Below are 56678 nucleotides of genomic sequence, written 5' to 3'. Positions count from 1 at the left end.
TTTGCATGCCGTAGTCCATCATATTGATGGGTTCGACGCGGATACCGTATTTATCCGCCTGTTTTTGCAGATCCTGCTGCATGTATTTCACCTGCGGCCCCAGCAGCACCACCTGATAATGGCCAACCTGTTCGGCGAATTCCGCTACGCCATAGGCATTGATCTCTACCGGCAGGCCCCGCTGTTCGGCTTCGGCAATCATTTTTTTCATCAGCAGGCTGGTGGACATGCCTGCCGAACAACACAACATAATTTTTTTCATAAGTACCGCTCCTGATGAGATTGGATGTGCGGACTATAGTCAAAATGGATGCATTACGGAAAGCGCTTTCCATTTGTGGATTTATTAATTGTGACCATGATCACCTATGGCAGGCTTTCACTTTCCGGTGTTGTGGGCGATCATCCCGGCGAGACAACCATTCGCAAAGGTAGGAGTATGAACATTCAGTTAATGAATGTGGCCGTGGATATCATCGAGCAGCGGCTGGCGCCGCTGGCGAATGTTCTGACGCGCAACAACCACATTACGGCGATGCGCGATAGCTTTGCGCTGGCAATGCCCTTTGTGATTGTTGGCAGCCTGTTGGTGCCCATTTTGTTTCCGCCCGTTTCCATCGACGGCGCCTCGCGTTTCGGCCAGGTCTATTTGCTGCTGCGGCCTATCCTGCTGCCGACCTTTCAGCTAACCATTGGCCTGGTGGCGCTGATTGTCGCCTTCGGCGCCAGCGCCAGTCTCGCCAAGCAGTACCGTCTGCCGGAACGGCTCTGCGGTTTAACCGGGTGTCTGGCTTTTCTGCTGTTTATCGGCTTTCGCGAGACTGCGGTGAGCAACGTTTATCTCGGCGGTATGGGGATATTTACCGCCCTGATATCCAGTACCTATTCCATTGAGATAATTCGTTTTTTCTACAAAAAAGGCTGGTGTATCCGCCTGCCTGATGAAGTGCCGCTGATGACTCGCAATGGCTTTCAACTGCTGATCCCGCTGCTGGTGGTGATGCTGTCGATAAGCGTGATGAATGCCATACTGCTGCAGACCACCGGACGCATCGTACCGGAGTTAATCAGCGAAGCGGTGCGGCCGCTGGTGCTGGCGTCCGACACGCTGATGGCGGTACTGATCTCTTTATTTATCTGTAACTTACTCTGGTTTATCGGTATCCACGGCGCGCTGATCATCACCGGGATTATGAACCCCTTCTGGATGACCTATCTGTTTGAAAATCAGCAGGCGCTGGCGGCGGGTTCGCCAACGCTGCCGCATATTTATCTGCAGGGGTTCTGGGATTTTTACCTGCTGATCGGCGGTATCGGCTCCACTTTGCCGCTGGTGCTGATGGCGATGCGCAGCCGCTCGCGGCAGCTGAAAAGCGTGGCAAAAATTGGCCTGCTGCCGTCGCTGTTTAATATCAACGAGCCAATACTGTTTGGTTTTCCGGTAATCATGAACCCGGTTTTTTTACTGCCGTTTCTCTTTGTTCCGCTGATAAATGCCTGTATCGCATGGTATTTAACTCAGCTGGGTATCCTCGACCGCGCGGTGGCGATGCTGCCATGGTCGATGCCTTCCCCGCTGGGGGCGGCATGGTCGGCGAACGGCAGCTGGAAAAATTTGTGCATGAGCCTGTTCGCGATGTTTAACGCCTGGATGCTCTATCGCCCCTTCTTTAAAGTGTACGAACGCCAGCTCGCGGAAACCGAGCGCTGACCCCCTCACCGTCGGGGGCTTATCCTCCGACGGCACCTGTTCACTTTCTCTTTCTTCCGCTCTGCTGCCGGCTTCCGGCGGCATTCTTGTTATTTTATGTGATCAGTCTCACGAATATATTCGTCGCAGAGCGAATTTTGTGAACCAGATAGGCAATTATGGAAAGCGCTTTCCAATATCGGATGTACATTTCCATTTTTGATCCGTAAATTTCCCCTCCGTTATCGGTTCGTGTTAACAAACATAACGTGGGAAAAAATAATGATAAAGCTGAAACATTCAATACCTCTGGCTCTCCTCGCGCTGGCAGGGGCCAGCAGCCTGGCCTGCGCCGATCCGAAGTATGATTTTGCGCTGCATGGCTATATCCGCTCCGGGATCCTGGCGAACTCCGATGGCAACCGCGCGGACTCCGTCGGCCTGATGCCGGACGGTAAGTGGCGACTGGGCAACGAAGAAGACACCAAGATCGAACTGATCCCCACCGTGACGCTGACGGCGGACAGCGGCGTGGTGGCGAAAGTGCAGGCCAACCTCACTCACCAGTCGAAATGCACCTCCGACTGGAACTGTCAGGATGACGATGGCCATGACGTACAGTTTCGTGAAGGGTTCGCCGAGCTGAGCAATCTGGATTTTGCGCCGGAGATGACCTTCTGGGCTGGTAAGCGCTACAGCAGCTCCAACACCTCCAGCCATCAGTTCGACTGGGAGTACATTCAGTACAACGGCACCGGCGGCGGCTTCGACAACATGGATCTCGGCTTCGCCCGCTTCGACGCCGGGGTGTACGCCTTTTCACCCACCGATGAAACCAAAGCCTACCCGGTGGATAAGGGAGATCAGGGCTACCCGGATGACTATTCCCTCAACCTGTGGCTGAAAAAGATCGCCGGGACAGGCTTCGATCTGGAGCTGATCGGCCACCATATGAACCGTAACGAAAACCACCCGACTTCCGCCGAGAAGGGCTATGGCGTGACCGGTATTTATAACTTTGACGGTTTCTATGGCCTGACCGGAGGCTACTCCCGCCTCGCATTGCAGTACGGGAAAGGGCTGGCGGCGGGTGACTCGCTGGGTAAAAACGGCTGGGGCTGGGCCAATCTGGAAAACACTCAGTCCTGGCGAGTGGTGCTGGATAGCGTGGCCTCGATGGGCGATCTGGAGATCTCCACCTTCGCTTTCTGGCAGAAAGATAAAAACTACCGCTGGTGGACGGAAGATGACCATGGCTGGGGACGCTCGATGTGGGTCGCCGGTATCCGCCCTTATCATCAGATCACCCGCAACTTTGCCATGCAGTACGAACTGGGCTACGAATATCTGGATGATAAAAACTACAAAGGGGTCAACGGCAAAGGCAAAGGCGGCCTGACCAAAGTCACCGTTGCGCCAACCCTGACCTTTGACTCCGGTTTCTGGGCACGCCCGCAGCTGCGCTTCTTCGTCACCTACGCGAAGTGGGATAAAGGCGTCTCCGATGCGCTGGACGGCAACTACAACTGGGATACCAATACCATCACCGCCGGCGGGTATTCCCGCAGTGGCTCTACCGACACCGTTAACTTCGGCGTACAGGCCGAGGTCTGGTTCTAAGGAGAGACAACGATGAAGCCGATGAAAAACCTGCTGCTGATGGGGCTGCTGTCCGCGCTGGGGGCCGGCGGGGCGCTGGCCGCCGAGCGCGCGCACTTTACGCACTTTATCACTCGCGACGGCGCCACCCTCAAGGACGGCGACAAGGTGTTTCGTTTCGCCGGGATCCACGCGCCGGAGCTGCACCGCATTGAAGACGACGCCCGCGGCCCCTGCAGAGCAGACCCGCGCGGCTGGGGACAATACTTTAAATGGCCAACGGCGCAGGAGCAGCAAAACTGGATCCAGGCGATGGTGCAAACCGGGGCGAAAGCCCAGCGCGTCTACGTGCTGTCGGTGCAGCAGGAATTTGATAAAGCCTGCGGGCGCGAGACCCATATTCTGGCGCCGGAAACGGCGGACGGCATGCCGCGGCTGAATGAGAAAGCCATGCGGGTGTATGACAACATGATTGCCGAAGCGGATAAACAGGGATTGCGACTGATCCTGCCGTTTATTGACCACTGGTGGTGGTGGGGCGGGCGTGAGCAGCTGGCGGCGTTCTACCACGAAAAAGCGGAAGACTTTTATCGGACCGATAGCAAGACCTTCAAAGCCTATCTGGATGTGATCCGCCAGGTTATCACCCGGACAAATACTGTCACCGGCCGCGCTTATTATGATGAAAAGGCGATCATGGCCTGGGAAACCGGTAACGAGCTGGAGGATACCAACGCCGATTTCCTGCATCAGACCGCGGCGTGGATTAAAAAATGGGCCCCTCATCAGCTGGTGGTGGATGGCACCTATAAGAAAATCAATTCCTTTGCGCTGACCGACCCCAATGTAGATATCGTCAGCAATCACTATTACACCAATGCCGATAATAACCATCCCGGGCAGGTGACGCAGGATCTGCGCGCCGTCGGCGGGCAAAAAGTCTATCTCGTCGGCGAGTTTGGCCTGCTGCCGGCGGATCAACTGAACGCCATTATGCAGTCGATCGTTCACAGCGACGTCAACGGGGCGCAAGCCGCCGGCGGGCTTATCTGGGGCTTCCGCGGCCATCGTCACGACGGCGGCTTCTACTGGCATAAGGAGTCGACCGGGCACTACAGCTACCACCTGCCGGGGTTTGCCAAAGAAGGCGAAACGAACCAGGAGCAGGCGGTGGTCGATCTGGTGCGCACGGCCGCGGCGCAGATGGCCGGACAGCAGACGATGGCGCCGCTGCCGAAGCCGGACGCGCCTTTGCTGCGCGAGACCACCTCGCCCTTCGCGATCAACTGGATGGGAGCCGCGGTGGGACGCAGCTACGATGTCGAACGCGCCGCCTCGCCGACCGGGCCGTGGACGGTGGTGGGCCGGGATATCTCCGATGGCGTTAACGAATGGAATCCGGAAACCATGGTTCTGTTCCGCGACGATTATCGTCAGCTTCAGCTCGGGCATACGTATTACTACCGGGTGACGGCGAAAAACGAGAGCGGTCATTCGGCTCCTTCCAATGTGATTAGCGTGCAGCATAGCGAGGAGAATCAGCCGCCGGTTGTCACGCTGGAACCGGCCCTAACCACCACGCAGGACCAGGGCGTCGAGCTTACGGCCAGCTGGCAGGACGATGGCCTGCCGTCGCGAGAGGTTAAGGTGGGCTGGCAGCACGCCGGTGAGGGACAGGTGCATTTTTGCCATGCCGATCGGGCTCAAACCCGGGCCTGGTTTACGGCGCCAGGTACCTATGCGCTGACGTTCACGGCGGACGATGGGCTGCTGAAAAGCAGCAAAACCGTGACCGTGACGGTGGGCGAAGCGACGGGGAAAGCGCCGGCGGATTTCTGTCGTTATCACGGCGAAGTTTATGGCGTGGCTGAGGGGCACCTGACGGTAATGAAGAGTGATAAAGACGCGCTGACAGTTGGCGAGGACGGCTTCCTCGGCCCATTTGCCAACGAGGGGGATAAGATCAGCTGGCAGGTGCAGGCGCCGTGGAGCGGTCAGTTCCTGCTCAATGTAACCTTCAATGGCAAATGGGGCGGTAAGCAGAACTCCTTTGTCGTCAACGGGGGCGCTCCGCAGGCCGTGGCCTTCCCGCAGACGGATGAGCAGGGCCAGCAGCTGCGGATACCGGTGACGCTTAACGCGGGGACTAATCAGATTGACTTCGGCCGCTTCGCCGGCGACTGGGGCTATATGTTCATTAAATCGATCGAAGTGGTCGCTGAGTAGTACGTTCAGGCTGCGCCAGACGGGCGCAGCCTTTTTTCGAAGGAGAGGTTATGCAGCAATATCAGTTTCCGCAAGGGTTTCTGTGGGGGGCGGCGGCGTCTGGCCCGCAAACGGAAGGGGTCACCAATAAGCGCCATCGTTCCATCTGGGACAGTTGGTTTGCCGAACAGCCGGAGCGATTTTATCAGCAGGTAGGGCCGCAAACCGTGTGTGATACTTATCATCAGTATCCGCAGGACGTGGCGCTGATGAAAAAGACCGGCTTCAACTCGTTTCGCACCTCAATTCAGTGGTCACGACTGATCGCGGATTTGGAAACCGGCGCACCGGACCCGGACGCGGTGCGTTTTTATCATGGCTATCTTGATGAGATGATCGCCAACGGCATTGAGCCGATGATCAATCTCTACCATTTTGATATGCCGGAGGTGCTGCAGAAACAGTACGGTGGCTTTGAATCGGCGCACGTAGCAGAGCTGTTTGCCCGCTTTGCCCGCACCGCCTTTAGCCTGTTTGGCCATAAGGTTAAATACTGGATAACCTTCAACGAGCCGATTGTACCGGTTGAGGGAGGCTACCTGTACGATTTCCACTATCCGTGTAAGAAAGATGGTCGGCTGGCGGCGCAGGTGGCGTTTAACATTATGCTGGCGCATGCCAAAGCGGTCACGGCTTATCGTGAACTGGCGCTGGCGGGCGAGATCGGCGTGGTGCTCAACCTGACCCCGAGCTATACGCTCACCGATAGCGACGCGGATAAAAAGGCCGCCGGGTATGCCGACCTGTTTTTTAACCGCAGCTTCCTTGACCCGCTGGTAAAACATGAATTCCCCAAAGCGCTGTGCGAGATCCTCGCCGCCCACGACTGCCTGCCGACGACCAGCAAAGACGACGTGGCGTTGATCCTCAGCGCGGAGATCGATTTTCTTGGGGTGAATTATTACGTGCCGCGGCGGGTAAAAGCGCGTGAGAGCGAATATGACCTCGATTATTTCACCCCGGAATACTATTTCGAAAACGCGGTGAACCCGCAGGGCCGCTTTAACCCCTATCGTGATAACAACGAGATCCTGCCGCAGGCTATTTATGACATTGCCGCCAATATTCGCGAAAACTACGGCAATATTAAGTGGTATCTCGCGGAAATCGGCATCGCGATGGATCGAGAATCAGAGGGAGAGCCAGGGGCGGACGGGGTGATAGACGATAATTTTCGCATACAGCTGATGGAGGAGCATCTGGTGCAACTGCACCGCGCCATTGCCGACGGCGCGAACTGCTTTGGCGTACACCAGTGGACGTTTATCGACAACTGGTCGTGGATCAATGCCTTCAAACGGCGCTACGGCTTCTGGCGACTGGATCTGGAGACCGGCGAGCGACATATAAAACGCAATGCGCTGTGGTTTGCCGAACTGGCGACCAGCAACGGTTTTACCAGCGAAAAATAGCGCTCTGCGCCAGCGCTCCCTCTTACCGGCGCGCAAAGAGGGAGCGCGCGAGGCTACACCAGCTCGTCTTTATTAATGCCCAGCCGCTTCATGCGCGACAGGAGCGTGGTGCGCTTCAGCCCCAGCCGCTGGGCGGCGCCCTTCGGCCCGGCCACCACGCCGTTGCTCTCCTTTAGCACCCGGACGATCAGCTGATATTCATCTTCGCCTTCCTCAGGCAGGACCTCTGGCGACCGCGGAGGCTCGACGATATCCCGCTCCGGCAGGGAGAGCTGCAGCACGTTGCCGCGGGTCAGCAGCACCGCCCGTTCGATGACGTTTTCCAGCTCGCGCACGTTGCCCGGCCACTCCATGCGCGTCAGGGTACGCAGGGTCTCCGCCGGAATGCTGTCGATATTGCGTCCCATGCGGCGGGCGATTTTGAAGGTAAAGGCCTTCACCAGCAGCGGGATATCGTCGGGACGCTCGCGCAGCGGCGGCAGGTGGATCGGGAACACGTTGAGCCGGTAGTAGAGGTCGCTGCGAAATTCCCTGTCGATAACCATCTGCTTGAGATCGCGGTTGGTGGCGGCGATCAGTCGGACGTCGGTCTGGATCAGCTTGTTGCTCCCCAGGCGCTCGAACTCCTGCTCCTGGAGAACGCGCAGCAGCTTGGGCTGCAGCTCCAGCGGCATATCGCCCACTTCATCAAGGAACAGGGAGCTTTTGTCCGCCAGTTCGAAGCGGCCGATACGCTGGGCGCTGGCCCCGGTGAACGCTCCGCGTTCGTGGCCGAACAGATCGCTCTCCAGCAGACCGGCGGGCATCGCGGCGCAGTTCATCTTCACCATCCGCCGACTGTTTCGTCCGCTGAGGTTATGAATGGCGCGGGCGATAAGCTCTTTGCCGGTGCCGGTTTCGCCGAGGATCAGCACGGTGCTGTCGCTGTGGGCCACCATCTCGACCTGCTTGAGCACATTGTTCATCGCCTCGCTACGGCCGATGATCTCCCCGAATTCGCTCTCGACATTGTTGAGCTGCTCGGTGAGGGCGAGGTTCTCATCCACCAGTCGCTCTTTCAGGCGCTGAATTTCGCGGTAGGCGAGGGCGTTATCGATAGCGATCGACACCCGCTCGGCGATCTGCCGCAGCAGCTTGAGATTTGTGGTGGTAAATACCTGTTCGTCGCATTGCGCCAGCTTCAGCACCCCGAGGAGGGTGTTGCCGGACATCAGCGGCAGCAGGCACAGGGTCTGGATCTTGTTGCCCCACATTTCGAAGAGCATCTTCTCGTACGGCGCGAGGGTGTCATGCTCGTGCAGATTAAGCAGCAGCATCTCTTTGCTTTTGAACACGCGCTCGGTGAGGGTGCCCGCTTCATCTACCTCGCTCTGGTCGTGAACCGGATGGCTGGCATCGAGATAGTGCGTGGAATAGATGTTGAGCTTCCCTTTGCGGTTGCTGCGCAGCACCACGCTGATGGCGTCGATCCGGAAGTAGCGATGGATCTCTTTCGCCACCTCGCTGACCAGCTCGTCGATATCCAGACGTGAGAGGACCGCGTTGGTGATCGCCACCAGGATGCGGAAGTTGTCGCGCTCGTGGCACAACAGATCGTAATCGACGTTATTGCTGACCCGGTTCTGAATCTGCTCGCTGACGACGGCGACGATCTGCGCGAAGGTATGCAGCCGCTGGAACTCTTTCTCGCTCCATGGCCGGTTGTCACGGCGCAGAAATTCGCAACCGCCGAAGATCCGCCCGTCGGCCGCCAGCGGCAGCAGCGAGTAGTACCCGAACGGGCGATAGATCCCGCTGCGGATAAGCTGCGGCCAGGTGTCGGCAAAGGTCTCATGATCGCAATGCAGGGCATCCGGCCGGGAGAGCAAGCGGCGCACCGGTCCGTGGGCGAGCACGGTTTCATCTTCATAGCTCACCGGCTGGCCTGCCTCATCGCAGGCGTATCTGGCCGCGCGGTGGTTGCCTGCGTTCCACAGGATAATGGCCGCTTCGTCGGCCAGTGCGGACTGTTGCACCAGGCGGGTCAGGGTTTCGCTCAGCGCAGCCAGATCGGGCTGCTGTAATAAAAGCCGGGTGATATCAAACAGACCCTGCTGGCCGAGATCGCTCATCGGTGTATACGACATGGCTTACATCCAAAACGCGCCGGCAACGCGGCGCATAAGAAAATGATGGTACAAATAATAGTATGTTAATAAAGCGGTTATTGCCGCTTTAACCCATCCGTGGGCGCCCGCTGGTTTGGGCGGGACAATCATGCTGGCTTTTCCCGGCTCGCGCTGCGCTTAGCCGGGCTACATGTGCGCGCCGTGTTGTAGCCTGGATAAGGCGCCAGCCGCTATCCGGGACCCGACGCCGTTGTTAACAAATTCTCGGCAGCGGCTCGGCGTGGGGAAGATCGAGCGTCCGCTTCACGCCGTACAGCCCGACGGAACGCACGCCCGGGCGGGCGACCACCTCGCCGATTATCGCCGCCTCGCGTCCCAGGGCGTGAGACCGTATATGCGCCAGCACGTTTTCCGCTTCTTCGCGGGCGACGGCGATCACCAGCTTGCCTTCATTGGCGAAGTTCAGGGCGTCTAGCCCGAGCAGCTCGCAGACTCCGCGCACGGTGTCGTTGACCGGCAGCTTCGCCTCGTGCAGTTCAATGCCGCAGCCGCTGGCGGCGGCGAACTCATGGGCGACGGCGTTGACGCCGCCGCGGGTGGCGTCGCGCAGGGCTTTGACGCCGCGCAGCGGCAGCAGGGTTTGGATCAGCGGCGTCAGCACCGCGCAGTCGCTGGACAGCGCGCCGTCGAGCCCCATCTGCTCGCGCAGATTAAGGATGGTGGCGCCATGATCCCCCAGCGTGCCGCTGACCAGCAGCACATCGCCGGCGCTGATCTGCTGCGTCCCCCAGCGAACGTCTGCCGGGATGGCGCCGATGCCGGCGGTGTTAATAAACAGCTTATCCGCCGCGCCGCGCGGCACCACTTTGGTGTCGCCGGTAACGATGGCGATCCCTGCCGCCCGGGCGGTATCGGCCATGCTGGCGACCACCGTTTCCAGGGTAGCCATCTCCAGCCCCTCTTCGAGAATAAACCCGCAGGAAAGATAGCGGGGGATGGCGCCGCTGACCGCCACATCGTTGGCGGTACCGCAGACGGCCAGCTTGCCGATATTGCCGCCGGGAAAGAACAGCGGGTCAATCACATAGCTGTCGGTGGAGAAGGCGAGACGATCCCCCTGGGCGGCAAGCGCCGCCAGATCGAGACGCGCCTGATCTTCCTGCTCCGCCAGCCAGGGGTTGGCGAAAGCCTGCATAAACAGGTCGCCGATCAGCTGCTGCATTGCCTGACCGCCGCTACCGTGGGCTAACTGGACGCTTTTCATGCTTCATATTCCTGACTGCGATATTGATACCAGGCGGCGCAGGCCCCTTCCGAGGAGACCATCAGCGCGCCAAAGGCGCTTTGCGGATTGCAGGTGCTGGCGAAGAGCGGGCACTGGTGCGGTTTACAGCGGCCGGTCAACACCTCGCCGCAGCGGGCGCGCGGGTCGTCGCACACGCGCTGCGGCGCCGGGCGGAAATGGGCCTCGGCATCGAAGCGCTGATAGGCCGGCGTGAGGTGCACGCCGGAGTCGCTGATGACCCCCAGACCGCGCCATTCGCTGTCGCCATCAAGGCGAAACACGTCGGCCATCGCCGCCTGCGCCAGCGGGTTGCCGGCATCCGGCACTACGCGGCGGTACTGATTTTCCACCTCGCTACGCTGCGCTATTGTCTGCTCAACCAGCATCACCGCGCCTTGCAGTAGATCAAGAGGTTCGAAACCGGCGACCACTAACGGGCGATGATAGTCGCTGGCGATAAAGCCGTAGGCTTCGGTGCCGATCACCATACTGACGTGGCCGGGGGCGAGAAAGGCGTCGATACCGTTGTCAGGCTGGTCCAGCAGACTGCGCAGGGTCGGCAGCAGGGTGATGTGCTGGCAGAAAAAGAAGAAGTTATCGACGTTGCGCTCCCGCGCCTGACGCAGGGTGAGGGCGGTGGCGGGCATGGTGGTTTCGAAACCGAGACCGAAAAAGACCACTTCACGCTGCGGGTTTTGCTGCGCCAGCCGCAGGGCGTCCATCGGCGAATAAACGATGCGGACATCGGCGCCGCGGGCTTTCGCCTGCAGCAGTGAGCCGTTTTTGCCCGGAACGCGCATGGCGTCGCCGAAGGTACAGAAGATAACCCCCGGACGACTGGCAATCTCAATGCAGGCGTCGATGCGCCCCATCGGCAGGACGCACACCGGGCAGCCGGGCCCATGAATAAATTCGATATTCTCCGGCAACAGCTGGTCGAGACCGAACTTAAAAATGGCATGGGTATGACCGCCGCAGACCTCCATGATGCGCAGCGGTCGCGCGGCGGTGTGCGGCAGCAGATGGGCACGCTGCTGAAGATGGGCCACCAACTGCATGACCTGCTCAGGGGCGCGGTATTCGTCAACGTAACGCATTATCGCTCCTCGCCGTACAGCAGGGCGCCGACGTCCGGCTCTACGTCAAACATATTTTGCAGCGCTTCGAGAGTGTCGCGGGCTTCGGCTTCATTAATCACGCTCATGGCGAAGCCGACGTGCACCAGCACCCACTGGCCGAGACGCGGCTGGCCCTGCTCGTCAACGGCGCCCACCAGCGTCAGGTCGACGTCGCGCTGAATGCCGCAGACTTCCACCTTCGCCAGCACGCCGTCGATGGCGCAAATTTGTCCCGGAATGCCTATGCACATCGCTGCGTCTCCAGCCAGGTGAGCCACTGATCCATGCCTTCGCCGCTGGTGGCGGAGAGGAGGATAATGTCAATATGCGGATTGACCTCGCGGGCGCAGGCCAGGCACTTCTCGACGTCGAAATTGAGATACGGCAGCAGGTCGACCTTGTTGAGCAGCATCAGGCTGGCGGCGGCGAACATATGCGGATACTTCAGCGGCTTGTCTTCGCCTTCCGTGACCGACAGCACCGCCACCTTATGGCGTTCGCCGAGATCAAAGCTCGCCGGGCAGACCAGGTTGCCGACGTTTTCAATAAACAGAATGCCGTGGTCAGCCAGCGGCAGGCGCGGGGCGGCGTCGGCGATCATCTGGGCGTCGAGATGGCAGCCTTTCCCGGTGTTGACCTGAATCGCCGGGGTGCCGGTGGCGCGAATGCGGGCGGCGTCATTGACCGTTTGCTGGTCGCCTTCAATCACTGCGCAGTCGGCACGCCCTTTCAGCCGGGTGAGGGTTTCGGTGAGCAGGGTGGTTTTGCCGGAGCCGGGGCTGGAAACCAGATTCAGCACCAGCTGCTGCTTCGCCGCAAAGCGCGCGCGGTTGCGCGCCGCCAGACGGTTGTTTTTATCCAGCACGTCGATTTCCACTTCCAGCATGCGCCGCTGGCTCTGGCCCGGGGCGTGAGTCCCCGCTTCGCCATGGCCGTAATGCAGATCGCCCTCCGTCGTGCGGGTGGGGGCGAAGTGGTCGGTTTTTACGCCGGTGATGGTCATCGTTTGGCGTGGGGCGGGCGCGAAGGGGGCGCTGCGGAACGCGGAATGCGGGTTTCGTTCGTCTCCTTCAATATAGAGGTTGCCTTCTCCACAGCCGCATGTTGTACACATAATTTACTCCAATTCTAAACGCTGAATCTGTAAGCCGTCATCCGCCACGATCTGTAGCTGGTCGTTGTTGCAGTGCGGGCAGCGGCGGACGTGCTGCGAGACAAGATGGACGTACTGCTGACAGCGTTCGCACCAGCATTCAGCCTGTTGTTCGGCGATATGCAGTTCGCACCCCTCCGCCAGCGTGCCGCGGCAGACCAGCTCAAAGCAGAAGGTCAGGGCGCTGGCTTCCACGCAGGAAAATGCCCCCACCTTAAGCCACACGCCGGTCACCCGCTGCGCGCCGGCCTGCTGCGCCTGTTGTTCAATAATTTCCAGCGCCCGCTGGCTGAGGGTGATTTCGTGCATAGTCGCCTCCGTATCGCGATGCGCCTTTTATGCAATAACGGTGCCAGAACGGACTCGGAGTGGCAGGAAATGTCGATGACGACGCGCCGGGGCTGTCATCGACATGTCGCGTCGGCAGGGAATAAATATAAAAATATAATTAAATCAAATAAATAAAATGTGGCACGGAAAATGCTTAGACGGTGCATCTCATGCTACGGAGAAACCGATATGACTATTTGGGAAATAAGTGAAAAGGCGGATTACATCGCCGACCGTCACCGGCAGCAGCAGGAGCAGTGGCATATCTACTGTAACTCGCTGGTTCAGGGGATCACCCTGTCGAAAGCCCGCCTGCATCACGCGATGAGCTGCGCGCCGGACAAAGAGCTGTGCTTCGTGCTGTTCGGCCATTTTCAGGTGTTCGTCGCCCTGGCGGAAGGCTTCAACAGCCACACCATCGAATACTACGTCGAAAACAAAGGCGGCGGTGATAAGTATCTGATTGCTCAGGCCACGCTCGCCGCGGATGGCACGGTGGACGGGCGGATCAGCAACCGCTCCCGCGACCAGGTGCTGGAGCATTATCTGGCGATTATCGCCACCGTCTATGACCGTCTGTACGACGCCATGGAGCAAGACCAACCGGTGGACTTAAGCCATCTGGCCCTGACCCACTGATCGCAAGGTGTCGACACGTGTCGAAAATGACACCTGCGCAACCTGATTTCGTCAAAAGTGACTTTCACCCGAGGATGACCCGGTGAACCGTTTTGTAATTGCTGACTCCACTGTCTGTATCGGCTGCCGCACCTGCGAAGCCGCCTGCTCTGAGACGCATCGCCAGCACGGCCTGCAGGCTATGCCGCGGCTGCAGGTGATGCGTAATGAAAAAGAATCGGCACCGCAGATGTGCCACCACTGCGAAGACGCCCCCTGCGCCGCTGTCTGCCCGGTAAACGCCATCCAGCGCGTCGATGGCGCCGTCCAGCTCAACGAAAGCCTGTGCGTAAGCTGCAAACTGTGCGGCATCGCCTGCCCGTTTGGCGCGATCGAATTTTCCGGCAGCCGTCCGCTGGATATTCCGGCCAATGCCAATACCCGGCTGGCGCCCCCCGCGCCGCCGGCGCCGGCCCGCGTCAGCTCGCTGCTCGACTGGGTGCCGGGCGTGCGCGCCATTGCCGTGAAATGCGACCTCTGCCACTTCGATGACCAGGGCCCGGCCTGCGTGCGGACCTGTCCGACCAAAGCGCTGATGCTGGTGGATAGCCGTGATATCGCCCAGGCCAGCAAGCGTAAACGCCAGCTGACCTTTAATACCGACCTTGGCGACTTGTCGTTGTTCCAGGCGCAACAGGGGGAGAGGGAATGAGTGTAATTGGATTAGTCAATCAGGCGGTGACGTGGTACGCCGCCAGCGCCGTGCTGGCCTTTGTGTTTGCCATGCGTAAACCGCTCAGCGGCGCCATTGCCGGGATTGGCGGCGCGGTGGCCAGCGCTATGCTGGTGGTTGCCGGCGGCGCCGCGCTGCTGATGCCGGATCGGATCCACGGCGGCATGCTGCAGTTTCTCCATCTGACAATGCGGGTGGGCGGCGTCAATGCCCTGTGGCTGCTGGCCATCGGCCTGTCGGCGCTGCCGGTGTCGCTGTTTAACATTAGCTGGCATCGCCACCCGCAGGTGAAGGCCAACGGCCTGCTGGTCAACCTGCTGCTGGCCGCCGCCACCTGCGCGGTGGTGGTGACCAACATCGGTTCGCTGGTGGTGATGGCGGAGATCATGGCGCTCTGCGCGGCGTTTCTCACCGGCTGCGCCGCCTCCGGTAAGCTGTGGTTTGCGCTGGGTCGTCTCGGCACGCTGTTGATGGCATGGACCTGCTGGCTGGTGTGGTCGACCTACGGCACCCTCGAGCTGGCGCAGATCAATCTCCAGGCGGTGGATATGATGCAGAACCCGCTGCTGTGGCTGCCGGGGCTGGCGGGATTCGCCCTGCTGGCGGGGGCGATCCCGCTGCACGGCTGGGCGCCGCAGGCTCACGCCGGGGCCAGCGCGCCGGCCGCCGCGCTGTTTTCCACTGTGGTCATGAAGGTCGGTCTGTACGGCATGTTAACCGTTTCGCTGGCCGGCGGCGTGCCGCCGCTGTGGTGGGGCGTGATGCTGCTGGTGCTGGGGATGATCACCGCCTTCATCGGCGGGCTGTATGCGTTGATGGAGCATAACATTCAGCGCCTGCTGGCCTATCACACCCTGGAGAATATCGGCATCATCCTGCTGGGGCTGGGCGCCTTCGTTACCGGCGTGGCCACCCGCAACAGCACGCTGATGGTGCTGGGCTTCATCGGCGGCATGTATCACCTGATTAACCACAGCCTGTTCAAAACTACGCTGTTCCTCGGCGCCGGGGCGGTGTGGTTCCGCACCGGCCATCGCGATATCGAGAAGCTGGGCGGCATCGGTAAAAAAATGCCGCTGATCTCCCTCGCCATGCTGGTGGGGCTGATGGCGATGGCGGCTTTGCCGCCGCTGAACGGCTTCGCCGGCGAGTGGGTCATCTACCAGTCCTTCTTCAAAATGAGCACCAGCGACCTGTTTATTGGCCGTCTGCTGGGGCCGCTGCTGGCGGTGGGCCTGGCGATCACCGGCGCGCTGGCGGTGATGTGTATGGCCAAAGTCTATGGTGTCACCTTCCTCGGCGCGCCGCGGAGCAAAGAGGCGGAAAACGCCACCTGCGCCCCCTGGCTGATGACCCTGAGCGTGGTCATGGCGGCGGTCTTCTGCCTCGTTGGCGGCATTGCCGCGCCGTGGCTGCTGCCGCTGGTGAGCGGCGCCTTCCCGCTGCAGGCCCAGGTGTCGAGCGTGGTGTCGCAGCCGATGATTGCGCTGCTGCTTATCGCCTGCCCGCTGCTGCCGTTCCTGCTGATGATCTTCTTTAAAGGCGATCGCCTGGCGGCGCGCTCGCGCGGCGCGGCCTGGGTCTGCGGCTACGATCACGAACAGTCGATGGTGGTCACCGCCCACGGTTTCGCCATGCCGGTGAAAGAGGCCTTTGTGCCGCTGCTGAAGCTGCGTCACTGGCTGAACCCGGTGCGTCTGGTGCCGGGCTGGCAATCGGCCTCGGCGCCGGCGCTGCTGCGCGCAATGGCGCTGGTTGAGCTGGCGGTGCTGGTGGTGATTGTCATTTCCCGAGGAGCCTGAGAATGAGTCTGTTAATTGCATTGCTACAGGCGCTGGCGCTGTTTGCCGTCGCGCCGCTGTTATCCGGGATCGTCCGCGTCGCCCGCGCGCGGCTGCATAACCGCCGCGGACCGGGCGTGCTGCAGGAGTATCGGGATATCCTGAAATTGCTGGGCCGCCAGAGCGTCGGTCCCGACGCCTCGGGCTGGGTGTTCCGCCTGACGCCGTACGTCATGGTGGGCGTGATGCTGACCATCGCCACCGCCTTGCCGGTGGTGACGGTGGACTCTCCGCTGCCGGTGCTTGGGGATCTCATCACCCTGATCTACCTGTTCGCCATCGCCCGTTTCTTCTTCGCGATTTCCGGTCTGGACACCGGCAGCCCGTTTACCGCGCTGGGTAGCAGCCGCGAAGCGATGCTCGGCGTGCTGGTGGAGCCGATCCTGCTGCTGGGCCTGTGGGTCGCCGCGCAGGTGGCGGGCTCCACCCATATCAGCAGTATCACCGACACCCTTTATCACTGGCCGGCAGCGCGCAGCATTCCACTGATTCTGGCGCTGTGCGCCTGCGCCTTCGCCACCTTTATCGAGATGGGCAAACTGCCGTTCGATCTGGCGGAAGCGGAGCAGGAGCTGCAGGAGGGGCCGCTTTCCGAGTACAGCGGCAGCGGCTTTGGCATCCTGAAGTGGGGCATCAGCCTCAAACAGCTGGTGGTGCTGCAGATGTTTGTCGGGGTCTTTTTCCCGTGGGGCCAGATGACCAGCTTCAGCGTCGGCGGCCTGCTGCTGGCGCTGGTGGTGGCCGTCGTCAAGCTGGTGGTGGGCGTGCTGATCATCGCGCTGTTTGAAAACAGCATGGCGCGTCTGCGCTTCTGTGCCACCTCCCGCGTCACCTGGGCGGGGTTTGGTTTCGCCTTTTTAGCTTTCGTCTCCTTGCTGGTGGCGTGATTAAGAGAGTTTGAGCATGTCTGAAGAAAAAATCGGTCAACACTATCTTGCGGCGCTGCACCAGGCCTTTCCGGGCGTGGTGCTGGACGAAGCCTGGCAGACCAAAGATCAGTTAACCATCACCGTGAAGGTCAATTACCTGCCGGAAGTCGTGGAGTTTCTCTACTACCAGCAGGGCGGCTGGCTGTCGGTGCTGTTCGGCAACGATGAACGTAAGCTGAACGGCCACTACGCGGTCTATTACGTGCTGTCGATGGAGCAGGGCACCAAATGCTGGATCACCGTGCGTGTGGAAGTGGATGCCAACAAACCGGAATACCCATCGGTGACGCCGCGCGTGCCGGCGGCGGTGTGGGGCGAGCGCGAAGTGCGCGATATGTACGGCCTCGTGCCGGTTGGCCTGCCGGACGAACGCCGTCTGGTGCTGCCGGACGACTGGCCGGACGAACTCTATCCGCTGCGTAAAGACAGCATGGACTACCGTCAGCGTCCGGCGCCGACCACCGACGCCGAAACCTACGAGTTCATCAACGAGCTGGGCAGCAAGAAAAACAACGTGGTGCCGATCGGCCCGCTGCACGTCACTTCCGATGAGCCCGGCCACTTCCGCCTGTTCGTTGACGGCGAGAACATTATCGATGCCGATTACCGTCTGTTCTATGTCCATCGCGGGATGGAAAAGCTGGCGGAAACCCGCATGGGTTATAACGAAGTCACCTTCCTGTCGGACCGGGTGTGCGGCATCTGCGGCTTCGCCCACAGCACCGCTTATACCACCTCGGTGGAGAATGCGATGGGCATCGTGGTGCCGGAGCGGGCGCAGATGATCCGCGCCATTCTGCTGGAGGTGGAGCGCCTGCATTCGCACCTCCTGAACCTCGGTCTGGCCTGCCACTTCACCGGCTTCGACTCCGGCTTTATGCAGTTCTTCCGCGTGCGCGAAACCTCGATGAAGATGGCCGAGATCCTCACCGGCGCGCGGAAAACCTACGGTCTGAACCTGATCGGCGGCATTCGTCGCGATCTGCTGAAAGAGGACATGATCCAGACCCGCCAGCTGGCGCAGCAGATGCGTCGCGACGTGCAGGAGCTGGTGGATATGCTGCTCAGCACCCCGAACATGGAGCAGCGTACTGTCGGCATTGGCCGTCTGGACCCGGAAATCGCCCGCGACTTCAGCAACGTTGGCCCGATGGTGCGCGCCAGCGGCCACGCTCGCGATACCCGCGCCGACCATCCGTTCGTCGGCTACGGCCTGCTGCCGATGGAAGTCCACAGCGAACAGGGCTGCGACGTCATCTCCCGCCTCAAGGTGCGGATCAACGAGGTTTATACCGCGCTGAACATGATTGATTACGGTCTTGATAACCTGCCGGGCGGTCCGCTGATGGTGGAGGGCTTCACCTATATTCCGCACCGCTTCGCGCTGGGCTTCTCAGAAGCGCCGCGCGGGGATGATATCCACTGGAGCATGACCGGCGACAACCAGAAGCTGTACCGCTGGCGCTGCCGGGCGGCGACCTACGCCAACTGGCCGACTCTGCGCTATATGCTGCGCGGCAATACCGTTTCCGATGCGCCGCTGATCATCGGCAGCCTTGACCCGTGCTACTCCTGCACCGACCGCATGACCGTGGTCGATGTCCGCAAGAAGAAGAGCAAAGTGGTGCCGTACAAAGAGCTGGAGCGCTATAGCATCGAGCGTAAAAACTCGCCGCTGAAATAAGGAATCGCCATGTTTACCTTTATTAAAAAAGTGATTAAGACCGGCACCGCGACGCACGCCTATCCGCTGGAGCCGATGCCGGTAGATAAAAACTTCCGCGGCAAGCCGGAGCATAACCCGCAGCAGTGTATCGGCTGCGCGGCCTGCGTGAACGCCTGCCCGTCGAACGCCCTGACGGTAGAGACCGATCTGGCCACAAACCAGCTGGCGTGGCAGTTCAACCTCGGGCGCTGCATCTTCTGCGGCCGCTGTGAAGAGGTCTGCCCGACGGCGGCGATTAAACTGTCACCGGAGTATGAGCTGGCGGTGTGGAAGAAAGAGGATTTCCTCCAGCAGTCGCGCTTCGCTATCTGCCACTGCCGGGAGTGCCAGCGGCCGTTCGCGGTGCAGAAGGAGATCGACTACGCCATCGCGCTGCTCAAGCATAACGGCGACACCCGCGCCGAGCTGCACCGCGAAAGCTTCGAAACCTGCCCGGAATGCAAGCGCCAGAAATGCCTGGTGCCGTCCGATCGTATTGAACTGACCCGCCACATGAGGGAGGCCAGCTGATGAGCACTTTACTTGGCCCACGCGATGAAAACGGCATTCCGGTGCCGATGACGGTGGATGAATCCATCGCCAGCATGAAGGCCTCGCTGCTGAAGAAAATCAAACGTTCCGCCTACGTTTATCGCGTCGACTGCGGCGGCTGTAACGGCTGTGAAATCGAAATTTTCGCTACCCTTTCACCGCTGTTCGACGCTGAACGCTTCGGGATTAAGGTGGTGCCTTCGCCGCGCCATGCCGATATCCTGCTGTTTACCGGGGCGGTGACCCGGGCGATGCGCTCCCCGGCGCTGCGCGCCTGGCAGTCGGCGCCGGATCCAAAGATTTGCATCTCCTACGGCGCCTGCGGCAACAGCGGCGGCATCTTCCACGATCTGTACTGCGTCTGGGGCGGTACCGATAAAATCGTACCGGTCGATGTCTATATCCCGGGCTGCCCGCCGACGCCCGCCGCCACCCTGTACGGCTTCGCCATGGCCCTCGGCCTGCTGGAGCAGAAAATTCACGCCCGCCTGCCGGGCGAGCTTGACGAACAGCCGACCGAGCTGCTGCACGCCGATATGGTGCAACCCCTGCGGGTGCGCATCGATCGTGAAGCGCGCCGTCTGGCGGGCTATCGCTATGGTCGGCAGATTGCCGACGACTATATGCGTCTGCTCGGCCAGGGAGACAGCCAGGTGCTGCGCTGGCTGGAGGCGGAGAAAGATCCGCGTCTGACCGAGATCGTCACCCATCTCAACCAGGTGGTCGAGGGGGCGCGTATCCGATGAGCGAGACGGTGGTGTTCAGTCAGCTGAGCCGTAAATTTATTGATGAGAACGACGCCACGCCGGGTCAGGCGCAGCAGGTGGTCTATTACAGCCTGGCGATTGGCCACCACCTCGGCGTTATCGACTGTCTTGAGGCGGCGCTGAGCTGCCCGTGGGACGCGTATCTGGCATGGATCGCCACCCTTGAGGCCGGCAGCGTCGCGCGGCGCAAAATGGAGGGGGTGCCGAAGTATGGCGAAATCGTCATCGACAGCAGCCATGTGGCAATGCTGGCCAACGCCTTTGATAAAGCGCAGTCCGCGCAGACCTCGCAGCAGCAGGCGTGGAGCAAAACAATGCTCAGCATGCTGCATGATATTCACCAGGAAAGCGCCATCTACCTGATGGTGAGGAGATTACGTGACTGACGTTTTACTCTGTGTCGGCAACAGTATGATGGGCGACGACGGCGCCGGCCCGCTGCTGGCGGAGATGTGCGCGGCGAACCCGGCCGGCCAGTGGGTGGTCATCGACGGCGGCAGCGCGCCGGAAAACGACATCGTGGCGATCCGCGAATTACGCCCCGAACGCCTGCTGATCGTCGATGCCACCGATATGGGCCTAAACCCCGGCGACATTCGCGTCATCGACCCCGACGACATCGCCGAGATGTTTATGATGACCACCCATAACATGCCGCTCAACTATCTGGTCGATCAGCTGAAAGAGGACGTCGGCGAAGTGATCTTCCTCGGCATTCAGCCGGATATTGTCGGTTTTTATTATCCGATGACCCAGCCGGTGAAAGCCGCCGTTGCCCGAGTGTACCAGCAGCTGGCAGGCTGGCAGGGCCACGGCGGCTTTGCCCGGCTGGAAGCCGCAGACGATTAACCCAGCGGTGCTCAGGGCTCCCCGACGGCGCGCGACTGACCGGCCGGGAGCCCCGTTACCGGCGGCGCCAGCTCAAGATTCTCTATTACTAATTTACCGGGCGACACCGAGACTCTGACCTGCGTGCCGACCGGGAATCCCGCCTGCTCCAGCCAGTCGCCGTTCAGGCTCAGCGCCGCATGGCGGGTGTAGCGCCGCGTCTCCCGCGTTTTGCGGTTCTCATGGCGTTTTCTGACATACCCCACGGTTAACTGGCGAATGGCCCTGGCGATCCCTCCGGCTGCGGTGGTGTGCTGTGCGTTCATGATGTGCTCCTTGCTGAAGATACCCCTGAAAATATACTGGATAAAATACCAGTTGTTGTGAACGGGAGGCAAACCAGAAACTGGAATCAGGCTCGAGAAAAAAACATGTAATAGATGCAACAGAAAGCAGCGCCCGTCCCCCGGTTAGCGCGGAGAGACGGGCGAGCGCGGGAGACGCGCTTAGTCGAGGTCGGCGCCGTTGCTGGCTATCACCTTCTGGTACCAGAAGAACGACTTTTTACGCTTGCGCGCCAGCGTGCCGTTGCCGGCGTCGTCGCGATCGACATAGACAAAGCCGTAGCGCTTGCTCATCTCGCCGGTTGACGCCGAAACCAGATCGATGCAGCCCCAGCTGGTGTAGCCCAGCACCGGAATACCGTCGCCGATGGCATCGCGCATCGCCTTGATGTGCTCGCGCAGGTAGCTGATGCGATAGTCGTCATTGATCTCCCCCCTGGCGTCAATCTCGTCCCGGGCGCCGAGCCCGTTTTCCACCAGGAACAGCGGTTTCTGATAGCGGTCGTACATCATGTTCATGGTGATGCGCAGGCCCAGCGGGTCGATGCCCCAGCCCCATTCGCTGGCCGGAATGTGCGGGTTCTTCAGCGACTTGACGATGTTGGCGGCATTGGTGTTGCTGGCGTTCATCTCCGCCGAGGCGCAGCGCGAGGCGTAGTAGCTAAAGGAGACGAAATCGACGGTGTTTTTGAGGATCTCATCATCGCCCGGCAGCTTCGCAATGGTGATCCCCTTTTCCCGGAATACCCGCGCGGCCCATACCGGGTAGGCGCCGCGCGCCTGGACGTCAATAAAGAACAGGTTTTCGCGGTCCTTCTCCAGCGCCATCCATACATCTTCCGGCTTGCAGGAGTAAGGGTAGAAATTACCGCCCGCCAGCATGCAGCCGACCTGATTCTGCGGGTTTATCTCGTGGGCGATTTTTGTCGCCAGCGCGCTGGCCACCAGCTCGTGATGCGCTGCCTGGTACTTCACCTGCTCCTGATTTTCTCCCTCTTCAAACACCAGCCCGGCGCCGGAGTAGGGGCTGTGCAGCATAATGTTGATTTCATTGAAGGTGAGCCAGTATTTGACCAGACCGTCAAAAGCTTCAAAGCAGGTGCGGGCGTAGTGGCTGAAGAAATCGACCATTTTGCGGTTGCGCCAGGAGCCGTACTCCATCACCAGATGCATCGGCACGTCAAAATGGCACAACGTCACCAGCGGCTCGATACCGTGCTTTTTGCACTCCTCGAACAGCGAACGATAGAAGGCGATGCCCTGCGGATTCGGCTGCTGCTCGTCGCCGCGCGGGAACAGGCGGCTCCAGGCGATGGAGGTGCGAAAGACGCTGAACCCCATCTCCGCCATCAGGGCGATATCTTCCTTGTAGCGGTGGTAGAAATCGATCGCCTCGTGGCTGGGGTAGAATTCGTCTTCGCGAAGCGTGAAGCGCTTCTCCAGGCCTAATTTTACCGGCAGACGGTGGGCGCCGTGGGGGAGGGTATCCACGGTGGCCATCCCTTTCCCCCCTTCGCGCCATGCGCCTTCTGACTGGTTGGCGGCCAGTGCGCCGCCCCATAAAAATCCCTGTGGGAAACTCGCCATGCGTTACCTCGTTATTAATGGTGTGTTCAGGCGTGGGTTGCCTGGGCCTGGGCCTGGCGCGCTCGGGCGTCGGCGGCGGCCTGTTCAACGGGAATATCTTCAAAGCCGAGGATCAGCGTCAGGGCAAACGACAGCACTACCGACAGCGCCATCACGCCAAATACCCAGACGATGGTCATTGGATTGGCTGGATCGAAAAACTGCACGCTGGTGAACAGCCCCGGCGCCGCCATCGAGTGGCTGGCCAGTCCGGCGATGCCCGCCACCGCGCCGCAGATAAAGCCGCTGATTAAGCTGGCGATCAGCGGGCGTTTCAGGCGCACCGCCACGCCGTACAGCGCCGGTTCGGAAATACCGGCCAGAATCGCCGATGCCGCGGCGGCCAGCGCCGTCTGGCGCAATTCCGGGTTTTTCGTTTTCCACGCCACCGCCAGCGACGAGCCGCCGAGCGACAGGTTGGCGCCGATCTCCGACGGCATTACCATGCCCTCTTTGCCGGTTTCGGCGATGGTCTGAATGATGGTCGGCGTAAAGACCCGGTGCATGCCGGTCATCACCAGCAGCGGCCACAGCCCGCCCATGATCGCCACCGACAGCCAGCCGAGATAGCTGTGGATCGTATAGACCAGCGCGGAAATGGCGCTGCCGATCCAGATGCCGAGCGGGCCAATCAGCAGGATCGCCAGCGGGGCGGCGATCAGCACGATCAGCATCGGCTTAAGGAAGTTTTTCGTTACCGCCGGGGTAATGCGATCCACCCAGCGTTCGATATACGACAGGCACCAGGTCATCACCAGCGCCGGGATCACCGTGTAGGTGTATTTCACCGCGGTCACCGGAATAAGGGCAAATTCGACGTGTTCGCCCTGGGCGGCTTTGGCCATTAATTCGATAAACCCGGGATGCACCAGCACCCCGGCGATAGCGATGGCCAGCGACATATTGGTTTTGAATTTCACCGCCGCGGAGGCGGCCACCATCAGCGGCAGGAAGAAAAACGCGCCGTCGCCGATAAGCGTCAGGAGGGTCAGCGTCGGCGAGCCTTTCGGCAACACGCCGCTCATCTCAAGGATCATCGCCAGCAGCTTGACCATCGATCCGCCGATAATCGCCGGGATCAGCGGCGACATGGTGCCGATCAGCGCGTCGAGGATCCCGGCGCCGATGCGTTTCAGGGTGATCGGCGCTTTGCCCTGCGGCTCGACCGGGCGCAGGTCGCCAGGCAGCAGATTCACTACCTCGCGATAGGCCTGAGAGACCGTGTTGCCGATGATCACCTGGCACTGGTTATCGCTGCGCACGACGCCGAGCACCCCGGTCAGGCCTTTCAGGGTAGGGCTATCGACCTGTTCGTTGTCTTTGACCACGAAGCGCAGACGCGTCATGCAGTGGGTCACGGCGACGACGTTATCGACTCCGCCTAATGCCGCGACTATCTGTTGCGCCAGGGCTGCATAATTTTTCGACATCGGATTTTATCCTGTTTATCAATAGGGTACTGATCTGTTACCGCGCCGCATCGTCGGGCGATACCATGCTTTATAGGAAACCGGTTCCACAAAATCATGGTGAGTTTCATTTGATTGCACAAGAAATAAAAAAAGATGATCTCATTTTTGTGATTTTGATCGCGAAGCGTCGCGGCGAGCAGGATCGCGGTGGTGAGCGGGGGGTGCTGTAAAAGCCAGAAACGTGCAGTACACTGCCTGCAACTTTTGCAACAGGAAGAATCACATGGCAACGATGCTGGAGGTCGCAAAGCGCGCGGGGGTATCGAAGGCGACCGTGTCGCGGGTGCTGTCGGGCAACGGCTATGTCAGCCAGGAGACCAAAGACCGGGTGTTTAAGGCGGTGGCGGAGAGCGGCTACCGACCGAATCTGCTGGCGCGCAACCTGGCGACCAAAACCACGCAAACCCTTGGCCTGGTGGTGACCAACACCCTCTACCACGGCGTCTATTTCAGCGAGCTGTTGTACCACGTGGCGCGGATGACGGAGGATAAAGGGCGGCAGCTGATCCTCGCCGATGGCAAGCACAGCGCGCAAGAGGAGCGGGAAGCGATCCAGTATCTGCTGGATCTGCGCTGCGATGCGATCATCATCTACCCGCGCTTTCTCACCGTCGACGAGATGGACGAGATCGTTGAGAACCACTCGCAGCCGATCATGGTGCTGAACCGCCGGCTGCGCCGCCACGCCAGCCACTGTGTCTGGTCCGATCAAAAAGCGTCGGCGATGCGGGTGGTGGAGCGGCTGATTGCCCTGGGTCACCGCGATATCGCCTTTATTACCGGCTCCCTTGACTCGCCCACCGGCGTCGAGCGCCTTGCCGGCTACAAAGACGCGCTGGCTGGCCACGGCATTACCCTCAACGAGGCGCTCATCGCCGAAGGGCGCTGGACGCCGGAAACCGGCGCGGCGGCGGTGGAGAGCCTGCGTCAGCGCGGGGTGACCTACAGCGCGCTGGTGGCGAGCAATGACGATATGGCCATCGGGGCGATGAAGCAGCTTCACCAGCTGGGCGTTAAGGTGCCGGAGCAGGTCTCGGTGGTGGGGTTTGACGATATTGTGCTGGCGCCGTACATGGTGCCGTCGCTCGCCAGCGTCCGGGTGCCGGTGACGGAGATGATTAAAGAGAGCATTAATCGCCTGATATTTATGCTCGATGGCGGGGAATTCAATGTTCAGCAGAGTTTCCCCGGGGCGCTGATCGAGCGTGAGTCGCTGGTGTCAGGTCCCTGCGCCTGACGTCGTCAGCTGTCATCGTCACTACTGACGATGACAGCGCGCTAACCATTAAATTTTACTTATTATCAATAAGATAAAAACTGGAACGTATTATGCATACTCCGGCGCCTAACCCTCTTACTGCTGGAGAAATGGATGAACCGTTTCATTATTGCCGATGCGAGCAAATGCATCGGCTGTCGCACTTGCGAAGTAGCCTGCGTGGTCTCCCATCAGGAACATCAGGACTGCGCCTCCCTGACGCCGCACACCTTTCAGCCGCGTATTCACGTCATCAAAGGGGTCAATGTCTCCACGGCCACCGCCTGCCGTCAGTGTGAGGACGCCCCGTGCGCCAACGTCTGCCCGAACGGCGCCATCAGCCGCGATAAAGGCTTTGTTCATGTGATGCAGGAGCGCTGCATCGGCTGCAAAACCTGCGTCGTCGCCTGCCCGTACGGGGCGATGGAGGTAGTGGTGCGGCCGGTGATCCGCCATAGCGGCGCCGGACTGAACGTCGTGGCGGAAAAAGCCGAAGCCAACAAGTGCGATCTCTGCTTCCACCGCGACAGCGGCCCGGCCTGCATGGAGGTCTGCCCGACGCACGCCCTGGCCTGCGTAGACCGCAACAAGCTGGAGCAGATGAACCAGGAGAAACGTCGCCGCACGGCGCTGGCCTGGTAAGCTCAGGCATGAACGGGGTGCAAATCCGCATTCGCGGTAAAGTGCAGGGGGTGGGGTTCCGCCCCTTTGTCTGGCAGCTGGCTCAGGGGCAGGCGCGCTGCGGCGATGTCTGTAACGACGGCGACGGCGTGCTGGTGCGACTGGCCGGGGACGATGATGGTTTTACTGCCGCCCTCGCTGCCCACTGCCCGCCGCTGGCGCGGATCGACAGCGTCGTCTGCGCCCCTTATCGCTGGGCGGCTCCGCCGCAGGATTTCACCATCCGCGAGAGCGGGGCGGGACGGATGCGCACCCAGATCGTGCCTGATGCCGCGACCTGCCCGGCGTGCCTCGCGGAGATGAATGATCCCCGGGCGCGCCGCTACCGCTACCCCTTTATCAACTGCACCCACTGCGGGCCGCGGTTAACCATTATTCGCGCGATGCCTTACGACCGGCCATCTACCGCGATGGCGCCGTTTCCGCTCTGTCCGCCCTGCGAGGCGGAATACCGCGATCCTGCCGATCGCCGGTTTCACGCCCAGCCGGTGGCCTGCCCCGACTGCGGGCCGCGACTGGAATGGCGGGCGCAAAGGGAAACGCTGGACGGCGAGGCGGCGCTGCAGTCGGCTATCGCCCGGCTGGCGGCGGGCGACATCGTGGCGATAAAAGGCGTCGGCGGCTTTCATCTGGCCTGCGACGCCGGCAACCCCGCTGCCGTTGCCACGCTGCGTGCGAGGAAACACCGTCCGGCGAAACCGCTGGCGGTGATGCTGCCCTCTGCGGCGGGGTTACCTGCCGACGCCGCGGCGCTGATGGGCTCCCCGGCGGCGCCCATCGTACTGATTAGCAAAGCGCAGGTCTCCGGCCTGTGCGACGAGATTGCGCCAGGGCTTGCGGAAGTTGGGGTGATGCTGCCGTCTAATCCGCTGCAGCATTTGCTTCTGCAGGCGCTGGCGCGCCCTATCGTGATGACCTCCGGCAACCTTAGCGGCCGCCCGCCGGCGTTAAGTAATACTCAGGCGCTCAACGACTTAGTCGACATCGCCGACGGCTTTTTGCTCCATAACCGCGACATCGTGCAGCGGATGGATGATTCGCTGGTGCGCTCAAGCGGAGAAATGCTGCGCCGCGCCCGGGGCTATGTCCCGGATGCGCTGCCGCTGCCGCCGGGACTGGAGAAGGTTCCGCCGCTGCTGGCGCTGGGCGCGGACATGAAAAACACCTTCTGCCTGGCGCGCGGGGGCGAAGCGGTTCTCAGCCAGCACTTTGGCGATCTTGGCGAGGAGGGCGTCGAGCAGCAGTGGCGCAGCGCGCTACAGCTGATGCAGAACATCTACGCCTTTATGCCGCAGCGGGTGGTGGTTGACGCCCATCCCGGCTATCGCTCGACGCAGTGGGCGGCGACTCAGCCGCTGCCGGTAGAGACAGTGCTACATCACCATGCTCACGCCGCGGCGTGCCTGGCGGAGCACCGCTGGCCGCTCGACGGCGGAGACGTCATCGCCCTGATCCTCGACGGAATCGGCATGGGGGAGAACGGCGCGCTATGGGGCGGGGAGTGCCTGCGGGTTAACTATCGCCAGTGCGAACATCTCGGCGGGCTGCCGGCCGTCGCGCTGCCGGGCGGCGACCTGGCGGCGCGTCAGCCGTGGCGTAATCTGCTGGCTCAGTGCCTGGCCTTTATCCCTGACTGGCAGGATTACCCGCAGACCGGTACGCTGCGCCAGCGCAACTGGCCGCTGCTGGCGCAGGCCATCGATCGCGGCATTAACGCGCCACGCGCCTCGTCCTGCGGACGGCTGTTTGATGCCGTCGCCTGCGCGCTGGACTGCGCCCCGGAGAGCCTGAGCTATGAGGGCGAGGCGGCCTGTCGGCTGGAGGCGCTGGCCGCCAGCTGCTCCGGCGTCTGCCATCCGGTCACGCTGCCGTGGCGCGGCAATGCGCTGGACTTAGCCACCTTCTGGCGACAGTGGCTGCGCTGGCAGGCGACCCCGGCGCAAAAAGCCTGGGCATTCCATGATGCCCTGGCCAGCGGACTGGCGGCGATGGCCCGCGACTGCGCCATCGCCCGCGGCATCGACACGATGGTCTGCAGCGGCGGAGTGCTGCATAACCGCCTGCTGGCGGCGCGATTGACCTTTTATCTGGCGGATTTTACTCTGCTGTTTGCGCAGCAGTTGCCGGCCGGCGACGGCGCAATCGCCTATGGTCAGGCAGTGATCGCCGCCGCCCGCGGACAGGCTCAAGGAACACAACAATGATAATGACAGTTTTACGCCAGCAGCCGCGCGCTGCGGGACTGGTGCTGGGGTTGATCGCGGCGAACTTACTGGCCTGGTGCTGGGCACTGCAGGCTTTTGGCGACAGCGGCGCGCTGATGGCCGCCAGCCTGCTGGCCTGGGGCTACGGCCTGCGCCACGCGGTGGATGCCGACCATATCGCGGCGATTGATAACGTCACCCGCAAGATGATGCAGCAGGGGCGGCGGCCTTTCGCCGTCGGGGCCTGGTTCTCGCTGGGCCACTCGTCGATTGTGGTGCTGGCCTCGGCGGCGATTGCCGCGACCGCCACGGCCTTCAGCGCGCAGATGAGCTGGCTGCACGACACCGGCAGCGTCATCGGCACCGCGGTGTCGGCGCTGTTTCTGCTGGCGATGGCCTTTATCAACCTGGTGATATTGCGCAGCGTCTGGCGCAGCTTTCGGGCGTGGAAGCGCGGTGAGCCGGTGAGCGACGAGATCGTCAGCGGCGGCGGGGTGATGAGCTGGCTGTTTGGCAAAACCTTTCGTCTGGTCAGCCGCAGCTGGCAGATGTACCTGGTCGGTTTCCTGTTCGGCCTCGGGTTTGATACCGCCACCGAAATCGGCGTGCTGGGCATCTCCGCCGCCGGCGCGTCGAGCGGGATTTCCGTCTGGTCGATTATGGTCTTCCCGGCGCTGTTCGCCAGCGGCATGGCGCTGGTGGACACCCTCGATAACGTGCTGATGGTCGGCGCCTACGGCTGGGCGTTCAGCAAGCCGCAGCGCAAGCTTTACTACAACATGACCATCACCGGCACTTCGGTGGTGGTGGCGCTGTTTATCGGCGGCCTGGAAGCGCTGGGTCTGCTGATGGATAAGTTTGCGCTCAGCGGCGGAATATGGCGCTGGGTCGGGGTGTTAAACGACAACCTCGGCGACGCCGGGTTTGTGGTGGTCGGGCTGTTTGTCGCCTGTTGGGCGCTGTCGGTGCTCAACTATCGCTGGCGCGGCTACGATAATCTGGCGCGTTAGGTTCAGCATTTTCCCGGCTTGCGCTGCGCTAAGCCGGGCGACAACAACTGTCCGGCGGCGCTACGTGGGCCTGCGTGGCGTATGCTGCCCGCACTGTTTTACGCAGGAGCCTGCTGCTCGTGGTGAGGCATTGTATCGGTGTCGCTCAGGCTGATTTTTAACTTCTTGAAAACATATTAATTTCTGTTAGCCCCTCCCTTCCCCCGCTTTTAACGACCTTATACATCTGTGATTCACCTCTTATTTACATCATTTAAACCAATCGTTAACTGGATAAAAACACGGCGGCCTCGTTATAGTAGTTTTGTAAAATAAAACACTGTTGTACAGGGTAAAACAAAACGAGGTGTTCATGGAGATCGTTACCGCGCCGCACCTTGCGGTCAGAAACGAGTGGCTTGCGTTACATCGTGAAGCGCCATTACAACCCGAGCTGCCCATCATTGATGCGCATCATCATCTTTGGGATCGGCAAACCGGCCGCTATCTCACCCATGAGTTCAGCGACGATATCCAGACCTCAGGGCATCGCGTTGTCTCATCGGTCTATGTGCAATGCCGCTCTATGTTGCGTCGCGACGGGCCGGAGACGCTTAAACCGCTTGGTGAAATCGAGTTTGCCAGCGGTATCGCCGCGATGTTCGCCAGCGGACATTATGCAAACGCGCTCGGATGCGAAGCCATCATCGGCGGGCTCAGTTTACTGGCGGGGGACGCGATGCAGCCTGCCATTGAGCGCGCGATAGCGTTATCCGGCGGGCGGCTGCGTGGGATGCGCAATCCGTTGGCCTGGCATCCCGATCCGCGGGTTACCTCCAGCCCGGTTACGCCACCGGCAGGCCTGGCGCAGAGCGCTCCGTTCCGCCGGGGCGCTGCCTGTCTCGCGAGGCATGCATTGTCGCTCGATGTATGGGTTTACCACACGCAGCTGGAGGAGATTGCCGATCTGGCGCGGGAAATACCAACGTTACAGATTGTGATCGATCACTGCGGCGGGCCGGTCGGCGTTGGACCCTGTTCAGAACGGGATCCGGACATGTTTCAGCAGTGGCGAAACGGTATGCGACGTCTGGCGGAACTGCCGAACGTATGCGTAAAAATTAGCGGCTTTGGGATGACGGTCAGGGGATTTCACTTCGCAGCGGCAGAGACGCCGCCGGATTCGCAAATGCTGGCACAGGCATGGATGCCGTGGTTTGAGACCATCGTTTCTCTTTTCGGTGCCGAACGCTGCATGTTCGCCAGCAACTTTCCCGTCGATAAAGGCATGTTCAGCTACGGCGTTTTCTGGAACGCCTGCAAACGCCTGGCGCAACAGGCGTCCCCTGACGAACAGGCGCAGTTGTTCTGGCGTACCGCCGCAACCTGTTATCGGTTAACCTCTGTGGAGAATATCAATGACCAGTAAAAGCGAGCTAAATCAATTTACTGCGACTAAAGCGACGCCTGACGCATTGCCACAACGCGTCGCTGAGAGGCGGACGCTGGCGCTGGGCGGCCTTGGCTGGACATTTGAAAGCTACGACTCCTTTCTGCTTTCATTGCTGTTGCCAGTGCTGGGCGTGGTGTTCGGTATTAATAAAACCGAGCTTGGGCTGTTTATCAGCGTCACGGCCGGGGGGCAGATTATTGGCGGGATCCTGTTTGGTTTTATCGCCGATAAAATTGGGCGTGTGAAAACGGCGCTGATCTGTATCGCCATCTATTCACTCTTTTCCGGCCTGTTAGCCTTTACGCACGATCAACAACATTTCGCGCTTTTACGTTTTTGCGGCGCGCTGGGTATGGGCGGAATGTGGACCTCGGGCGCGGCGCTGATTGCTGAAACCTGGCGACCTGAACGGCGCGCGCGCGGCGGCGCGTTGATGCAAATGGGCTTACCTGTTGGCGCGATTCTGGCTATCAGCCTGACGGCAATCGTCAGCTCGGTCAACGGCGGCCTGGAGCAGGGTGCATGGCGCTATCTGTTTATGATCGGCGCGCTGCCGGTATTCATTATGAGTGTGGTCGCCTGGTTCACACCGGAATCGCAGGTTTGGCTTGCTCGTCAACAGGCGAAGGCGACGAGTCGTCAACCTGCCGTCAAGCTGGGTAAACAGAATCTGCGAGGTCTGCTGTTGGCCTTTGTCTTTATCTTTTTTATTCAGTATCTGTTCTGGGGCGTATTTACCTGGACACCCACCTATCTGCGGGAAGTCAAACATCTGGATTTTTTGCACAGCCTGAAGTTTGTACTTGCGCTGCAGGCTGGGGCCATCGCGGGTTTTCTGGTGTTTTCGGTGCTGGCGGATAAGTGGGGACGCCGTCCGATGTTCCTGATTTATCTGTTAACCGGCGCCATTGCCGTCGCGCTGTACCTTGTGACCACGCAACCCTTCATTCTGATGGTGGCGATTTTCATGGCCGGTTTCGGGGTTAACGGTATTTTTGCGGGCTCGGGACCCTTCCTGGCGGAAATCATCGGGGACACCTCATCCCGGGGCTTCCTGATGGGGCTCGCCTATAACGGAGGCCGTCTGGGCGGATTTATTGCGCCGCTACTGATTGGCGCTGTCGCCAACGCTGGCGGTTTCACCGCGGGACTGGCGACGACCGTGGTTGCTTTCCTTGCGGCGATGCTGGTGGTGTGGCGAGCGCCGGAAACCAGAGGCATCAAGCTGAAGTAACTTATTTCATCTCTACATCGTTTTCCTGATAAACATAATGAAACCCTGCGAGGAAACCATGACCGATCAATTACCGCACCGCGCGAGCGATAACGACGCGCTGGAAAAAGAAACCATGCGACGGGTTATCTGGCGCATCCTGCCTTTCCTGGTGGTGAGCTACCTGGTATCGATTATTGACCGCGGCAACATAGGCATGGCGGCGCTGCAGATGAATCAGGATCTGGGCCTGAGTAAGGCGGCTTTCGGCTTCGCCAGCAGCTTGTATTTTGTGGCCTACTTTATCTTTGAAGTACCCAGCAACCTGGCGATGCAGAAGGTGGGGGCACGATTGTGGATCCCGCGCATTATGATCAGCTGGGGAGTGGTATCGATGTGTATGGCGCTGGTGCAAAATACCACCTCCCTTTACATCGTACGCTTTTTGCTGGGAGCTGCCGAAGCGGGCTTTTTCCCGGGCGTGGTGCTCTATCTTACCTGGTGGATCCCGTCGCGCTACCGGGCGCGGATCATCGCCTCGTTTATGGTGGCCATTCCGCTGGCTAACTTTATCGGTTCCCCGCTTTCCGGGTTGATACTGATGATGGATGGGTGGTTAGGTCTGCGCGGCTGGCATCTGTTATTCATTATTGAAGGGCTGCCGGCGGTCCTGCTGGGGATAGCCGCGTTTTTCATCTTGCGGGACCGTCCACACCAGGCTGGCTGGTTAAACGATCGTCAGAAAGCATGGCTGGAAAACACGCTTCAGGCGGAGCGCCAACAGCAGAAACAGATCGGCCACACCTCCACCTGGCAACTGTTGAAGCATCGTCAAATCTGGCTCATGGCGCTGATTTACGCCGGCGCCTCTTCTGCCGGCACGACCCTTAGCGTCTGGTCTCCCCAGCTGCTGAAGTCGTTCCATCTGGATAACCTGACCACCGGGCTGCTTAATGCCATCCCCTATGGTCTGGCCTCGGTGCTGATGATTGTCTGGGGGCGCAGTTCGGATCGAAGTAATGAACGCCGCTGGCACACGGCGCTCACCCTCTTTATGATCGCGGGCGGCGTGTTTGCGGCGTTTATCAATCTGTCGCTGCCGGCCACCATTGCGATCCTCAGCACCATTCTGATTGGCGCTTATGCGATGAAGGGGCCCTTCTGGGCGCTGGCGTCGGGCTGGATGAGCAGCACCTCAGCCGCCGCCGGGCTGGCGGCCATCGGGGCGATCGCCAACCTGATTGGCGGCGCGGTGATGGTGAATGCCTACGGCATGATTAGCGAACGGACAGGAAGCCATACGCTGGCGATGCTCCCGCTGGCAGGCTTGTGTCTGGCAGGCGGCATTGCGGTGCTGGCCATGGGGCGCCGTTACTCGCAGACGGCCAGGCAGGAAAAACAGATGACCCATTAATAAGCAAAGGCGGGATTTTTCCCGCCTTCTCAGCAAAGCTTACTCTTTCACACCGTAAAACGTTTCGCAGAATGTCTTACTGGCGCCTAGCTTGAGCGACAGGCGGTTGGCCGTCTCCTGCATGAGCTGGCTGATGCCGCTCGCTTTACGATCTTCCGTCAGACGCGATGCCGGCCCGGTCAGGGCCAGCGCCGCGATCAGTTTATCGTGGACGCCAAACACTGGCATGGCGAAGGCCGCGGTGTGCGGGTCGCGCGCGCCGGAGGTATAGAACGGCAGCGTCGGTTCGTCTTCCGGCAACGATTCACCCAATCCCCAGCGGCGTAAAACCTTACTGATAGCGGAACCATCCAGCGGGAACTGGCTGCCAGGCAGGTTGCTGTGGCGCAATCCCTGGGAGGCTTCGGCGCGGAACAGGCACAGGCGTTGCCCCCCCTCAATCACATACCAGCTTGCGCTTTCGCTGGAGGCCTGTGACAGCGCCTGCAATTCCGGCTGTACCACTCTGGCAAGTTCAAATGATTGCTCATAGAGCTTGCCAAGATAGAGCAGACGGTGGCCGAGCGTATAGGTGCCATCGTCGTGCCGGATGATGTAGTTCATTCGCTCAAGCGAATTCATCAGGCGATAAACGGTTGTTTTGTGATATCCCGAAAGCTGGGCCAGCTCCGTTAACGTCAGACTGTCATTACCGGGACGGAAGCAATCAAGTAAAGCCAGCGCCTTTTCAACGGCAATTACGCCTTCATTCCCCATCATGTTCTCCTTTTTGCCGAACAAAATTGTACCTGAATTTTGTGAGTAACTTCGTGTTTACATCACAAACAACTTCGCAACACTGGCGAAAAGCGAAGCAATGCACGTATAGTTGTTTTATATAGTACACATGAGTTGTATCTAGTAAAACAAATGGAGAGTCACCATGCCTGCTTCGCAACAGAAACTCATCAATTTTGCTATTGCGCGTGTTACCGCGGAAGAAGTCCGTCAGGCCGCCGAATTTCAGGCCGCCATTCTGGCTGACGTGGCCGGACGCCGTGGCACATTACATGGCCGCATCAAGCCGCTGGCGCCGCATATGGCGGTCGCCGGGCCGGCGATTACCGTCGAGGTTCGCCCGGGGGATAACCTGGCTATTCACGCCGCGATGGCCGTCGCTAAACCTGGCGATGTATTAGTGATCGACGGGAAAGGCGATCTCTCCTGCGCGCTGCTGGGGGAGATCATGGCCACGCAGGCGCAGGCCAGCGGTATCGCCGGGATCGTTATCGATGGCGCCGTTCGCGATGCGGAGACCTTAAGCAAACAACGCTTCCCGGTGTTCGCTGCCGGCCTGAACCCGTGCGGCCCGACCAAGTTCATTCCAGGCCGGGTCAATCATGCCATTTCGGTCGGCGGCGCCGCGGTGCAGGCGGGGGACTTAGTGGTCGGGGATATTGACGGCGTGGTCGTTATCCCACGCGAGGAAGTCCGCACCATCATCGAACTGGCGAAAGGCAAACTGGAGATGGAAGCAAAACGTCTGGTTGCTATCCGCGATGGCGATCTACGTCCGCACTGGCTGGAGAGCGCCCTGCGTCAGGCGGGGATGCTGAGCGAAGGGGAGACGCTGCCATGAGTGCTAAAAACGTGGTACTGATTACCGGCAGCGATTTGGCTGACGCGGCGCTGGGGATGCTGGAAGATTACGAACTTGTCTTTGCCGGCCGCCAGCCTACAGAGGCCCAGCTGATCGCTCTGTGCCAGCAGCACAATCCCGTCGCGATCCTGGTGCGCTATGGCCACATCACTGCCGCCGTTATGGATGCGGCCCCGGCATTGAAGGTGATTGCCAAACATGGCAGCGGCATTGATGTCATTGACGCCGAGGCGGCTGCCGCGCGCGGCATTCTGGTTCGCGCAGCGATCGGGGCGAATGCCGCCGCGGTGTCCGAACATACCTGGGCATTAATTTTGGCCTGTGCTAAGTCGGTCATTCCGCTCGACCGCCGCCTGCGTGAAGGGCACTGGGATAAATCCACGCATAAATCGCTTGAGCTTGAGGGCAGAACGCTGGGACTCATCGGCCTGGGCGCCATTGGCAGCCGGGTGGCGAAGATTGCCTGTGCCTTTGGTATGAAGGTTCTGGCTTACGATCCCTATGCGAAAGCGGTCCCGCCGGGATGTGAACGTGTTGCTGAACTTAACGATCTGCTCATGCAGGCCGATGTGCTGTCCCTTCATTGCCCCTTGACGCAACAAAACAGGGGAATGATCAATGCCGCCACGCTGGCGCAGTGTAAGCCGGGCGCCATCCTGGTCAATACCGCGCGCGGCGGGTTGATTGACGATGCGGCGCTGGCCGCGGCATTAAAAGCGGGGACCTTGCGCTGGGCGGCGCTCGACAGCTTTAACAGTGAACCATTAACCACGCCCCACATCTGGCAGGCGATCGATAATGTGATTCTGTCTCCGCATGTGGGCGGCGTAAGCGATGCCTCTTACGTGAAAATGGGGACCGCTGCCGCGGCCAATATTCTGCAGGCGCTGCAGGAGTCGGCTCAGACAGAAACAACGTATTAAGTGTTAATCGAACCTGCGCTTCCGGTTAATTATTTTGCCCTGATGAGCTTACGGGCGGCATCCGCAGGCCGGGTAAGGCGCAGCGCCACCCGGCAAACTAATCGTGCAACAGGGCTGCGTGGGAGGTAATGAACGCGTGCCCGGCGGCGCTGCGCTTGCGCGGGCCTACCGTATCTGAGCTTACGGGCTACATCCGTAGGCCGGGTAAGCGTAGCGCCACCCGGCAAAATGGCGGCGCAACAGGGATGCGTGTATTGCAGATACGGTTATTGGATTGCCATTTTCTCACTCCGGCAAAAAGCGTCTGTCGCGTGTGATTTCAGCGTACATTGCGCTCCCGGTTAATCGTCTGCGTTATGCCTGGCATGGCGCAGGGAGCGCACAGGGGGCGGCCAGTCGCCGCCGCCCCCTGTACCCCCGGGCTCCGGCCAGCAAAATCGCCGCTACGCGGTCCCTTCGACTTATCCCTGCAGGCTTCGGGTCGGGCCGAGGCAGCGTCCGTGCAAAACACGGCCCTCAGCCCGCATCCATGCGGGCTGCCCCGGCCTTCCGGGAACGTCTCAGCGATTTTGAGGCCGCCAGCACAGGCAGTTTCAGCAACCATGGTGAATATATTAACGACAGGTTGGACGATCCGTAGGCCGGGTAAGCGTAGCGCCACCCGGCAAAATGGCGGCGTAACAGGGATGCGTGGGAGGTAATGAACACGTGCCCGGCGGCGCTGCGCTTGCGCGGGCCTACCGTATCTGAGCTTACGGGTTACATCCGTAGGCCGGGTAAGCGTAGCGCCACCCGGCAAACTAACGGCAAAACAGGGCTGCCTGGAAGGTCATTCACTCACCAGCTGTTTGAGCAGCGCGAAGGCGGCTTTCATCTTGTCTTCGCTGACCACAAAGGCGCGCAGTTGATTCGCCGCATCCAGCCCTTTCGCCACCAGCCCCTCTTTGGCGGCCACGATGTTCCACGTCAGATCCTCGCGGCGGGTGTCGCCGGCCAGATGCAGCGGCAGATCCGGGGTCTTCACCTTCACCAGCATTGGCGGCAGCTTGAGTTCGCCTGCCTGCGCCAGCAGGTTTTTACTCAGGCACATGGCGCTGAGCAAAATCGGCTGCAGGAACGGCAGTACCGTACCGTTGATTTCCGCACAGTCGCCGAGGGCGTAAATCGCCGGGTCGCTGGTTTGCAGCTGGCTATTGACCACCACGCCGCGGTTAATCTGCAGTCCGGCGTGGCGCGCCAGCGAGGTTTCCGGGCGCAGGCCGGCGGCGGCCACCACCGCATCGACGGTTATCGCGCGCTGGCGGTCGAGACTGACGCGGATGCCGTCGGCGGTGTGTTCAAGCCTTTCCAGCTGCGTTTTTAACATCAGATGGACGCCCATCCCGGTGAGGCGATGCTGCAGACGGCTGCTGACCTCCGGCGGCATCAGCGCCGCCAGCACGCTGGCGGCATTATCGACCACCGTTACCGCTTTACCGGCGCGACAGAAATCCATCGCCAGCTCGCAGCCAATCAGGCCGCCGCCGACGATCAGCACCCGCCTGGCGTCGCGGAGCTGGCTCTGCGCCGCGCCATATTCGCGCTGGCTGTTCAGCGTTAGCATCAGCTCGCGGCCCGGCACCGGGGGGATAAACGGCGTGGCGCCGGTGGCCAGCACCAGTTTGTCGTAGCGCCACTGCTTATCCAGGCTTTTCACCCGATGGTTTTCAGCGTCGATATCGCTCACCCAGGTATGGGGAAACAAGCGCAGGTGGTACTGTTCGGCGAACTCGCCGGCGCTTTGCAGAGTCAGATCGTCGGCGTGCTGTCCGCGGCTGATGACGTGGCTGAGATCGGGCTTGTTATACTCATCCATGCTGTCGGCGGCGATGAGGGTCAGCGGGATCTCGGCATCCTGCTTACGAATATTTTTCACCAGCTGGCGGGCCGCGAAGCCCGAGCCGATGATGACGATGCCATCACTCATTTTGCCTCCGTCGCCAGAACATCAAACACATCTTTACCCAGCGAACATTCAGGGCAGAGGAAGTTATCCGGCACGTCGCTCCACGGCGTACCTGGCTGCACATCCTGGTTAGGTTCGCCCTTCGCCGGGTCATACACCCACTGGCAGACGCTGCACTGCATCATGGGACCGAGATCGGCGGCCGCGGCGGCGGCACAGGCGCACTCCTGTTGTTCCGGCGTGACTGTCGCTTCAGCCACCGGCAATGGAGCGAGCGCCCACTGGCGGGCGATGTCGCGCCCGTGTTGGCGGCACAGTTCGAGCGCATCGATATCCGGGCGCCATTTGGCCTTCAGACTCAGGGACATTTCAAACCCGGCATCCTGCAGGCGGGTGGACAGGCGGTCTACCGCGCCGCCGCTCCAGCCGTGGGAGCCAAAGGCGCTGGCGCGTTTGTTGCGAAAACGCAGCCCGGTCATCTCTTCCACCAGCCCGGCAATTTTCGGCATCATGACGTTGTTCATGGTGGAGGTGCCCACCAGAACGCCTTTTGAGCGGAAAACGTTGGTCAAAATGTCGTTTTTGTCGCTGCGGGCGACGTTAAAGATTTTCACCGCCACCCGTGGGTCGACCTCGGTGATCCCCTGGGCAATGGCGTCCGCCATCATGCGGGTGTTGTTGGACATGGTGTCGTAGAAAATCGTGATGCGATCTTCCTGATAATCCGCCGCCCATTCGAGGTATTTCTCGACGATTTGCGTCGGGTTATCGCGCCAGACCACGCCGTGGGAGGTGGCAATCATCGCTACCGGCAGGTTGAAGCCGAGAATTTCGTTAATTTTCGGCGTCACCAGGCGGCTGAAGGGCGTCAGGATGTTGGCGTAGTAGCGCTGGCACTGTTCGTACAGTTCAGTCTGGTCCACTTCATCGTTGAACAGATGTTCGTCGCAGTAGTGCTGGCCGAAGGCGTCATTGCTGAACAGCACCGCGTCGCCGGTCAGGTAAGTCATCATGCTGTCCGGCCAGTGCAGCATTGGCGTTTCCACGAAGATCAGCTGCTTACCATTGCCGATATCGAGGGTGTCGCCCGTTTTCACCACGTGGAAGTTCCACTCCGGATGGTGGTGGTGGCCGTTGATGGAGTCGATGGCGTTGGCGGTGCAGTAGATCGGCGTATCCGGGATCTGCATCATCAGCTCAGTCAACGCGCCGGCGTGGTCCTCTTCGGCGTGGTTAATAACGATGTAGTCGAGGTCGGCGAGGTCGATTTCGCGGCGCAGATTCTGCACGAACTCGCGGCTGAATTTATGATCGACGGTATCGATCAGCACGTTTTTCTCTTCGCGGATGAGATAGCTGTTATAGCTGCTGCCGCGCAGCGTTTTATATTCGGTGCCGTGGAAATCACGCACTTCCCAGTCACGTTGGCCAACCCAAAGAATGTTATTTTTCACCACAATAGACATAGCAACCTCAATTAATACAGTGTGTTCAAAGTCAGTTGATTGATGTATTACAAGTTGCGTGCCAGTTTTTTAACTTATTGAATAAAATCATTTTTTAAATTTTCATGATTTTAGTTGCTGTCAAAATGACAATGATTAAAATAGTCGATATGACTATATTGGCTGTCAAAATGACAATGGAGCGATGATGAGTTTTTCCGTCGAGGCGCTGGCGAGAATCGCCATTGATTTACAAAGCGATATCGGCCACGTCGACCGCTTTTCGCGCCTGATCGCCACCCTGCGGCAGATCCTTGGCTGCGACGCCTCGGCGCTGCTGCGCTATGAGGCCCATCAGTTTGTGCCGCTGGCGATCGATGGTCTGGCGCAGGATGTGCTTGGCCGGCGCTTTGCACTGGATGGGCATCCGCGGCTGGAGGCGATCGCCCGCGCCGGCGATGTGGTGCGCTTCCCGGCGGACAGCGACCTGCCGGACCCCTATGACGGCCTGATCCCCGGCCAGGAGAGCCTCAAGGTTCACGCCTGCGTGGGGTTGCCGCTGTTTGCCGGGCAAACGCTGATCGGCGCGCTAACTCTTGACGGCATGGATGCCGACCGCTTCGACAGCTTCAGCGATGAAGAGCTGCGACTGATTGCCGCGCTGGTGGCCGGGGCGCTGAATAACGCGCTGCTTATCGCCCGCCTTGAAGCGCAAAACGTCCTGCCCGCGCAGGTGGTGAATTACCCGCAGCCGGAGCGTCAGGAGATCATCGGCCTGTCGGCGCCGATGCTGCAGCTGAAAAAAGAGATCGAGATTGTCGCCGCCTCGGATTTGAACGTGCTGATCAGCGGCGAAACGGGGACCGGTAAGGAGCTGGTGGCGAAGGCGGTGCATCAGGGATCGCCGCGTGCGGCTAACCCGCTGGTGTACCTCAACTGCGCGGCGCTGCCGGAGAGCGTGGCGGAGAGCGAGCTGTTCGGTCACGTGAAAGGGGCGTTTACCGGGGCTATCAGCAATCGCAGCGGCAAATTTGAGATGGCCGATAACGGCACGCTGTTCCTCGACGAAATCGGCGAGCTGTCGCTGGCGCTGCAGGCGAAGCTGCTGCGCGTCCTGCAGTATGGTGATATTCAGCGTGTCGGTGATGACCGCAGCCTGCGGGTCGATGTGCGGGTGCTGGCGGCCACCAACCGCGATCTGCGCCAGGAGGTGGTGGAAGGGCGCTTTCGCGCCGACCTCTATCACCGGCTGAGCGTCTTCCCGCTGTCGGTTCCGGCGCTGCGCGAGCGGGAAAATGACGTGGTGCTGCTGGCTGGCTATTTTTGCGAGCAGTGCCGCCTGCGGATGGGGCTGGCGCGGGTAATTTTAAGTGAGGCAACGCGAAACAGGCTGCAGCAGTGGTCGTGGCCGGGCAACGTGCGCGAACTGGAGCATGCCATTCACCGCGCGGTGGTGCTGGCGCGGGCTACTCAGGCTGGCGATGACATAGTACTGGAGCCGCAGCATTTCGAGTTTACAGCGACTGCGCCGACGTTGCCGACCGAGGCGGCGGCAGCGGCGCCGGCAATGGGCAACGTGAATCTGCGCGAAGCCACGGATAATTTCCAGCGCGAGGCGATTGCCCGCGCGCTGGCGGCACATCAGGGCAACTGGGCGGCGACCGCCCGCGCGCTGGAACTCGACGTCGCCAACCTGCACCGGCTGGCGAAACGTCTGGGGCTTAAAGGATCCCGGCCTGGTAAAAGTTCTGCAGGTTGATGGCGCCGACCAGTTGGCCGTTTTCATCGACTACCGGCGCGGCGCTGATTTTGTGCTTCATCAGCCGCTCTTTAGCTTCCACCGCGCGGCTCTCCGCCTGTAGCGTCACGCCGTTGCGGGTCATCGCCTGCGCGACGCCGTCGTTTAAGGTGCCGCCGCCCACCAGCCAGCGGCGCAGGTCGCCGTCGGTGAAGACCCCCTGCACGCGGTTGGCCTCATCGCAGACCGCCACCAGGCCGAGCCCGGTGCGGCTTAGCTCGAGCATCGCGTTCATGACGTTGGCGTCCGTGCCGACGCGCGGCACTTCGTCGTCGCGGCGCATCAGGTGATGCACTTTGTTCAGCAGACGCGCGCCGAGCGCCCCTGCCGGGTGGGAGCGGGCAAAATCCTCTTCATTGAAGCCGCGGGCCTGCATGACCGCCATCGCCAGCGCATCGCCAAGCATCAGGGTGTTGACGGTGCTGGAGGTCGGCGCCAGGTGCATCGGACAGGCCTCTCGCTCGACGGCGATATCCAGCACCGCTTTCGCCGCCAGCGCCAGCGGCGAGGTGGATTTGCCGGTCATCGCCAGCAGCGGGATACCTTTTTCCTCCAGCCGCGGCACGATCAGATCCAGCTCTTTCGCGCTGCCGGAGTAGGAGATAAACAGCATCACGTCGCGGCCGTCGAGCATGCCAAGATCGCCGTGCAGCGCTTCCGCCGGATGGACAAAAAAGGCCGGGGTGCCGGTGCTGGCGAAAGTCGCCGCCAGCTTTTTGCCGATATGACCGGATTTACCGATACCGGAGACAATCAGTTTGCCCTCGCAGTGGATGATGGTTTCCGCCGCGCGGATGAAGTCGTCGCCCAGGCGTTCCGGCAGGCGGCTCGCCTCCTGTAGCTCCAGCATCAGGGTCTGGCGTCCGGCCTCTAACAAAAAGTTACTCATGATGTTCTCCAGTAATGATGACTTCTATGCCTTTGGCTTCCAGCGCCCGCTGGAATGCAGGGTCAATATCGGCATCGGTAATCAATTTATCCACGCGCTCCAGGCCGCAGACGATATTGGGGCTTTTACGGCCAAACTTTGACGAGTCGGCCATCAGGATCACTTCGCGGGCGGCGTTGCACATCGCCTTGCTGACGGTATACACCTCATTGAAGGTGGTGACGCCGGCGTTCAGATCGATGCCGTCGGTGCCCATAAACAGCTTGTCGAAACTGAACTGTTCGAAGGCGTTTTCCGCCAGCTGGCCGTGAAAGGAGGCCGATTTTTTGCGGAAGGTGCCGCCGGGCATCAGGATAGTCTGTTCATTATCCAGTTCGGCAAGGGCGTTGACGATATGCAGGCTGTTGGTCATCACCGTGATGTTATTGAAGCGGCTGAGCAGTGGGACCATCTGCAGCACCGTGCTGCCGGCATCGAGGATGAGGGAGTCGCCATCATGAATAAAGCGCACCGCCGCTTCGGCGATGCGCGCTTTCTTATGGGTGTTGATCAGCGTTTTATGATCGATCGGCGGATCGGCTTCATCTTTGTTGAGTACCACGCCACCGTAGGTGCGAATGACGGTGCCGGCGTTTTCCAGCGTGACCAGATCCTTGCGGATGGTGGTGCCGGTAGTATCGAAGTGTTGCGCCAGCTCTTCGACCGAGCATTTTCCCTGCGACTGCAGGAACTCGAGAATGGCTGCCTGGCGCTGACGTGGTTTCATAGGCGTCTATCCTGCGTTTAAGTTTCGAAGTGATAATTTCGCAAGATATTTACTTTTACAACGAAATTATCCATGTTTCGGATTAAGCGCTAATGATAGTGCATTCTGACAGCGCGGATCATGGGGAAAGATCACATCAGGCTGCAATTCCCCGATATGTTTGCCATCCAGCGCGGGGATTTTTTGCGGTCGGGCGAAAATGGTGAAGCCTTTCATCAGCAGCGTGTCGCAAATGCGGTTGTCATCATCAACGGCGATAGCGACGATGGCGCGCGGTTGAAAGCGCCCGGCGGAGCGGCCGACCCCCACCCGACCCTGCTGGCACAGGCTGTCGAAGGCGCGATTGAAGCGGCGGATCTGCCAGCCGCCGAAGGCCAGTTGGGTAAGCCAGGCGATGGCGGCGACGGTGATGAGTGCGGTAACCATAGGTGTCTCCTTAAGGGGGTCGGGAACAACCCGGGTCGCGGCGCGAGCGCCTAACCCGAGCGACCCGCGGTGCCGTATTTTTGTCGGGTGGCGGCTAACGCCTTACCCGACCTACCGTTTTGTAGCCCGGATAAGCGCGGCGCCATCCGGGATCCCTTTAAAACATCACCTGGCCGCCGGTAACGTTGATCGACTGACCGGTGCAGTATGACGCCTGCGGGCTGGCGTAAAACATCAGGACGTTCAGCACATCCTGATATTCGCAACCGCGCTTCAGGGGCACCTTGTCGATGTAGTACTGCTCGACCTCGCTCTCATCGATACCGAGCTTGGTGGCGTACTGCGGCAGCAGCGACTGGAACATCGGCGACTTCAGCAGATTACCGAGCATCAGTGAGTGTACGGTAATGCCGTACTCCGCCAGATCCAGCGCCAGCGACTGGGTCAGGCCGACGCCGCCGAACTTCGCCGCGCTGTAGCCGGAGTTGTGCTTGCTGCCCACTTTGCCGGATTTCGAGTTGATCTGAATGATGCGTCCCTTAATGCCGTCGCGGATCATCAGCCGGGAAAACTCGCGGGCGCAGAGGAAGTAGCCCACCAGATTGACCTGCAGCGAGCGGTCGAAATCCCCCAGCGCAAAGTCGCTAATAAACGCCGCTTTAGCGATGCCGGCGCTGTACACCAGCAGATCGACACGCGAGAAAATCTCATCCACTCCGTGGGCCAGCGCGGTGACGCTGGCCTCGCTGGTGGCGTCGGCGCCGAAGCCATACGCCATGCCTTCGCCATATTCAGCGTTAATCTCCTGGGCGACGCGGCTGGCTTTTTCGCTCTGAATATCGACCACCGCCACGCGGTAGCCCTCGGCGGCCAGCCCGCGGCACAGAAACTCTCCTAAGGTTTGTCCACCGCCAATGACAACAGCAACCTGATTCATCTTTCTCTCCTGTTAAGCAACAAATTTCAGTACGCAGCCGGTGGCGATGCCTTCCGGCACCGGGCCCGCCACGTGCACGGTTCCGGGGAATTCCGCTTCGCGGTGACCATCAAAGCGCAGCGTGATATGGCCCAGCTCGCGCAGGTTTTGTTCGGCGACCTCGCCGACGGCGGTCACCGGGTAGCGCAGCTCGCCAAGCTGCAGCTCTGCGCCCGGCTGCAGCGCGCCGGCAAGCTCGCCGTGGTTGTGAATAAAGCAGTACTCTTCGATATCGGCAGGGGCGCCTTCGCGGAAGGTGATCAGCATCTGCTCCTCCAGCGCCATCGTCGCGCTGGCGCCGATATGGGTAATGGTGGTCTGGTAAATCACGGTCATGTTCTGGCCCCTCTTACTGGTAAATAAATCCGGAAACGAACCACGCGATCAGCACCGTTGGCGCGCCGGTCAAAAAGCGGCTGACCAGCACCGACGGCACGCCGACGCGCACGGTATCCTGGCGGGCTTCAGCCAGCGACAGGCCTACCGGGATAAAATCGCAGGCGGCCTGGGCGTTAATGGCGAACAGCGCCGGCAGGGCGAGGTGCGGGGGAATATTGCCGAGGCCGATCTGAACGCCGATCAATACGCCAATCACCTGGGCGATAACCGCGCCGGGGCCGAGAAACGGCGACAGCAGCGGGAAGGAGCAGATCAACGCCAGGGTCACCAGACCCAGCGGATGGCTGGCCAGCGGCGCCAGGCCATGGGCGATCCAGTCGCCGATGCCGGAGGCCATGATGATGCCGATCAGCGCCGAGACGAAGGCCATAAACGGCAGAATGGTCTTCAGCACCGTATCGATGGTGTCGCGCCCGGCCTGGAACAGCACCGCCACCACCGAGCCCATCCCCATCCCGACCTTCGCCAGCAGGCCATCGCTCTGTTCAGTGATCTTTTTGCTGGCGTCGTAATCGCGACCCGCGCGGTTGTTCTCCGCCGGCGGCTCGGGAGCTACCGCGCTGTCGGTCGCGATGCGCTGAATGTTCTCCTCTTTGACGCCGGAGACGTAGATATCTTCTGTGATGTACTGGGCCAGCGGCCCCGATTTGCCGGTGGCATGGATATTCACCGTCGGGATGCGACGCTTGGGGTAGAGCCCGCAGCGCAGGGTGCCTCCGCAGTCGATAATCGCCACGCCGATGTCGCTTTCCGCCGGTTCGCCCTCTTTAAAACCATCCACCGCCTGCCAGCCGGTCAGGCTGGCGATGCGGTCAACGATCGCCGGGCGGGTGCCGGCGGTGATATAGACGATCTTTTTGCCCTCGACGACGTCGAGCTCAAGGGGGCCGCCCCAGCCGCCGGTACCTTTCTCAATACGAATCCGGGTCATGATGTCGCTCCTGACAGATGCACTTTCTGAGCCAGCTGAATCGCCATTTTTCGTTCGAAAATCGAGGTGGTCAGGTCGGTGACCCAGCCGCGGAAGAAGTTGGTCACCAGCCCGACCAGCAGATAGCTCACCGCCAGCGGCCCAAGCGGCAGGCCGAGGGTGGTGAGGCCGTTGGCGATGCCGAGATAGACGAACAGCTCGCCGGGGTTGATATGCGGAAACAGGCCGTTCATCGAGTGGCAGCTGTAGGACGCCGCCGCGTAATAGCTGGGCTTGTACTTCTCTGGCATAAAGCGGCCCAGGCTCAGGGTCATCGGGTTACAAAACACAAAGGTGCCGATGCAGGGCAACAGCAGGTAGCGGGAGATCGGGTTCCCGGCGCAGCGCTGCGCCAGTTTTTCGATCCGCTGCTGGCCGATAAAGTTGATCAGCGCGTTCATGATCACCAGCAGACTGATCAGCAAGGGGAGGATCCCGGTCACCATTCCGGTAAATACCTCGCCGCCTTTCTGAAACAGGCCGATAAACCACTCTGCGCCGTGGGTCACGACGTCAATCATTGTTCTCTCCTTCAGCATGTTATTTTTCTTGCTAACTGCAGGCTGATTTTAATCACTTTGAAAGGTTTTAAAGTGTTAAATAGATCGCAAAATGAAAGATAAATATTTTATTTCGAAAGATTGGCGCTGAGAGGATGAAATCACGAGGCGCATGACAGCATCCAGGAAGGGGGGCGGTGAAGGACTATTTTGTCTACAAACAGATTGTCGCTTTCTTGTTGGTCGTCGCATGCTTTACCATAATTATCCCTTGCTGAATTTGTTAAACGGAATTCCCATGTTGAAGCGTCGCTCTCTGGCTGTACTTCCCCTTTGTGTGCTCCTCGCTGCCTGCAGCAGCAAACCCAAGACTCCCGCGGAAACGGAGATGGCGAGTGGAACCGGCGGCTTTTTGCTGGAACCGCAGCATAACGTGATGCAGATGGGCGGCGACTTCGCCAACAACCCGGCAGCGGCGCAGTTCATTGATAAGATGGTGGCGAAGCACGGCTTCGACAGGCAGCAGCTGCAGGAGATCCTGTCGCAGGCGAAGCGTCTGGACTACGTTCTGCGGCTGATGGATCGTCAGGCGCCGACCGGCCTGCCGCCGACCGGGCCGACCGGCGCCTGGCTGCGCTACAAGAAACAGTTTATTACCCCGGATAACGTGCAGAACGGCGTGGTGTTCTGGAATCAGTATCAGGACGCGCTCAACCGCGCTTATCAGGTCTACGGCGTACCGCCGGAAATCATTGTCGGCATTATCGGCGTGGAGACCCGTTGGGGCCGGGTGATGGGCAAAACCCGCATCCTCGACGCGCTGGCGACTCTGTCGTTTAACTATCCGCGCCGTGCTGAGTACTTCTCCTCCGAGCTGGAAACCTTCCTGCTGATGGCGCGCAGCGAAAGCGACGACCCGCTGGATCTGAAAGGCTCTTTCGCCGGGGCGATGGGTTACGGCCAGTTTATGCCGTCCTCCTATAAGCAATACGCGGTGGACTTTAACGGCGACGGCCATATCAACCTGTGGGACCCGGTGGATGCGATCGGCAGCGTGGCCAACTACTTCAAACAGCACGGCTGGGTGAGCGGCGATCTGGTGGCGGTGCAGGCGCTGGGCCAGGCGCCGGGGCTGGAGAATGGTTTCAAAACCAAATACAGCGTTTCGCAGCTGTCGGCGGCGGGATTAACCCCGACCCAGCCGCTGGGCAACCATCAGCAGGCCAGCCTGCTGCGCCTGGACGTCGGCACCGGCTATGAGTACTGGTACGGGTTGCCGAACTTCTACACCATCACCCGCTACAACCACAGCACCCACTACGCCATGGCCGTCTGGCAGCTTGGCCTGGCGGTTTCTCAGGCCCGCGGCGGTTATTGATACTGTCATCCGGCTGACCGATCCCGAGCCTCCCCGGATAGCGGCGCGTAGCGCCTTATCCGGGCTATGGTCTGTTATCCGGTTGGCAGCCCCGGTAAGCGCAGCGCGACCGGGGGACTTCTCGCTTATCCTCCTGCTTTTTCCCGTTTGCCTGCCGCTTGTCGACCTTTGTTACATTTCCGCTCACCGACGCTGATTTACAATCTTATTTCGCCTCTGTATTGTTATGTTATAACATTAAATAGAGGTAGAATATGTTCACATCGGTTTTTATGGCATCCGGCGCGGCGCGCCTGGCCATCGCGGGAACGCTACTGACGGCGCTATGGCTGGCGACCTGGTGGGCGGTGACGCTGCCATGATTGAACTGGAACAACTGGTAACCGGCTATGGCGGGGTGGCGATCACCCCGCCGCTGAGCGGGATGATATGCCCCGGCAGCCTGACGGCAATCGTTGGCCTCAATGGCTGCGGAAAATCGACCCTGTTGAAAACCCTCGCCGGGTTTCTTCCGCCGGTCAGTGGCTGTCTGCGCTGGCAGGGAAAGCGGCCGGTGATTGGCTGGCTGGCGCAGCGCCATGCCCTCGAGTCGCAGTTTCCTCTCAATGTGCAGGATGTGGTGAGTCAGGGCGCATGGCCCGGCGTGTCGCTGCTGCGCGGTCTGGGCGGCGATACCCGGCGACGCATCGGCGCGGCGCTGGAGCGGGTCGGGCTGGCGAGCCTGGCGAAAACCCCGATCGAAGCGCTCTCCGGCGGCCAGTTTCAGCGCATGCTGTTTGCCCGGGTGCTGGTGCAGCAGGCGCCGCTGGTGATGCTCGACGAGCCCTTCACCGGCATTGATGAAGCGACCAGTCGCGAACTGATGGATTTGATCCTCGACATGCACCGGCAGGGGCAGACCATCCTGGCGGTGCTGCATGATAACCAGCGGGTAGCCGACTTTTTCCCGGAGACGCTGCTGCTGACCCCCCGGCGCGCCTGCTGGGGCGCCACCCGGGCGGTTCTCCCGGCCTTCAGCCAGGCGAGGTCGGCATGATCTGGCACACCTTCTTTCAGCCTTTTATTGAATTCGGCTTTATGCGCCGGGCGCTGGTGGTCTGTCTGGCGCTGTCGCTAAGCACCACCATGCTGGGCGTCTTCCTGCTGCTGCGGCGCATGAGCCTGATGGGCGACGCGCTGTCGCACGCCATTCTCCCCGGCGTGGCGGTGGGCTATCTGCTGAGCGGCATGTCGTTGCTGGCCATGACCCTTGGCGGCTTTGTCGCCGGCATCGCGGTCGCGCTGGTCGCGGGATGGGTGAGCCGGCGGACGCCGTTAAAAGAGGACGCCAGCTTTGCCGGATTTTATCTGGGATCGCTGGCGCTGGGCGTCACCCTGGTGTCGCTGCGCGGCTCCAGCGTCGACCTGCTGCATCTGCTGTTTGGCTCCATTCTGGCGGTGGACCGTGACGCGGCGCTGTTTGTCAGCGGCGTCGCCAGCCTGACGCTGCTGTGCATCGCGCTGTGCTACCGCGGTCTGGTCAGCGAGGCGTTCGACAGCGCCTGGTTGCAGGTGAATCACCGCCGGCTGCCCGCGCTGCTGCATGGGCTTTTTCTGGCGCTGCTGGTGCTTAACCTGGTGGCGGGGTTTCAGGTGCTCGGCACGCTGATGGCGGTAGGGGTGATGATGCTGCCGGCGGTCGCCGCGCGCTGCTGGGCGCGAACGCTGCCGGGCATCCTGCTGCTGGCGGCGCTCTCCGGCGCGCTCTGCGCCTGGCTGGGTTTGAGTCTCTCCTGGGCGGCCAGTCTTCCCGCCGGGCCCGCCATCGTGCTGACCGCCAGCGCGCTGTTTTTTATTTCGCTGTTTTTTGGCACGCGCAGCCGACTGCTGGTCGGCTGGCGCAAATTGATGGGGTAAGGAAATGATGAAACGTAGTGCAATAGTGGTCGCGCTGGCCTTCGGCCTGATGGCGCAGGGGGCGATGGCGAAAACGCTGAATGTGGTAAGCAGTTTTTCGGTGCTGGGTGATATGGTGCAGCAGGTCGGCGGGGAGCATGTTCATGTGGACACCCTGGTCGGCCCGGATGGCGATCCGCACACCTTCGAGCCGTCGCCGAAGGACAGCGCGCTGCTCAGCAAGGCCGACGTGGTGGTGGTTAACGGTCTGGGACTGGAAGGGTGGCTGGATCGCCTGATTAAGGCCTCTGGTTTTAAGGGCGAGCTGGTGGTGGCGTCGAAGGGCGTCAAGACCCATACCCTCGATGAAGATGGCAAAACGGTGACCGATCCCCACGCCTGGAACAGCGCGGCGAACGGCGCGTTGTATGCGCAGAATATCCTCGATGGACTGGTGAAAGCCGACCCGGAAGATCAAGCGGCGCTGACGAACAGCGGCAAGCGTTATATCGAGCAACTGACGGCCCTCGACGGCTGGGCGAAAGGGCAGTTCAGCGCCATTCCGCAGGCAAAGCGCAAAGTTCTCACCAGCCATGACGCCTTCGGCTATTTTGGCCGCGCTTATCACGTGACCTTCCTCGCGCCGCAGGGGCTCTCTTCAGAGAGCGAGGCCAGCGCGGCGCAGGTGGCGGCGCTGATTAAGCAAATCAACGCGGACGGCGTCCATACCTGGTTTATGGAGAACCAGCTTGACCCGCGACTGGTGAAGCAGATCGCCAGCGCCACCGGCGCGCAGCCCGGCGGAGAACTCTATCCTGAGGCGCTCTCCGCCCCGGGTGGCGTCGCGGATAGCTATGTCAAAATGATGCGTCATAACGTGGCGCTGATCGCCGCCAGCATGAAGTAATCGTGCAATTTCTCATCCCGGCGCCGCCGGGATGATTCATTTTGGATGTCCCCTCGTAAATTCCACACCTCGTCCCCATATCTCTGTGGAAAGTGCTATCTTTGATGGCCTCTTTATCCGGAGCAAAGCGGGGCGATAATGACCGATTCAGAATTAATGCAGCTAAGCGAGAAGGTCGGCCGGGCGCTGAAGGCGCAGGGCGCGACGGTGACCACGGCGGAATCCTGCACCGGCGGCTGGATAGCGAAAGCCATCACCGATATTGCCGGCAGCTCAGCGTGGTTTGAACGCGGTTTTGTGACCTACAGCAACGAGGCCAAATCGCAAATGATCGGCGTCAGCGAAGCGACGCTGCGGGACAACGGCGCGGTGAGCGAACCGGTGGTGGTGGAGATGGCGATCGGCGCGTTGCGCGTTGCGCGCGCGGACTATGCCATCTCGGTAAGCGGCGTCGCCGGGCCGGATGGCGGCAGCGACGAAAAGCCGGTCGGGACGGTGTGGTTTGGCGTCGCCAGCGTCAGCGGGCAAGGGGTGACGCGGCGGGAATGCTTTGCCGGAGACCGCGAAGCGGTGCGTCGTCAGGCGACGGCCTACGCGCTCAATCTGCTCTGGCAACAATTTCTACAAAAGACTTGATACTGTATGACTATACAGTATAATTGCCTCAACTGAACAAATATTAACGGCGAAGCGAACAGGCTTCACCCTGCATGATTAGGAGTAACAATGGCGATCGACGAAAACAAACAGAAAGCGTTGGCGGCTGCACTGGGCCAGATCGAAAAGCAATTCGGTAAAGGCTCCATCATGCGCCTGGGTGAAGACCGTTCTATGGACGTAGAAACCATCTCCACCGGCTCGCTTTCTCTGGATATCGCGCTGGGCGCCGGCGGTCTGCCAATGGGCCGTATCGTCGAGATCTACGGGCCGGAATCCTCCGGTAAAACCACCCTGACGCTGCAGGTTATCGCCGCAGCGCAGCGCGAAGGTAAAACCTGTGCGTTCATCGATGCGGAACACGCGCTGGATCCGGTCTATGCGCGCAAACTGGGCGTGGATATCGACAACCTGCTGTGTTCTCAGCCGGATACCGGCGAGCAGGCGCTGGAAATCTGTGACGCGCTGGCGCGCTCCGGCGCGGTTGACGTTATCGTCGTCGACTCCGTCGCGGCGCTGACGCCGAAAGCGGAAATCGAAGGCGAAATCGGCGACTCTCACATGGGCCTCGCGGCGCGTATGATGAGCCAGGCGATGCGTAAACTGGCGGGTAACCTGAAGCAGTCCAACACTCTGCTGATCTTTATCAACCAGATCCGTATGAAAATCGGCGTGATGTTCGGTAACCCGGAAACCACCACCGGCGGTAACGCGCTGAAGTTCTACGCCTCCGTGCGTCTGGATATCCGTCGCATCGGCGCGGTGAAAGAGGGCGATAACGTCGTCGGCAGCGAAACCCGCGTCAAAGTAGTGAAGAACAAGATTGCGGCGCCGTTCAAACAGGCTGAATTCCAGATCCTCTACGGCGAAGGCATCAACTTCTTCGGCGAGCTGGTTGACCTCGGCGTGAAAGAGAAGCTGATTGAGAAAGCGGGCGCCTGGTACAGCTACAACGGCGACAAAATTGGTCAGGGTAAAGCGAACGCTATCACCTGGCTGAAAGAGAACCCGGCGGCGGCGAAAGAGATTGAGAAGAAAGTGCGCGAACTGCTGCTCAACAACCAGGACTCTACGCCGGACTTCGCCGTTGACGGCAACGACGCAGAAGAAACGGAACAAGATTTCTGATATCGTCTAACAGAGTGATAAAGGGCTGCTTATGCGGCCCTTTTGCTTTTCTTAGATTATTGAGGTGCCTGTGACTGAACCTTCATCACGCCGATCCGGCTATGCTCGTCTGCTGGACCGCGCTATCCGTATCCTGGCGATGCGCGACCACAGCGAACAGGAGCTGCGGCGCAAACTGGCCGCTCCGGTGATGAGCAAAAACGGCCCCGAGGCGCTGGACGTCACCCCTGAAGAGCTGGAGCAGGTGGTGGCCTGGTGTATCGAAAACCGCTATCTCGACGATAATCGTTTTGTCGGCCAGTTCATCGCCAGCCGGAGCCGCAAAGGCTATGGCCCCGCGCGCATTCGTCAGGAGCTCAGCCAGAAAGGCATTGCGCGCCAGGCCGTTGAACAGGCGATGCGCGAATGCGATATCGACTGGGTGAGCCTTGCCAGGGCGCAGGCGCAGCGTAAATACGGTGAACCGTTACCATCCGCCTTTACTGAAAAAGTGAAAATCCAGCGATTCCTGCTGTACCGTGGCTACCTGATGGAAGATATCCAGGAAATCTGGCGAAATTTTGCAGATTGACCCATCCGGGATTTTACTTCGCCGTAAAGAAAACTTATCTTATTCCCACTTTATTCCGTCGGGCCGCTGGTTGTGACAGTGCAGGCAGCGTCCTGGGCGATTATTCCTTTACACAAAATCATTCAAGCTGCATCAGGGCGGCAAGAGAGACTATCTTCCGCAGCGCACGTCAGTTCGGTGCCGGAAGAGCAAGCGCAGCCAGGACAGAGGCGACTTGAAGGATGACGTGTAGCTTGATTTCAGGATAATTATGAGCAAGAGCACCGCTGAGATCCGTCAGGCGTTTCTCGACTTTTTCCATAGCAAGGGACATCAGGTAGTTGCCAGCAGCTCCCTGGTGCCGCACAACGATCCGACCCTGCTGTTTACCAACGCAGGGATGAACCAGTTCAAGGATGTCTTCCTTGGTCTCGACAAACGTAATTATTCGCGTGCGACCACCGCGCAGCGTTGCGTGCGTGCGGGTGGTAAACACAACGATCTGGAAAACGTCGGTTACACCGCGCGTCACCACACCTTCTTTGAAATGCTGGGCAACTTTAGCTTCGGCGACTACTTCAAGCAGGATGCCATCAAATACGCGTGGGAACTGCTGACCGGTGAGAACTGGTTCGCGCTGCCGAAAGAGAAGCTGTGGGTCACCGTTTACGAGACCGATGACGAAGCATTCGACATCTGGGCCAATGAAGTAGGCGTCCCGCGCGAGCGAATCATTCGCATCGGCGACAACAAAGGCGCGCCGTTTGCTTCAGACAACTTCTGGCAGATGGGCGACACCGGTCCGTGCGGCCCGTGCACCGAAATCTTCTTTGACCACGGCGATCACATCTGGGGCGGCCCTCCGGGAAGCCCGGAAGAAGACGGCGACCGCTACATTGAGATCTGGAACATCGTCTTCATGCAGTTCAACCGTCAGGCTGACGGCACCATGGAGCCGCTGCCGAAGCCGTCCGTCGACACCGGTATGGGCCTGGAGCGTATTGCCGCGGTGCTGCAGCACGTTAACTCCAACTATGACATCGACCTGTTCCGCGATCTGATCGCCAGCGTGGCGAAAGTCACCGGCGCCACCGATCTGACGAACAAGTCGCTGCGCGTAATCGCCGACCACATTCGCTCCTGCGCCTTCCTGATCGCTGACGGCGTTATCCCGTCGAATGAAAACCGCGGCTACGTGCTGCGTCGCATCATTCGCCGCGCGATCCGTCACGGCAACATGCTGGGCGCGAAGGACACCTTCTTCTGGAAACTGGTTGCCCCGCTGATTGCCGTGATGGGCTCCGCCGGCGAAGAGCTGAAGCAGCAGCAGGCTCAGGTTGAGCAGGTGCTGAAAACCGAAGAAGAGCAGTTCGCCCGTACTCTGGAGCGCGGACTGGCGCTGCTGGATGAAGAGCTGTCGAAGCTGAAAGGCGACACCCTGGATGGCGAAACCGCCTTCCGTCTGTACGACACCTACGGCTTCCCGGTCGACCTGACCGCGGACGTCTGCCGCGAGCGCAACATCAAGGTTGACGAAGCCGGCTTTGAGGCCGCCATGGAAGAGCAGCGCCGCCGCGCGCGCGAGTCCAGCGGTTTCGGCGCGGACTACAACGCGATGATCCGCGTTGACGGCGCCTCTGAATTTAAAGGTTACGATCGTCTGGAGCTGAACGGCAAAGTGACGGCGCTGTTTATCGACGGCAAAGCGGTGGATAGCGTCAGCGCGGGTCAGGAAGCCGTGGTGATCCTCGACCAGACCCCGTTCTATGCGGAGTCCGGCGGCCAGGTGGGCGATAAAGGCGAACTGAAAGGCGCGGGCTTCTCTTTCGCGGTCAGCGACACGCAGAAGTACGGCCAGGCCATTGGTCATATCGGTAAAGTCGCCAGCGGCTCCCTGAAAGTGGGCGACGCGGTGCAGGCCGATGTGGACGAGGCTCGCCGTCAGCGTATCCGTCTGAACCACTCCGCGACGCACCTGATGCACGCGGCGCTGCGCCAGGTGCTCGGCACTCATGTGGCGCAGAAAGGCTCGCTGGTCAACGATAAAGCGCTGCGCTTTGACTTCTCGCATTTCGAAGCGATGAAGCCGGAAGAGATTCGTGCAGTGGAAGATCTGGTCAACGCGCAGATCCGTCGTAACCTGGCTATCGAAACCAACATTATGGATATCGATGCCGCGCGCGCATCCGGCGCCATGGCGCTGTTCGGCGAGAAATACGATGACCGCGTCCGCGTGCTGCAGATGGGCGACTTCTCCACTGAACTGTGCGGCGGGACTCACGCGGCGCGTACCGGTGATATCGGCCTGTTCCGCATCACGTCTGAGTCCGGTACCGCCGCTGGCGTGCGCCGTATCGAAGCGGTGACCGGTGAGGGCGCGATAGCCATGCTGCACGCGCAGAGCGATCAGCTCAGCGATATCGCACAGCTGCTGAAGGGCGACAGCCACAATCTCGGCGAGAAAGTTCGCGCCGCGCTGGAGCGTACCCGTCAGCTGGAAAAAGAGCTGCAGCAGCTGAAAGAGCAGGCTGCGGCGCAGGAGAGCGCAAACCTCTCCAGCAAAGCGGAAGAGATTAACGGCGTTAAGCTGCTGGTCAGCGAACTGGCCGGCGTGGAGCCGAAGATGCTGCGTACCATGGTTGACGACCTGAAGAACCAGCTGGGTTCGACGGTTGTGGTGTTGGCTACGGTCGCAGACGGTAAAGTTTCCCTGATTGCCGGTGTGTCTAAGGATGTGACAGATCGCGTGAAGGCTGGGGAGCTGGTTGGTATGGTCGCTCAGCAGGTGGGCGGTAAAGGGGGCGGTCGTCCGGATATGGCGCAGGCCGGTGGTACCGATGCGTCTGCTCTCCCTGCAGCGTTAGCCAGTGTGAAAGGCTGGGTCAGCGCAAAACTGTAATAACTATAAGCGCATATACCCTAAATAATTCGAGTTGCAGGAAGGCGGCGACGCAGCGAATCCCCGGGAGTTTACTCAAGTAAGTGACTGGGGGGAGCGAGGAAAGCTAACATACATGCAACCTGAAGTATGACGGGTATAGGTGCCGTAACCTCAGGGAAATGGCACCTTGCGCGAGAAACACCGATAACGATAAAGTCGGGTTGAAATTGTGTATATCGGCTAAACTTAGGTTTAACAGAATGTGATGCCATGACTGCTTATACCGCAAGGTATTTGTCATCGCTTACTTTTTGGCGTTATATGATGGATAATGCCGGGATACGAGAGACCCGACTCTTTTAATCTTTCAAGGAGCAAAGAATGCTGATTCTGACTCGTCGAGTTGGTGAGACCCTCATGATTGGAGATGAGGTCACTGTGACAGTTTTAGGGGTGAAGGGTAACCAGGTTCGTATTGGCGTAAACGCCCCTAAAGAAGTATCTGTTCACCGTGAAGAGATCTACCAGCGTATTCAGGCTGAAAAATCCCAGCAGTCCAGTTACTAAGGTTTCCGCGCCTCGCTGTTCAGTGAGGCGCATCACTTACCGCCGCTTTTTCTCTTTTTCTGTTTTTTCCCCTGCGCCATACCGCTTTTCATCACCCTTTGCTGCTTTGGTCGTTTGGCGTTATGCCTGCGTCAGGGCTGATTTCCTGTTGATAAATTGCCCTTTTTGCCGTTTTTGCACGCGAATTGCGTGCGAAGTGTGCAAACGAAAAAAGGTCTCGAAAAAGTGTTTGACTTATAAGTACCAGAAAGTAATATGTGCGCCATCGCAGCGACGAAGAGCAGAAACAAGTTCTTCGAAGCACTCGAAAGAGGCGTGTGTGGTGAGGTGGCCGAGAGGCTGAAGGCGCTCCCCTGCTAAGGGAGTATGCGGTCAAAAGCTGCATCCGGGGTTCGAATCCCCGCCTCACCGCCATTTTGCATCCGTAGCTCAGCTGGATAGAGTACTCGGCTACGAACCGAGCGGTCGGAGG

At 60.2% G+C, this 56678-nt stretch carries 53 protein-coding genes and 1 tRNA gene (1 of these 54 running past the window's edge); 34 read left to right on the top strand and 20 right to left on the bottom strand.

Going from position 1 to position 56678, the window contains the following annotated elements; all coding sequences use genetic code 11:
* A protein-coding gene (locus ABLV04_RS05095; protein WP_002914979.1) for a PTS sugar transporter subunit IIB crosses the window boundary here: on the bottom strand, nt 1-262 show its 5' portion. 53 nt of this gene lie to the left of the window's left edge; 262 of the gene's 315 nt are visible here — the first part of the coding sequence; it begins with the start codon at nt 260-262; the stop codon falls past the left edge of the window.
* Between the two features lie 177 nt (nt 263-439).
* Here ABLV04_RS05095 and ABLV04_RS05090 point away from each other — a divergent pair, with 177 nt between their 5' ends.
* From ABLV04_RS05090 to ABLV04_RS05075, 4 genes are all read left to right on the top strand, one after another.
* Nucleotides 440-1711 (top strand): PTS transporter subunit EIIC, encoded by a 1272-nt coding sequence (locus tag ABLV04_RS05090; protein ID WP_004151052.1) that lies wholly within the window; start codon nt 440-442, stop codon nt 1709-1711.
* 261 nt (nt 1712-1972) lie between these two features.
* Nucleotides 1973-3310 carry a carbohydrate porin gene (locus tag ABLV04_RS05085; RefSeq protein ID WP_147733576.1) on the top strand — a complete coding sequence of 446 codons (1338 nt, stop codon included), beginning with the start codon at nt 1973-1975 and terminating at the stop codon, nt 3308-3310.
* A gap of 12 nt (nt 3311-3322) precedes the next feature.
* A complete protein-coding gene (locus ABLV04_RS05080) occupies nt 3323-5515 on the top strand; it encodes a CBM35 domain-containing protein (RefSeq protein WP_147733577.1) in 2193 nt (730 codons plus the stop codon).
* A gap of 50 nt (nt 5516-5565) precedes the next feature.
* Nucleotides 5566-6966, top strand: a complete 1401-nt coding sequence (locus ABLV04_RS05075) for a glycoside hydrolase family 1 protein (protein WP_147733578.1) — start codon at nt 5566-5568, stop codon at nt 6964-6966.
* A 53-nt stretch (nt 6967-7019) separates the two neighbouring features.
* Here the strand turns inward: ABLV04_RS05075 and flhA are convergent, their stop codons facing one another.
* From flhA to hypA, 6 genes are all read right to left on the bottom strand, one after another.
* Nucleotides 7020-9092: a formate hydrogenlyase transcriptional activator FlhA gene (flhA, locus tag ABLV04_RS05070; RefSeq protein ID WP_023290801.1), complete on the bottom strand. Its 2073-nt coding sequence runs from the start codon at nt 9090-9092 to the stop codon at nt 7020-7022.
* Between the two features lie 235 nt (nt 9093-9327).
* Nucleotides 9328-10338, bottom strand: coding sequence for a hydrogenase expression/formation protein HypE (hypE, locus tag ABLV04_RS05065; RefSeq protein ID WP_348815446.1), 1011 nt, complete (start codon nt 10336-10338; stop codon nt 9328-9330).
* Nucleotides 10335-11456, bottom strand: a complete 1122-nt coding sequence (hypD, locus tag ABLV04_RS05060) for a hydrogenase formation protein HypD (RefSeq protein WP_023290799.1) — start codon at nt 11454-11456, stop codon at nt 10335-10337. Before hypD ends, hypE begins: the two co-directional genes overlap by 4 nt.
* A complete protein-coding gene (locus ABLV04_RS05055) occupies nt 11456-11728 on the bottom strand; it encodes a HypC/HybG/HupF family hydrogenase formation chaperone (protein WP_002914934.1) in 273 nt (90 codons plus the stop codon). The genes hypD and ABLV04_RS05055 overlap by 1 nt, the downstream gene beginning before the upstream one ends.
* The gene (gene hypB, locus ABLV04_RS05050; protein ID WP_023290798.1) at nt 11719-12591 is read right to left on the bottom strand and encodes a hydrogenase nickel incorporation protein HypB; all 873 of its coding nucleotides are present in this window, start codon (nt 12589-12591) and stop codon (nt 11719-11721) included. Before hypB ends, ABLV04_RS05055 begins: the two co-directional genes overlap by 10 nt.
* 3 nt (nt 12592-12594) lie before the next feature.
* Nucleotides 12595-12939, bottom strand: a complete 345-nt coding sequence (gene hypA / locus ABLV04_RS05045; RefSeq protein ID WP_348815444.1) for a hydrogenase maturation nickel metallochaperone HypA — start codon at nt 12937-12939, stop codon at nt 12595-12597.
* Nucleotides 12940-13149: 210 nt separating this feature from the next.
* On the opposite strand from hypA, the gene hycA reads away from it, so the two are divergent.
* The 9 genes from hycA to hycI all read left to right on the top strand — a co-directional run bounded on the left by hycA (nt 13150) and on the right by hycI (nt 20954).
* Nucleotides 13150-13599: a formate hydrogenlyase regulator HycA gene (hycA, locus tag ABLV04_RS05040; RefSeq protein ID WP_004205645.1), complete on the top strand. Its 450-nt coding sequence runs from the start codon at nt 13150-13152 to the stop codon at nt 13597-13599.
* A gap of 82 nt (nt 13600-13681) precedes the next feature.
* Entirely contained in the window at nt 13682-14290 is a 609-nt protein-coding gene (locus tag ABLV04_RS05035) for a 4Fe-4S dicluster domain-containing protein (RefSeq protein ID WP_023290796.1), read from the top strand.
* Nucleotides 14287-16113, top strand: a complete 1827-nt coding sequence (gene hycC, locus ABLV04_RS05030) for a formate hydrogenlyase subunit 3 (protein WP_348815442.1) — start codon at nt 14287-14289, stop codon at nt 16111-16113. Before ABLV04_RS05035 ends, hycC begins: the two co-directional genes overlap by 4 nt.
* Nucleotides 16114-16115: 2 nt before the next feature.
* Nucleotides 16116-17039 (top strand): respiratory chain complex I subunit 1 family protein, encoded by a 924-nt coding sequence (locus tag ABLV04_RS05025; protein WP_023290794.1) that lies wholly within the window; start codon nt 16116-16118, stop codon nt 17037-17039.
* A gap of 16 nt (nt 17040-17055) precedes the next feature.
* On the top strand, nt 17056-18765 hold the full coding sequence (gene hycE / locus ABLV04_RS05020) for a formate hydrogenlyase subunit HycE (RefSeq protein ID WP_004205649.1): 1710 nt from the start codon (nt 17056-17058) through the stop codon (nt 18763-18765).
* 9 nt (nt 18766-18774) lie between these two features.
* Nucleotides 18775-19317: a formate hydrogenlyase complex iron-sulfur subunit gene (locus ABLV04_RS05015; protein ID WP_023290793.1), complete on the top strand. Its 543-nt coding sequence runs from the start codon at nt 18775-18777 to the stop codon at nt 19315-19317.
* Nucleotides 19317-20084: an NADH-quinone oxidoreductase subunit B family protein gene (locus ABLV04_RS05010; RefSeq protein ID WP_002914891.1), complete on the top strand. Its 768-nt coding sequence runs from the start codon at nt 19317-19319 to the stop codon at nt 20082-20084. The genes ABLV04_RS05015 and ABLV04_RS05010 overlap by 1 nt, the downstream gene beginning before the upstream one ends.
* A complete protein-coding gene (locus ABLV04_RS05005) occupies nt 20081-20491 on the top strand; it encodes a formate hydrogenlyase maturation HycH family protein (protein WP_348815440.1) in 411 nt (136 codons plus the stop codon). The genes ABLV04_RS05010 and ABLV04_RS05005 overlap by 4 nt, the downstream gene beginning before the upstream one ends.
* Complete coding sequence (gene hycI / locus ABLV04_RS05000; RefSeq protein WP_023290791.1) at nt 20484-20954, top strand: hydrogenase maturation peptidase HycI; 471 nt, start codon at nt 20484-20486, stop codon at nt 20952-20954. The genes ABLV04_RS05005 and hycI overlap by 8 nt, the downstream gene beginning before the upstream one ends.
* A gap of 11 nt (nt 20955-20965) precedes the next feature.
* On the opposite strand, the gene ABLV04_RS04995 is transcribed toward hycI, so the two are convergent.
* From ABLV04_RS04995 to ascF, 3 genes are all read right to left on the bottom strand, one after another.
* A complete protein-coding gene (locus tag ABLV04_RS04995; RefSeq protein ID WP_023290790.1) occupies nt 20966-21259 on the bottom strand; it encodes a SymE family type I addiction module toxin in 294 nt (97 codons plus the stop codon).
* Nucleotides 21260-21439: 180 nt separating this feature from the next.
* The gene (locus ABLV04_RS04990; protein WP_348815438.1) at nt 21440-22864 is read right to left on the bottom strand and encodes a 6-phospho-beta-glucosidase; all 1425 of its coding nucleotides are present in this window, start codon (nt 22862-22864) and stop codon (nt 21440-21442) included.
* A 26-nt stretch (nt 22865-22890) separates the two neighbouring features.
* Nucleotides 22891-24333 (bottom strand): PTS cellobiose/arbutin/salicin transporter subunit IIBC, encoded by a 1443-nt coding sequence (ascF, locus tag ABLV04_RS04985; RefSeq protein ID WP_236947618.1) that lies wholly within the window; start codon nt 24331-24333, stop codon nt 22891-22893.
* Nucleotides 24334-24398: 65 nt separating this feature from the next.
* On the opposite strand from ascF, the gene ABLV04_RS04980 reads away from it, so the two are divergent.
* From ABLV04_RS04980 to ABLV04_RS04945, 8 genes are all read left to right on the top strand, one after another.
* Nucleotides 24399-24545 carry a hypothetical protein gene (locus ABLV04_RS04980; RefSeq protein WP_158238019.1) on the top strand — a complete coding sequence of 49 codons (147 nt, stop codon included), beginning with the start codon at nt 24399-24401 and terminating at the stop codon, nt 24543-24545.
* A 53-nt stretch (nt 24546-24598) separates the two neighbouring features.
* Nucleotides 24599-25612: a LacI family DNA-binding transcriptional regulator gene (locus ABLV04_RS04975; RefSeq protein WP_023290787.1), complete on the top strand. Its 1014-nt coding sequence runs from the start codon at nt 24599-24601 to the stop codon at nt 25610-25612.
* Between the two features lie 135 nt (nt 25613-25747).
* Entirely contained in the window at nt 25748-26275 is a 528-nt protein-coding gene (gene hydN, locus ABLV04_RS04970; protein ID WP_348815435.1) for an electron transport protein HydN, read from the top strand.
* Nucleotides 26276-26283: 8 nt separating this feature from the next.
* Nucleotides 26284-28518, top strand: a complete 2235-nt coding sequence (gene hypF, locus ABLV04_RS04965) for a carbamoyltransferase HypF (protein ID WP_348815433.1) — start codon at nt 26284-26286, stop codon at nt 28516-28518.
* Entirely contained in the window at nt 28515-29528 is a 1014-nt protein-coding gene (locus ABLV04_RS04960) for a HoxN/HupN/NixA family nickel/cobalt transporter (protein WP_048298103.1), read from the top strand. Before hypF ends, ABLV04_RS04960 begins: the two co-directional genes overlap by 4 nt.
* 352 nt (nt 29529-29880) lie before the next feature.
* Nucleotides 29881-30936, top strand: a complete 1056-nt coding sequence (locus tag ABLV04_RS04955; RefSeq protein WP_032453872.1) for an amidohydrolase family protein — start codon at nt 29881-29883, stop codon at nt 30934-30936.
* Nucleotides 30926-32194, top strand: a complete 1269-nt coding sequence (locus ABLV04_RS04950; RefSeq protein ID WP_023290783.1) for an MFS transporter — start codon at nt 30926-30928, stop codon at nt 32192-32194. Before ABLV04_RS04955 ends, ABLV04_RS04950 begins: the two co-directional genes overlap by 11 nt.
* 58 nt (nt 32195-32252) lie before the next feature.
* The gene (locus ABLV04_RS04945) at nt 32253-33587 is read left to right on the top strand and encodes an MFS transporter (protein WP_023290782.1); all 1335 of its coding nucleotides are present in this window, start codon (nt 32253-32255) and stop codon (nt 33585-33587) included.
* 39 nt (nt 33588-33626) lie between these two features.
* On the opposite strand, the gene ABLV04_RS04940 is transcribed toward ABLV04_RS04945, so the two are convergent.
* Nucleotides 33627-34343, bottom strand: a complete 717-nt coding sequence (locus ABLV04_RS04940; RefSeq protein ID WP_023290781.1) for an IclR family transcriptional regulator — start codon at nt 34341-34343, stop codon at nt 33627-33629.
* A 166-nt stretch (nt 34344-34509) separates the two neighbouring features.
* Between ABLV04_RS04940 and ABLV04_RS04935 the strand changes: the two genes are divergently transcribed.
* Complete coding sequence (locus ABLV04_RS04935; RefSeq protein WP_048298100.1) at nt 34510-35205, top strand: diguanylate cyclase; 696 nt, start codon at nt 34510-34512, stop codon at nt 35203-35205.
* Nucleotides 35202-36149 carry a hydroxyacid dehydrogenase gene (locus tag ABLV04_RS04930; protein ID WP_050533586.1) on the top strand — a complete coding sequence of 316 codons (948 nt, stop codon included), beginning with the start codon at nt 35202-35204 and terminating at the stop codon, nt 36147-36149. The genes ABLV04_RS04935 and ABLV04_RS04930 overlap by 4 nt, the downstream gene beginning before the upstream one ends.
* An 829-nt stretch (nt 36150-36978) precedes the next feature.
* Here the strand turns inward: ABLV04_RS04930 and norW are convergent.
* Both norW and norV read right to left on the bottom strand, forming a co-directional pair.
* Nucleotides 36979-38115, bottom strand: coding sequence for an NADH:flavorubredoxin reductase NorW (gene norW / locus ABLV04_RS04925; protein ID WP_348815431.1), 1137 nt, complete (start codon nt 38113-38115; stop codon nt 36979-36981).
* Nucleotides 38112-39560, bottom strand: a complete 1449-nt coding sequence (gene norV, locus ABLV04_RS04920) for an anaerobic nitric oxide reductase flavorubredoxin (protein WP_023290776.1) — start codon at nt 39558-39560, stop codon at nt 38112-38114. The genes norW and norV overlap by 4 nt, the downstream gene beginning before the upstream one ends.
* 187 nt (nt 39561-39747) lie before the next feature.
* Here norV and norR point away from each other — a divergent pair, with 187 nt between their 5' ends.
* Complete coding sequence (norR, locus tag ABLV04_RS04915; RefSeq protein ID WP_048335079.1) at nt 39748-41298, top strand: nitric oxide reductase transcriptional regulator NorR; 1551 nt, start codon at nt 39748-39750, stop codon at nt 41296-41298.
* Here norR and gutQ read toward each other — a convergent pair.
* The 7 genes from gutQ to ABLV04_RS04880 all read right to left on the bottom strand — a co-directional run bounded on the left by gutQ (nt 41261) and on the right by ABLV04_RS04880 (nt 46284).
* The gene (gutQ, locus tag ABLV04_RS04910; protein WP_032453823.1) at nt 41261-42226 is read right to left on the bottom strand and encodes an arabinose-5-phosphate isomerase GutQ; all 966 of its coding nucleotides are present in this window, start codon (nt 42224-42226) and stop codon (nt 41261-41263) included. The genes norR and gutQ overlap by 38 nt on opposite strands.
* Nucleotides 42219-42992 (bottom strand): DNA-binding transcriptional repressor, encoded by a 774-nt coding sequence (locus ABLV04_RS04905; RefSeq protein ID WP_004205671.1) that lies wholly within the window; start codon nt 42990-42992, stop codon nt 42219-42221. The genes gutQ and ABLV04_RS04905 overlap by 8 nt, the downstream gene beginning before the upstream one ends.
* A gap of 66 nt (nt 42993-43058) precedes the next feature.
* Complete coding sequence (gene gutM / locus ABLV04_RS04900) at nt 43059-43418, bottom strand: transcriptional regulator GutM (protein WP_023290773.1); 360 nt, start codon at nt 43416-43418, stop codon at nt 43059-43061.
* 157 nt (nt 43419-43575) lie between these two features.
* Nucleotides 43576-44355: a sorbitol-6-phosphate dehydrogenase gene (gene srlD / locus ABLV04_RS04895; protein ID WP_002914815.1), complete on the bottom strand. Its 780-nt coding sequence runs from the start codon at nt 44353-44355 to the stop codon at nt 43576-43578.
* A gap of 12 nt (nt 44356-44367) precedes the next feature.
* Nucleotides 44368-44730, bottom strand: a complete 363-nt coding sequence (gene srlB / locus ABLV04_RS04890) for a PTS glucitol/sorbitol transporter subunit IIA (RefSeq protein ID WP_023290772.1) — start codon at nt 44728-44730, stop codon at nt 44368-44370.
* 13 nt (nt 44731-44743) lie between these two features.
* A complete protein-coding gene (locus ABLV04_RS04885) occupies nt 44744-45724 on the bottom strand; it encodes a PTS glucitol/sorbitol transporter subunit IIB (RefSeq protein ID WP_032453820.1) in 981 nt (326 codons plus the stop codon).
* Entirely contained in the window at nt 45721-46284 is a 564-nt protein-coding gene (locus tag ABLV04_RS04880) for a PTS glucitol/sorbitol transporter subunit IIC (RefSeq protein ID WP_004205677.1), read from the bottom strand. The genes ABLV04_RS04885 and ABLV04_RS04880 overlap by 4 nt, the downstream gene beginning before the upstream one ends.
* Nucleotides 46285-46561: 277 nt before the next feature.
* Between ABLV04_RS04880 and mltB the strand changes: the two genes are divergently transcribed.
* The 10 genes from mltB to ABLV04_RS04830 all read left to right on the top strand — a co-directional run bounded on the left by mltB (nt 46562) and on the right by ABLV04_RS04830 (nt 56620).
* Nucleotides 46562-47641 carry a lytic murein transglycosylase B gene (gene mltB, locus ABLV04_RS04875; RefSeq protein ID WP_023290770.1) on the top strand — a complete coding sequence of 360 codons (1080 nt, stop codon included), beginning with the start codon at nt 46562-46564 and terminating at the stop codon, nt 47639-47641.
* Between the two features lie 325 nt (nt 47642-47966).
* Nucleotides 47967-48677, top strand: coding sequence for an ATP-binding cassette domain-containing protein (locus tag ABLV04_RS04870; RefSeq protein WP_072413489.1), 711 nt, complete (start codon nt 47967-47969; stop codon nt 48675-48677).
* Nucleotides 48674-49537 carry a metal ABC transporter permease gene (locus tag ABLV04_RS04865; RefSeq protein ID WP_023290767.1) on the top strand — a complete coding sequence of 288 codons (864 nt, stop codon included), beginning with the start codon at nt 48674-48676 and terminating at the stop codon, nt 49535-49537. The genes ABLV04_RS04870 and ABLV04_RS04865 overlap by 4 nt, the downstream gene beginning before the upstream one ends.
* Before the next feature lie 7 nt (nt 49538-49544).
* Nucleotides 49545-50423: a metal ABC transporter substrate-binding protein gene (locus tag ABLV04_RS04860; RefSeq protein WP_032453816.1), complete on the top strand. Its 879-nt coding sequence runs from the start codon at nt 49545-49547 to the stop codon at nt 50421-50423.
* A gap of 138 nt (nt 50424-50561) precedes the next feature.
* Nucleotides 50562-51059 carry a nicotinamide-nucleotide amidase gene (gene pncC / locus ABLV04_RS04855; protein WP_087826516.1) on the top strand — a complete coding sequence of 166 codons (498 nt, stop codon included), beginning with the start codon at nt 50562-50564 and terminating at the stop codon, nt 51057-51059.
* Nucleotides 51060-51149: 90 nt separating this feature from the next.
* Nucleotides 51150-52208: a recombinase RecA gene (gene recA / locus ABLV04_RS04850; RefSeq protein ID WP_004205686.1), complete on the top strand. Its 1059-nt coding sequence runs from the start codon at nt 51150-51152 to the stop codon at nt 52206-52208.
* A 70-nt stretch (nt 52209-52278) separates the two neighbouring features.
* The gene (recX, locus tag ABLV04_RS04845; RefSeq protein WP_023290764.1) at nt 52279-52779 is read left to right on the top strand and encodes a recombination regulator RecX; all 501 of its coding nucleotides are present in this window, start codon (nt 52279-52281) and stop codon (nt 52777-52779) included.
* 250 nt (nt 52780-53029) lie between these two features.
* The gene (gene alaS, locus ABLV04_RS04840) at nt 53030-55657 is read left to right on the top strand and encodes an alanine--tRNA ligase (protein WP_032453813.1); all 2628 of its coding nucleotides are present in this window, start codon (nt 53030-53032) and stop codon (nt 55655-55657) included.
* Between the two features lie 363 nt (nt 55658-56020).
* Nucleotides 56021-56206, top strand: a complete 186-nt coding sequence (gene csrA / locus ABLV04_RS04835) for a carbon storage regulator CsrA (RefSeq protein WP_000906486.1) — start codon at nt 56021-56023, stop codon at nt 56204-56206.
* Nucleotides 56207-56527: 321 nt separating this feature from the next.
* Nucleotides 56528-56620, top strand: a tRNA-Ser gene (locus ABLV04_RS04830).
* Nucleotides 56621-56678: the final 58 nt, after the last annotated feature.

This window comes from Klebsiella sp. JN_Kp127, assembly GCF_040062505.1.
GTDB lineage: Bacteria > Pseudomonadota > Gammaproteobacteria > Enterobacterales > Enterobacteriaceae > Klebsiella > Klebsiella quasipneumoniae.
Note: the sequence above shows the minus strand (reverse complement) of the source record. Positions and strands in the feature narration are given on the sequence as shown.

Coding starts and splice junctions, on each gene's coding strand:
- ABLV04_RS05090 (WP_004151052.1), top strand. CDS start 440: ATGAACATTCAGTTAATGAATGTGGCCGTGGATATCATCGAGCAGCGG.
- ABLV04_RS05085 (WP_147733576.1), top strand. CDS start 1,973: ATGATAAAGCTGAAACATTCAATACCTCTGGCTCTCCTCGCGCTGGCA.
- ABLV04_RS05080 (WP_147733577.1), top strand. CDS start 3,323: ATGAAGCCGATGAAAAACCTGCTGCTGATGGGGCTGCTGTCCGCGCTG.
- ABLV04_RS05075 (WP_147733578.1), top strand. CDS start 5,566: ATGCAGCAATATCAGTTTCCGCAAGGGTTTCTGTGGGGGGCGGCGGCG.
- flhA (WP_023290801.1), bottom strand. CDS start 9,092: ATGTCGTATACACCGATGAGCGATCTCGGCCAGCAGGGTCTGTTTGAT.
- hypE (WP_348815446.1), bottom strand. CDS start 10,338: ATGAAAAGCGTCCAGTTAGCCCACGGTAGCGGCGGTCAGGCAATGCAG.
- hypD (WP_023290799.1), bottom strand. CDS start 11,456: ATGCGTTACGTTGACGAATACCGCGCCCCTGAGCAGGTCATGCAGTTG.
- ABLV04_RS05055 (WP_002914934.1), bottom strand. CDS start 11,728: ATGTGCATAGGCATTCCGGGACAAATTTGCGCCATCGACGGCGTGCTG.
- hypB (WP_023290798.1), bottom strand. CDS start 12,591: ATGTGTACAACATGCGGCTGTGGAGAAGGCAACCTCTATATTGAAGGA.
- hypA (WP_348815444.1), bottom strand. CDS start 12,939: ATGCACGAAATCACCCTCAGCCAGCGGGCGCTGGAAATTATTGAACAA.
- hycA (WP_004205645.1), top strand. CDS start 13,150: ATGACTATTTGGGAAATAAGTGAAAAGGCGGATTACATCGCCGACCGT.
- hycC (WP_348815442.1), top strand. CDS start 14,287: ATGAGTGTAATTGGATTAGTCAATCAGGCGGTGACGTGGTACGCCGCC.
- ABLV04_RS05025 (WP_023290794.1), top strand. CDS start 16,116: ATGAGTCTGTTAATTGCATTGCTACAGGCGCTGGCGCTGTTTGCCGTC.
- hycE (WP_004205649.1), top strand. CDS start 17,056: ATGTCTGAAGAAAAAATCGGTCAACACTATCTTGCGGCGCTGCACCAG.
- ABLV04_RS05015 (WP_023290793.1), top strand. CDS start 18,775: ATGTTTACCTTTATTAAAAAAGTGATTAAGACCGGCACCGCGACGCAC.
- ABLV04_RS05010 (WP_002914891.1), top strand. CDS start 19,317: ATGAGCACTTTACTTGGCCCACGCGATGAAAACGGCATTCCGGTGCCG.
- ABLV04_RS05005 (WP_348815440.1), top strand. CDS start 20,081: ATGAGCGAGACGGTGGTGTTCAGTCAGCTGAGCCGTAAATTTATTGAT.
- ABLV04_RS04995 (WP_023290790.1), bottom strand. CDS start 21,259: ATGAACGCACAGCACACCACCGCAGCCGGAGGGATCGCCAGGGCCATT.
- ABLV04_RS04990 (WP_348815438.1), bottom strand. CDS start 22,864: ATGGCGAGTTTCCCACAGGGATTTTTATGGGGCGGCGCACTGGCCGCC.
- ascF (WP_236947618.1), bottom strand. CDS start 24,333: ATGTCGAAAAATTATGCAGCCCTGGCGCAACAGATAGTCGCGGCATTA.
- ABLV04_RS04980 (WP_158238019.1), top strand. CDS start 24,399: ATGCTTTATAGGAAACCGGTTCCACAAAATCATGGTGAGTTTCATTTG.
- ABLV04_RS04975 (WP_023290787.1), top strand. CDS start 24,599: ATGGCAACGATGCTGGAGGTCGCAAAGCGCGCGGGGGTATCGAAGGCG.
- hydN (WP_348815435.1), top strand. CDS start 25,748: ATGAACCGTTTCATTATTGCCGATGCGAGCAAATGCATCGGCTGTCGC.
- hypF (WP_348815433.1), top strand. CDS start 26,284: ATGAACGGGGTGCAAATCCGCATTCGCGGTAAAGTGCAGGGGGTGGGG.
- ABLV04_RS04960 (WP_048298103.1), top strand. CDS start 28,515: ATGATAATGACAGTTTTACGCCAGCAGCCGCGCGCTGCGGGACTGGTG.
- ABLV04_RS04955 (WP_032453872.1), top strand. CDS start 29,881: ATGGAGATCGTTACCGCGCCGCACCTTGCGGTCAGAAACGAGTGGCTT.
- ABLV04_RS04950 (WP_023290783.1), top strand. CDS start 30,926: ATGACCAGTAAAAGCGAGCTAAATCAATTTACTGCGACTAAAGCGACG.
- ABLV04_RS04945 (WP_023290782.1), top strand. CDS start 32,253: ATGACCGATCAATTACCGCACCGCGCGAGCGATAACGACGCGCTGGAA.
- ABLV04_RS04940 (WP_023290781.1), bottom strand. CDS start 34,343: ATGGGGAATGAAGGCGTAATTGCCGTTGAAAAGGCGCTGGCTTTACTT.
- ABLV04_RS04935 (WP_048298100.1), top strand. CDS start 34,510: ATGCCTGCTTCGCAACAGAAACTCATCAATTTTGCTATTGCGCGTGTT.
- ABLV04_RS04930 (WP_050533586.1), top strand. CDS start 35,202: ATGAGTGCTAAAAACGTGGTACTGATTACCGGCAGCGATTTGGCTGAC.
- norW (WP_348815431.1), bottom strand. CDS start 38,115: ATGAGTGATGGCATCGTCATCATCGGCTCGGGCTTCGCGGCCCGCCAG.
- norV (WP_023290776.1), bottom strand. CDS start 39,560: ATGTCTATTGTGGTGAAAAATAACATTCTTTGGGTTGGCCAACGTGAC.
- norR (WP_048335079.1), top strand. CDS start 39,748: ATGAGTTTTTCCGTCGAGGCGCTGGCGAGAATCGCCATTGATTTACAA.
- gutQ (WP_032453823.1), bottom strand. CDS start 42,226: ATGAGTAACTTTTTGTTAGAGGCCGGACGCCAGACCCTGATGCTGGAG.
- ABLV04_RS04905 (WP_004205671.1), bottom strand. CDS start 42,992: ATGAAACCACGTCAGCGCCAGGCAGCCATTCTCGAGTTCCTGCAGTCG.
- gutM (WP_023290773.1), bottom strand. CDS start 43,418: ATGGTTACCGCACTCATCACCGTCGCCGCCATCGCCTGGCTTACCCAA.
- srlD (WP_002914815.1), bottom strand. CDS start 44,355: ATGAATCAGGTTGCTGTTGTCATTGGCGGTGGACAAACCTTAGGAGAG.
- srlB (WP_023290772.1), bottom strand. CDS start 44,730: ATGACCGTGATTTACCAGACCACCATTACCCATATCGGCGCCAGCGCG.
- ABLV04_RS04885 (WP_032453820.1), bottom strand. CDS start 45,724: ATGACCCGGATTCGTATTGAGAAAGGTACCGGCGGCTGGGGCGGCCCC.
- ABLV04_RS04880 (WP_004205677.1), bottom strand. CDS start 46,284: ATGATTGACGTCGTGACCCACGGCGCAGAGTGGTTTATCGGCCTGTTT.
- mltB (WP_023290770.1), top strand. CDS start 46,562: ATGTTGAAGCGTCGCTCTCTGGCTGTACTTCCCCTTTGTGTGCTCCTC.
- ABLV04_RS04870 (WP_072413489.1), top strand. CDS start 47,967: ATGGCTGGCGACCTGGTGGGCGGTGACGCTGCCATGATTGAACTGGAA.
- ABLV04_RS04865 (WP_023290767.1), top strand. CDS start 48,674: ATGATCTGGCACACCTTCTTTCAGCCTTTTATTGAATTCGGCTTTATG.
- ABLV04_RS04860 (WP_032453816.1), top strand. CDS start 49,545: ATGAAACGTAGTGCAATAGTGGTCGCGCTGGCCTTCGGCCTGATGGCG.
- pncC (WP_087826516.1), top strand. CDS start 50,562: ATGACCGATTCAGAATTAATGCAGCTAAGCGAGAAGGTCGGCCGGGCG.
- recA (WP_004205686.1), top strand. CDS start 51,150: ATGGCGATCGACGAAAACAAACAGAAAGCGTTGGCGGCTGCACTGGGC.
- alaS (WP_032453813.1), top strand. CDS start 53,030: ATGAGCAAGAGCACCGCTGAGATCCGTCAGGCGTTTCTCGACTTTTTC.
- csrA (WP_000906486.1), top strand. CDS start 56,021: ATGCTGATTCTGACTCGTCGAGTTGGTGAGACCCTCATGATTGGAGAT.